General features: G+C 60.9%; 53 protein-coding genes, 2 tRNA genes, 2 pseudogenes and 1 riboswitch (1 of these 58 only partly in view). Of the genes and pseudogenes, 31 read left to right on the plus strand and 26 right to left on the minus strand.

What is annotated here, in order from left to right:
* Window positions 1-50: 50 nt before the first annotated feature.
* The 5 genes from Q0X18_RS00005 (at window position 51) to Q0X18_RS00025 (ending at window position 4,059) form a co-directional block, all read left to right on the plus strand.
* A complete protein-coding gene (locus Q0X18_RS00005) occupies window positions 51-857 on the plus strand; it encodes an IS5 family transposase (protein WP_119342530.1) in 807 nt (268 codons plus the stop codon).
* An 80-nt stretch (window positions 858-937) separates the two neighbouring features.
* On the plus strand, window positions 938-1,228 hold the full coding sequence (locus Q0X18_RS00010; protein WP_240637086.1) for a GGDEF domain-containing protein: 291 nt from the start codon (window positions 938-940) through the stop codon (window positions 1,226-1,228).
* 413 nt (window positions 1,229-1,641) lie between these two features.
* Window positions 1,642-2,889, plus strand: coding sequence for a sulfite oxidase (locus Q0X18_RS00015; RefSeq protein WP_084542384.1), 1,248 nt, complete (start codon window positions 1,642-1,644; stop codon window positions 2,887-2,889).
* 26 nt (window positions 2,890-2,915) lie between these two features.
* On the plus strand, window positions 2,916-3,593 hold the full coding sequence (locus tag Q0X18_RS00020; RefSeq protein WP_297557131.1) for a c-type cytochrome: 678 nt from the start codon (window positions 2,916-2,918) through the stop codon (window positions 3,591-3,593).
* Between the two features lies 1 nt (window position 3,594).
* The gene (locus tag Q0X18_RS00025; RefSeq protein ID WP_027893386.1) at window positions 3,595-4,059 is read left to right on the plus strand and encodes an MOSC domain-containing protein; all 465 of its coding nucleotides are present in this window, start codon (window positions 3,595-3,597) and stop codon (window positions 4,057-4,059) included.
* 12 nt (window positions 4,060-4,071) lie between these two features.
* Here the strand turns inward: Q0X18_RS00025 and Q0X18_RS00030 are convergent, their stop codons facing one another.
* The 7 genes from Q0X18_RS00030 to Q0X18_RS00060 form a co-directional block, all read right to left on the minus strand.
* Window positions 4,072-4,842 carry a sulfite exporter TauE/SafE family protein gene (locus tag Q0X18_RS00030; RefSeq protein ID WP_119339832.1) on the minus strand — a complete coding sequence of 257 codons (771 nt, stop codon included), beginning with the start codon at window positions 4,840-4,842 and terminating at the stop codon, window positions 4,072-4,074.
* Window positions 4,833-5,177 carry a rhodanese-like domain-containing protein gene (locus Q0X18_RS00035; RefSeq protein ID WP_027893384.1) on the minus strand — a complete coding sequence of 115 codons (345 nt, stop codon included), beginning with the start codon at window positions 5,175-5,177 and terminating at the stop codon, window positions 4,833-4,835. Before Q0X18_RS00035 ends, Q0X18_RS00030 begins: the two co-directional genes overlap by 10 nt.
* Complete coding sequence (locus Q0X18_RS00040; RefSeq protein WP_027893383.1) at window positions 5,174-5,512, minus strand: rhodanese-like domain-containing protein; 339 nt, start codon at window positions 5,510-5,512, stop codon at window positions 5,174-5,176. Before Q0X18_RS00040 ends, Q0X18_RS00035 begins: the two co-directional genes overlap by 4 nt.
* Complete coding sequence (locus tag Q0X18_RS00045) at window positions 5,509-6,171, minus strand: rhodanese-like domain-containing protein (protein WP_297557135.1); 663 nt, start codon at window positions 6,169-6,171, stop codon at window positions 5,509-5,511. Before Q0X18_RS00045 ends, Q0X18_RS00040 begins: the two co-directional genes overlap by 4 nt.
* Before the next feature lie 12 nt (window positions 6,172-6,183).
* Window positions 6,184-6,492, minus strand: coding sequence for a rhodanese-like domain-containing protein (locus Q0X18_RS00050; protein ID WP_297557136.1), 309 nt, complete (start codon window positions 6,490-6,492; stop codon window positions 6,184-6,186).
* 61 nt (window positions 6,493-6,553) lie between these two features.
* On the minus strand, window positions 6,554-7,996 hold the full coding sequence (locus Q0X18_RS00055) for a rhodanese-like domain-containing protein (protein ID WP_297557138.1): 1,443 nt from the start codon (window positions 7,994-7,996) through the stop codon (window positions 6,554-6,556).
* Window positions 7,997-8,095: 99 nt separating this feature from the next.
* A complete protein-coding gene (locus tag Q0X18_RS00060) occupies window positions 8,096-9,364 on the minus strand; it encodes an FAD/NAD(P)-binding oxidoreductase (RefSeq protein WP_297557139.1) in 1,269 nt (422 codons plus the stop codon).
* Between the two features lie 117 nt (window positions 9,365-9,481).
* Between Q0X18_RS00060 and Q0X18_RS00065 the strand changes: the two genes are divergently transcribed.
* The gene (locus Q0X18_RS00065; protein WP_297557140.1) at window positions 9,482-10,402 is read left to right on the plus strand and encodes a LysR family transcriptional regulator; all 921 of its coding nucleotides are present in this window, start codon (window positions 9,482-9,484) and stop codon (window positions 10,400-10,402) included.
* 540 nt (window positions 10,403-10,942) lie between these two features.
* Here the strand turns inward: Q0X18_RS00065 and Q0X18_RS00070 are convergent.
* Together Q0X18_RS00070 and Q0X18_RS00075 are read right to left on the minus strand one after the other, a co-directional pair.
* On the minus strand, window positions 10,943-11,749 hold the full coding sequence (locus Q0X18_RS00070) for an IS5 family transposase (protein ID WP_119342530.1): 807 nt from the start codon (window positions 11,747-11,749) through the stop codon (window positions 10,943-10,945).
* A gap of 50 nt (window positions 11,750-11,799) precedes the next feature.
* Window positions 11,800-12,591 carry a hypothetical protein gene (locus Q0X18_RS00075; protein ID WP_297557142.1) on the minus strand — a complete coding sequence of 264 codons (792 nt, stop codon included), beginning with the start codon at window positions 12,589-12,591 and terminating at the stop codon, window positions 11,800-11,802.
* Window positions 12,592-13,179: 588 nt separating this feature from the next.
* On the opposite strand from Q0X18_RS00075, the pseudogene Q0X18_RS16150 reads away from it, so the two are divergent.
* From Q0X18_RS16150 to Q0X18_RS00110, 8 genes and pseudogenes are all read left to right on the plus strand, one after another.
* Window positions 13,180-13,419 (plus strand): annotated as a pseudogene (locus Q0X18_RS16150) (hypothetical protein); the annotation flags it as partial.
* A 468-nt stretch (window positions 13,420-13,887) separates the two neighbouring features.
* A complete protein-coding gene (locus tag Q0X18_RS00080; protein WP_297557143.1) occupies window positions 13,888-14,925 on the plus strand; it encodes a hypothetical protein in 1,038 nt (345 codons plus the stop codon).
* Window positions 14,925-17,090, plus strand: a complete 2,166-nt coding sequence (locus Q0X18_RS00085) for a hypothetical protein (RefSeq protein WP_297557145.1) — start codon at window positions 14,925-14,927, stop codon at window positions 17,088-17,090. Before Q0X18_RS00080 ends, Q0X18_RS00085 begins: the two co-directional genes overlap by 1 nt.
* Window positions 17,087-20,281 carry a helicase-related protein gene (locus tag Q0X18_RS00090; protein ID WP_297557146.1) on the plus strand — a complete coding sequence of 1,065 codons (3,195 nt, stop codon included), beginning with the start codon at window positions 17,087-17,089 and terminating at the stop codon, window positions 20,279-20,281. The genes Q0X18_RS00085 and Q0X18_RS00090 overlap by 4 nt, the downstream gene beginning before the upstream one ends.
* A 71-nt stretch (window positions 20,282-20,352) precedes the next feature.
* Window positions 20,353-22,056: a hypothetical protein gene (locus tag Q0X18_RS00095; RefSeq protein WP_297557147.1), complete on the plus strand. Its 1,704-nt coding sequence runs from the start codon at window positions 20,353-20,355 to the stop codon at window positions 22,054-22,056.
* On the plus strand, window positions 22,053-22,757 hold the full coding sequence (locus tag Q0X18_RS00100) for a phosphatidylserine/phosphatidylglycerophosphate/cardiolipin synthase family protein (RefSeq protein ID WP_297557148.1): 705 nt from the start codon (window positions 22,053-22,055) through the stop codon (window positions 22,755-22,757). Before Q0X18_RS00095 ends, Q0X18_RS00100 begins: the two co-directional genes overlap by 4 nt.
* A 390-nt stretch (window positions 22,758-23,147) precedes the next feature.
* Window positions 23,148-23,999, plus strand: a complete 852-nt coding sequence (locus Q0X18_RS00105; RefSeq protein WP_297557149.1) for a transposase — start codon at window positions 23,148-23,150, stop codon at window positions 23,997-23,999.
* Window positions 24,000-24,304: 305 nt separating this feature from the next.
* On the plus strand, window positions 24,305-25,087 hold the full coding sequence (locus Q0X18_RS00110) for a transposase (RefSeq protein WP_297557150.1): 783 nt from the start codon (window positions 24,305-24,307) through the stop codon (window positions 25,085-25,087).
* Window positions 25,088-25,282: 195 nt separating this feature from the next.
* Here the strand turns inward: Q0X18_RS00110 and Q0X18_RS00115 are convergent.
* Both Q0X18_RS00115 and Q0X18_RS00120 read right to left on the minus strand, forming a co-directional pair.
* A pseudogene (locus Q0X18_RS00115) lies at window positions 25,283-25,381 on the minus strand (IS982 family transposase); the annotation flags it as partial.
* Window positions 25,382-25,604: 223 nt separating this feature from the next.
* Window positions 25,605-26,405 carry a hypothetical protein gene (locus Q0X18_RS00120; protein WP_297557151.1) on the minus strand — a complete coding sequence of 267 codons (801 nt, stop codon included), beginning with the start codon at window positions 26,403-26,405 and terminating at the stop codon, window positions 25,605-25,607.
* A 124-nt stretch (window positions 26,406-26,529) separates the two neighbouring features.
* Between Q0X18_RS00120 and Q0X18_RS16155 the strand changes: the two genes are divergently transcribed.
* On the plus strand, window positions 26,530-26,754 hold the full coding sequence (locus Q0X18_RS16155; protein ID WP_374707516.1) for a helix-turn-helix domain-containing protein: 225 nt from the start codon (window positions 26,530-26,532) through the stop codon (window positions 26,752-26,754).
* 49 nt (window positions 26,755-26,803) lie between these two features.
* Complete coding sequence (locus Q0X18_RS00125; protein ID WP_297557153.1) at window positions 26,804-27,688, plus strand: hypothetical protein; 885 nt, start codon at window positions 26,804-26,806, stop codon at window positions 27,686-27,688.
* Here Q0X18_RS00125 and xerC read toward each other — a convergent pair.
* A complete protein-coding gene (gene xerC, locus Q0X18_RS00130) occupies window positions 27,685-29,205 on the minus strand; it encodes a tyrosine recombinase XerC (RefSeq protein ID WP_297557155.1) in 1,521 nt (506 codons plus the stop codon). The two genes, Q0X18_RS00125 and xerC, sit on opposite strands and share 4 nt — an antisense overlap.
* A 130-nt stretch (window positions 29,206-29,335) precedes the next feature.
* Window positions 29,336-29,412 (minus strand) — tRNA-Pro (locus Q0X18_RS00135).
* Window positions 29,413-29,534: 122 nt separating this feature from the next.
* Between Q0X18_RS00135 and Q0X18_RS00140 the strand changes: the two genes are divergently transcribed.
* Window positions 29,535-29,611: transfer RNA gene (locus tag Q0X18_RS00140), tRNA-Ile, on the plus strand.
* A gap of 86 nt (window positions 29,612-29,697) precedes the next feature.
* On the opposite strand, the gene Q0X18_RS00145 is transcribed toward Q0X18_RS00140, so the two are convergent.
* Entirely contained in the window at window positions 29,698-30,984 is a 1,287-nt protein-coding gene (locus Q0X18_RS00145) for a murein hydrolase activator EnvC (protein ID WP_297557156.1), read from the minus strand.
* Window positions 30,981-31,841, minus strand: a complete 861-nt coding sequence (locus tag Q0X18_RS00150; RefSeq protein ID WP_297557157.1) for an ABC transporter permease — start codon at window positions 31,839-31,841, stop codon at window positions 30,981-30,983. The genes Q0X18_RS00145 and Q0X18_RS00150 overlap by 4 nt, the downstream gene beginning before the upstream one ends.
* A 194-nt stretch (window positions 31,842-32,035) precedes the next feature.
* Between Q0X18_RS00150 and Q0X18_RS00155 the strand changes: the two genes are divergently transcribed.
* The 3 genes from Q0X18_RS00155 (at window position 32,036) to Q0X18_RS00165 (ending at window position 34,906) form a co-directional block, all read left to right on the plus strand.
* Window positions 32,036-32,821 carry a DUF4388 domain-containing protein gene (locus Q0X18_RS00155; protein ID WP_297557158.1) on the plus strand — a complete coding sequence of 262 codons (786 nt, stop codon included), beginning with the start codon at window positions 32,036-32,038 and terminating at the stop codon, window positions 32,819-32,821.
* 14 nt (window positions 32,822-32,835) lie between these two features.
* Window positions 32,836-34,215 (plus strand): sodium:alanine symporter family protein, encoded by a 1,380-nt coding sequence (locus Q0X18_RS00160; RefSeq protein ID WP_297557160.1) that lies wholly within the window; start codon window positions 32,836-32,838, stop codon window positions 34,213-34,215.
* A gap of 100 nt (window positions 34,216-34,315) precedes the next feature.
* Window positions 34,316-34,906, plus strand: coding sequence for a UbiX family flavin prenyltransferase (locus tag Q0X18_RS00165; protein WP_297557162.1), 591 nt, complete (start codon window positions 34,316-34,318; stop codon window positions 34,904-34,906).
* On the opposite strand, the gene Q0X18_RS00170 is transcribed toward Q0X18_RS00165, so the two are convergent.
* On the minus strand, window positions 34,903-35,679 hold the full coding sequence (locus Q0X18_RS00170) for an undecaprenyl-diphosphate phosphatase (protein WP_297557163.1): 777 nt from the start codon (window positions 35,677-35,679) through the stop codon (window positions 34,903-34,905). The two genes, Q0X18_RS00165 and Q0X18_RS00170, sit on opposite strands and share 4 nt — an antisense overlap.
* Window positions 35,680-35,761: 82 nt before the next feature.
* On the opposite strand from Q0X18_RS00170, the gene ispD reads away from it, so the two are divergent.
* The 4 genes from ispD (at window position 35,762) to Q0X18_RS00190 (ending at window position 39,976) form a co-directional block, all read left to right on the plus strand.
* The gene (gene ispD / locus Q0X18_RS00175; protein ID WP_297557165.1) at window positions 35,762-36,394 is read left to right on the plus strand and encodes a 2-C-methyl-D-erythritol 4-phosphate cytidylyltransferase; all 633 of its coding nucleotides are present in this window, start codon (window positions 35,762-35,764) and stop codon (window positions 36,392-36,394) included.
* The gene (gene ispE, locus Q0X18_RS00180) at window positions 36,382-37,209 is read left to right on the plus strand and encodes a 4-(cytidine 5'-diphospho)-2-C-methyl-D-erythritol kinase (RefSeq protein ID WP_297557166.1); all 828 of its coding nucleotides are present in this window, start codon (window positions 36,382-36,384) and stop codon (window positions 37,207-37,209) included. The genes ispD and ispE overlap by 13 nt, the downstream gene beginning before the upstream one ends.
* Window positions 37,210-37,244: 35 nt before the next feature.
* Window positions 37,245-37,341: riboswitch (TPP riboswitch) on the plus strand.
* A gap of 74 nt (window positions 37,342-37,415) precedes the next feature.
* Window positions 37,416-38,444, plus strand: a complete 1,029-nt coding sequence (locus Q0X18_RS00185) for a thiamine ABC transporter substrate binding subunit (RefSeq protein ID WP_297562895.1) — start codon at window positions 37,416-37,418, stop codon at window positions 38,442-38,444.
* 14 nt (window positions 38,445-38,458) lie between these two features.
* The gene (locus Q0X18_RS00190; RefSeq protein WP_297557168.1) at window positions 38,459-39,976 is read left to right on the plus strand and encodes an iron ABC transporter permease; all 1,518 of its coding nucleotides are present in this window, start codon (window positions 38,459-38,461) and stop codon (window positions 39,974-39,976) included.
* A 6-nt stretch (window positions 39,977-39,982) separates the two neighbouring features.
* On the opposite strand, the gene Q0X18_RS00195 is transcribed toward Q0X18_RS00190, so the two are convergent.
* The 3 genes from Q0X18_RS00195 to Q0X18_RS00205 are packed head-to-tail and all read right to left on the minus strand — an operon-like array spanning window position 39,983 to window position 43,024.
* On the minus strand, window positions 39,983-40,957 hold the full coding sequence (locus Q0X18_RS00195; RefSeq protein ID WP_297557170.1) for an ABC transporter permease: 975 nt from the start codon (window positions 40,955-40,957) through the stop codon (window positions 39,983-39,985).
* Complete coding sequence (locus Q0X18_RS00200) at window positions 40,947-41,876, minus strand: ABC transporter ATP-binding protein (protein ID WP_297557172.1); 930 nt, start codon at window positions 41,874-41,876, stop codon at window positions 40,947-40,949. The genes Q0X18_RS00195 and Q0X18_RS00200 overlap by 11 nt, the downstream gene beginning before the upstream one ends.
* 8 nt (window positions 41,877-41,884) lie before the next feature.
* Window positions 41,885-43,024: an NEW3 domain-containing protein gene (locus tag Q0X18_RS00205; RefSeq protein WP_297557173.1), complete on the minus strand. Its 1,140-nt coding sequence runs from the start codon at window positions 43,022-43,024 to the stop codon at window positions 41,885-41,887.
* A gap of 159 nt (window positions 43,025-43,183) precedes the next feature.
* On the opposite strand from Q0X18_RS00205, the gene Q0X18_RS00210 reads away from it, so the two are divergent.
* Window positions 43,184-43,651 (plus strand): Hsp20/alpha crystallin family protein, encoded by a 468-nt coding sequence (locus Q0X18_RS00210; RefSeq protein WP_297557175.1) that lies wholly within the window; start codon window positions 43,184-43,186, stop codon window positions 43,649-43,651.
* A 47-nt stretch (window positions 43,652-43,698) separates the two neighbouring features.
* Here the strand turns inward: Q0X18_RS00210 and Q0X18_RS00215 are convergent, their stop codons facing one another.
* The 3 genes from Q0X18_RS00215 to Q0X18_RS00225 are packed head-to-tail and all read right to left on the minus strand — an operon-like array spanning window position 43,699 to window position 45,922.
* Window positions 43,699-44,844 carry an MFS transporter gene (locus Q0X18_RS00215; RefSeq protein WP_297557177.1) on the minus strand — a complete coding sequence of 382 codons (1,146 nt, stop codon included), beginning with the start codon at window positions 44,842-44,844 and terminating at the stop codon, window positions 43,699-43,701.
* A gap of 30 nt (window positions 44,845-44,874) precedes the next feature.
* Window positions 44,875-45,375, minus strand: coding sequence for a cupin domain-containing protein (locus Q0X18_RS00220; RefSeq protein WP_297557179.1), 501 nt, complete (start codon window positions 45,373-45,375; stop codon window positions 44,875-44,877).
* A 31-nt stretch (window positions 45,376-45,406) separates the two neighbouring features.
* Window positions 45,407-45,922 (minus strand): metal-binding protein, encoded by a 516-nt coding sequence (locus Q0X18_RS00225; RefSeq protein WP_297557181.1) that lies wholly within the window; start codon window positions 45,920-45,922, stop codon window positions 45,407-45,409.
* Between the two features lie 235 nt (window positions 45,923-46,157).
* On the opposite strand from Q0X18_RS00225, the gene Q0X18_RS00230 reads away from it, so the two are divergent.
* Window positions 46,158-46,721 (plus strand): TetR/AcrR family transcriptional regulator, encoded by a 564-nt coding sequence (locus tag Q0X18_RS00230; protein WP_297557182.1) that lies wholly within the window; start codon window positions 46,158-46,160, stop codon window positions 46,719-46,721.
* Entirely contained in the window at window positions 46,718-47,212 is a 495-nt protein-coding gene (locus Q0X18_RS00235; RefSeq protein WP_297557184.1) for a CarD family transcriptional regulator, read from the plus strand. Before Q0X18_RS00230 ends, Q0X18_RS00235 begins: the two co-directional genes overlap by 4 nt.
* A gap of 59 nt (window positions 47,213-47,271) precedes the next feature.
* On the opposite strand, the gene Q0X18_RS00240 is transcribed toward Q0X18_RS00235, so the two are convergent.
* The 3 genes from Q0X18_RS00240 to Q0X18_RS00250 all read right to left on the minus strand — a co-directional run bounded on the left by Q0X18_RS00240 (window position 47,272) and on the right by Q0X18_RS00250 (window position 51,780).
* Window positions 47,272-48,498 carry a 2,3-bisphosphoglycerate-independent phosphoglycerate mutase gene (locus Q0X18_RS00240; RefSeq protein WP_297557186.1) on the minus strand — a complete coding sequence of 409 codons (1,227 nt, stop codon included), beginning with the start codon at window positions 48,496-48,498 and terminating at the stop codon, window positions 47,272-47,274.
* A gap of 68 nt (window positions 48,499-48,566) precedes the next feature.
* A complete protein-coding gene (locus tag Q0X18_RS00245) occupies window positions 48,567-49,097 on the minus strand; it encodes a GNAT family N-acetyltransferase (protein ID WP_013012763.1) in 531 nt (176 codons plus the stop codon).
* A 58-nt stretch (window positions 49,098-49,155) separates the two neighbouring features.
* Window positions 49,156-51,780 (minus strand): S8 family serine peptidase, encoded by a 2,625-nt coding sequence (locus Q0X18_RS00250; RefSeq protein WP_297557187.1) that lies wholly within the window; start codon window positions 51,778-51,780, stop codon window positions 49,156-49,158.
* 244 nt (window positions 51,781-52,024) lie between these two features.
* Between Q0X18_RS00250 and proS the strand changes: the two genes are divergently transcribed.
* Window positions 52,025-53,458 carry a proline--tRNA ligase gene (gene proS / locus Q0X18_RS00255; RefSeq protein WP_297557188.1) on the plus strand — a complete coding sequence of 478 codons (1,434 nt, stop codon included), beginning with the start codon at window positions 52,025-52,027 and terminating at the stop codon, window positions 53,456-53,458.
* Between the two features lie 3 nt (window positions 53,459-53,461).
* Window positions 53,462-54,166 carry an endonuclease III gene (gene nth / locus Q0X18_RS00260; protein WP_297557189.1) on the plus strand — a complete coding sequence of 235 codons (705 nt, stop codon included), beginning with the start codon at window positions 53,462-53,464 and terminating at the stop codon, window positions 54,164-54,166.
* Window positions 54,167-54,172: 6 nt separating this feature from the next.
* On the opposite strand, the gene Q0X18_RS00265 is transcribed toward nth, so the two are convergent.
* Complete coding sequence (locus Q0X18_RS00265; protein ID WP_297557190.1) at window positions 54,173-54,406, minus strand: hypothetical protein; 234 nt, start codon at window positions 54,404-54,406, stop codon at window positions 54,173-54,175.
* 124 nt (window positions 54,407-54,530) lie between these two features.
* On the opposite strand from Q0X18_RS00265, the gene Q0X18_RS00270 reads away from it, so the two are divergent.
* Window positions 54,531-55,493, plus strand: coding sequence for a Stp1/IreP family PP2C-type Ser/Thr phosphatase (locus tag Q0X18_RS00270; protein ID WP_297557192.1), 963 nt, complete (start codon window positions 54,531-54,533; stop codon window positions 55,491-55,493).
* Between the two features lie 120 nt (window positions 55,494-55,613).
* On the plus strand, window positions 55,614-56,106 hold the start of the coding sequence (gene dnaB / locus Q0X18_RS00275) for a replicative DNA helicase (RefSeq protein WP_297557194.1). The gene runs 863 nt beyond the window's last position; the window shows 493 of its 1,356 coding nt (coding positions 1-493); its start codon is at window positions 55,614-55,616; the stop codon falls past the right edge of the window.

Raw genomic sequence — 56,106 nt, forward strand, 5'->3', positions numbered from 1 at the left:
AATCTACAAACCACCTTACCCAAATCAGGCACTGCAGTTATGTTTAGAGCATGAACCGCCGTGCTTACCCATCGGACGTCCGTGATGAGGAATGGGCTCTGGTGCTGCCCTATTTGACCCTCGCCCCGCTGGAAGCACCCCAGCGCAAGTACGACCTGCGCGAAGTGTTCAACGCCCTGCGCTGGATGGTTCGAACCGGTGCTCAGTGGGACTACCTGCCCCACGACTTCCCACCCCCCCATATCGTTCAGGCGCAAGCCTACCGCTGGATGAACCGGGGGGTCTTCGAAGACCTGGTACACGACCTGCGCATGACCCTGCGAATGCTCCAGGGCAAAGCCGCCCATCCCAGCGCTGCCATCTACGATGCTCGCACCCTACAGTCCACCCCGCAAAGTGGGGAGCGGGCCGGATACGATGGGTACAAACGACGCAAGGGAAGCAAAGTTCACCTGGCGGTAGATACCCTGGGGCATCTGCTGGCCCTGGTAGTAACGGCGGCCAGTGAACAGGAACGGGCCCAGGTGGGAGCCCTCAGTCAACAGGTGCAGGAAGTGACGGGGGAGCAGGTGGAAGTGGCCTTTGTGGATCAGGGTTACACTGGGGAGGAAGCGGCACAAGCGGCAGAGGCGGAAGGCATCGCCCTGTGTGTGGTCAAGGTGGAAGGGGCCAAACGAGGATTCGTGCTGCTGCCGAAGCGTTGGGTGGTGGAACGTTCGTTTGCCTGGACATCCCGGTTTCGCAGGCTGGCGCGAGACTATGAGCGGCTGGCTGAGACCTTGCGAGGTTGGCACTGGTTGGCTTTTTCGATTCTGATGACAGCGAAAACTGTGGAGCTTTTACGAACAGCTAGTTAGCAGGCTCTAAGGCTTCGCGTAAGTTCATGCCTCTATCTAGCCTCAACCCTGAATAACGGTCAAGTCTGGCCCTGCGGCGCGTGGCCCAGGTGCTCTCGGCCCAGCGCCGCGGCGGCGACCGCTACTTCCGCTGGGGCGGCGACGAGTTCGCGGCCCTCCTGCCCCACACGCCCCGCGAGGGGGCGGTGGGCGCGGCCGAGCGCCTGGCCCGCCACGTCGAGGCGATCGACCTCGAGGGCCGCCTCCTGGGGGTCAACGTGGGGGTGGCCGCCTTCCCCGAGGACGGCACCGACGAGGACGTCCTGCTCAGCACCGCCGACCACCGCATGTACCGGGCCAAGACCCACGGGGTCGCGGTCTGGGCACAATGATTGTGGACCAGAACCTCTCGAAGCGCAGGGGCTGGGGGAGATGACCCCCTCGGCCGTCCGCAGGGGAACGGCCAGAAAACTACGGTCGGAAACGGCGGGTTGCGCCTGCGCCTACAGGGGCCTTTGTTCGGGCACCCCGTTTATACCGCCGGGGGGTATGGCCGCCAACGCGGTAGGGGCGCGACCGGGGCGCCTCGAGCGGAAAAACCCTCACGCATTCGGCGTGATCATCCCGTCGCACAAGCGTCATACCTCTTGGAAATATCCCGGGCCGGGCCCCGTGAAAAATCTCACTCCGCGGTGCCCTTGCCTTTTTCCTTCTAGACCCCTACGATGTAGACTCGAGAACCCCAAACATACCCGATATCGGTATACGCGCCGGTACGGGCAGCCCCAGCGCAGGAGGTGTGGACATGCAGGACGAGAAGCATGACCTACTGGCCCGGATCAACCGCAGGGAATTCCTCAGGAAGACCGGAATCGCCGCCGCGAGCCTGAGCACGGTCCCCGGCCTGGCGGGCCTCGCCGCCGCCCAGCAGAACCCCACCGCCGACGCCCTGGTGGCGGGCAAGGACCCCGGCCTGATCGTGCGCAACACCAACCCGGTCGAGCTCGAGACCCCCGTCGCCCTGCTGCGCGAGCACCGCTACACGCCCAAGAACATCATGTACATCCGCAACAACCAGGGGGTGCCCCCGGGCATGCAGCTCACCACCGAGCCCCCCAGGGCCGAAGAGTGGACGGTGGAGGTGGTGGGCCTGGTGGACAAGCCCCTCACCCTGCGCCTCTCCGAGCTCAAGGGGCTGCCCGCCACCGAGCTCGAGATGGTGCTGCAGTGCTCGGGCAACGGCCGCAGCTTCTTCTCCCGGTACGCCCGCGCCAGCGGGGCCCAGTGGGAGCGGGGCTCGCTGGCCAACGTGCGCTGGAAAGGGGTGAAGCTCTCGGCGGTGCTGGAGGGCGCCGGGGTCAAGCCCGAGGCCCTCTTCCTCACCGCCGAGGGGGCCGACCAGCCCGCCAACCCCCAGGCCCCCGACATCGAGCGCAGCGTCCCCCTGCGCGACGTGCTCGCCAGCGCCCTGCTGGCCTACGAGATGAACGGCGAGCCGCTGCCCACCGTGCACGGGGGGCCGCTGCGGCTGATCGTGCCGGGCTACTACGGCATCAACAACATCAAGTGGGTCAACCGGCTGCGCCTCGAGGCCGCCGCCTCGACCAACAACACCATGATCCCGCGCTACCGGGTGCCCTTAGCCCCCGTCCCCGTGGGCAGCGCCTTCACCTTCACCCTCGACAACAGCCGCCCCAACTGGCGGCAGAACGTCAAGGCCGTCATCCTCAGCCCCGCCGAGGGCCAGAGCGTCAGCGGCATCATCGAGGTGCGGGGCGTGGCCTGGAACGACGGCTCGGCGCCGATCACGGGGGTCGAGGTCTCCACCAACCAGGGCCGTAGCTGGCAGTCGGCCAGCCTCGAGAAGCCCTCCTCGCCCTACGGCTGGTACCCCTGGCGCGTCCGGGTGATGGTGGCGACGGGCGACACCGAGGTCTGGGCCCGCGCCACCGACGCCCTGGGGCGCAGCCAGCCCGTCGACGGGGCGATCCTGTGGAACCCCAACGGCTACGAGTGGAATGCGGTGGACAAGGTCAAGATCAAGGTGGGCTGAGGGCTTTGGCTATGGGTTCTTCACGCGTGAAGTGGCTCGCGGCCGCGGCCGGGGCGGCCCTCGCCCTGGCCTGGGTGATGGCCCAGGGGCTGCCGCAGGGCGAGGGCAAGGCGTTGGTGGAGCAGCGCTGCAGCGTCTGCCACGGGTTGGAGGTCATCACCAGCAACCGCCTCAGCGCCGCCGAGTGGGACGCGGTGGTGGGCAGCATGATCGGCAACGGGGCCCGGCTCGACGACGCCGAGCGCAAGGTGGTCGTGGCGTACCTGGCGACCCACTTCGGCAAGGAGGCCGCGCAGGCCGCCCCGGCCCCCGCCGACGAGGGGGTTAAGGTGTACGCGGCGTGCCAGGGCTGCCACCAGGCCAACGGGGCCGGGGTCCCGGGGGCCTTCCCGCCCCTGGCCCGGCACGTCCCCGCCATCCTGGCGGCCCCCGGCGGGCGGGCGTATCTGCCGCTGGTGGTGCTGGGCGGCCTGCAGGGCCCGATCGAGGTCGAGGGCGTCGCCTACAACACCCCCATGCCCGCCTTCGCCTCGCTCAGCGACGCGCAGGTGGCGGCGGTGCTCAACCACGTGGCCTCGAGCTGGGGCAACGCCGCGCTGCTCAAGGACTTCAAGCCCTACACCGCTGAGGAGGTCCGGGCCCTGCGCCGGCCCCTCACCCCGCAGCAGGTCTACGCACAGCGGGCCAAGCTGGGGCTGAAGTAGCATGGGACGGGTCCTTTCGCTGCACGTGGGCGAGCGGCCGGGGCTGCCCAAGGCCGGGGTGGGGGAGCTGCGGCTGGTCGCCGGCTACGGCGCCGTGGGCGACCGGCACGCCGGCGGCGACCCGAGGCGGGCGGTGCTGGTGGCAGGGGTTGGGAGCTACCGCCGCGCCCTGGAGGCCGGGGTCGCGCTGCCCTACGGCGCTTTGGGGGAGAACCTGCTGCTCGACCTCGACCCCCACGCCTGGGTGGGGCGGCGGCTCGAGGCGGGCGGGGCGCTTTTGGAGCTGGTCGCCGTCTGCCCGGTCTGTGCCGCGCTCACCCGCCTGGACCCCCGCCTCCCCCGGCTGCTGTACCGGGGGCGGGGGGTGTACGCGCGGGTGCTGCGCGGGGGGGTCGTGCGCCCGGACGACCCGGTCGAGGTGCAGGCCCTCGAGGACGACCTGGCGTTGGCTGGGCGAACGAACTGACCGAATCGGGTATCAGCCGTGCAAGAACCTGGGCAGGCTCTGCCACAGGATGAAGGCCCCCATCAGCACCAGAAAGCCCGCGAAGCCGCGCCGCAGGCCGAGCTGGGGGATGCCCGCGGCGATGCGCCCGCCCAGGAAGCTCCCCGCGACCCCCAAGGCCGCGAAGAGCAGCACGACGTCCCAGTGGACGCTGTAGCCCTGCGCGGGCAGCAGGTGCAGGTACTTGTAGAAGCCCACCCCCGACTTCAGCGCGACGACGAGCAGGCTGGTGCCCACCGCCAGGTGCATGGGCAGGCCCCCCAAGAGCACCAGCGCCGGCACGATCAGGAAGCCCCCGCCCACCCCGACCAGCCCGGTGAGGACGCCCACGCCCAGGCCCTCGAGCACGATCTTGAGGGGGGAGCGCTCGCGGGGGCGGGGCTGCCCGGGGAGCTTCTGCGGGCGGAACATGAAGTAGGCGGCCAGCAGCATCACCAGCGCGAAGAGCCCGAGCTGCCACACGCCGGGCACCCACTGGGAGAAGTAGGCCCCCAGGTAGGTCCCGGCCATCCCCGGCAGGCCGAACCAGACCACGCTGGCCCAGTCGATCTGGCGCCGCAGGCCGTAGGGGAGGGCCCCCACCAGGGCGATGAGGCCCACCACGGCCAGCGACTCCGCGACGGCCAGCTTCTCGGGCTCGCCCACCAGATAGACCAGGATGGGCACGGTGAGGATGGAGCCCCCCGAGCCCAGCATCCCCAGGGCGATCCCGACCAGCACCGCGCCGGCCCAGGCTAGGAGCATGCGGCCTCCGCGGGCGCAAGGCGCCCCGCCAGGGGGTAGCCGTGCCGGGCGTAGCCCTGGATGCCCCCCAGCAGCCGGCCCACCTCCGCGAAGCCCTCGTAGCCCAGCACCTCGGCGGCGAGCGCGGCGCGGCTGCCGGAGGCGCAGACCGTCACGACGGGGCCCCGGATCTCGCCGAGGCGCCCCAGCAGCTCCCCCAGCGGGACGTTGAGCGAGCCGGGCACGTGCCCCTGGGCGTACTCCTGTGGCTCGCGCACGTCCAGAAGGGTCGCCCCGCGGCGCGTCCAGAGCGAGAGTTCGTTGGGGAAGACGTCCTGGTACATGGCCCTGGTCACTTTACGGGCAGCCCCGCCCGCCTCCAGGCCTCGAGGCCCCCCGCCAGGTTGTAGGCCTTGAAGCCCTTAGACGCCAGGAAGCGCGCCGCCGTAGCGCTGCGGCTGCCGCTGCGGCACTGGCAGATGATCTCCTTGTCCCTGGGCAGCTTCTCCCACTCGGCGGCCAGCCTGTCCAGCGGCAGGGCCTGCGAGCCGGGGATCTTGGCCTCCTTGCGCTCCGGCGGCGTGCGCACGTCGAGGAGGAGGGCGCCGGCCTCGAGCTTCTGCCGGGCCTCGGCGGGGGAGAGGCGGCCGGGGGCGGGGCCGCCGAGCGCCTTCTTGAGCCAGCCGATCAACGCTCCACCTCGAAGCCCGCGCTCATCCAGCCGTAGGTGCCGCCCTCGAGGTTGCCCACGAGCTCCTTGCCGAAGCCCTGGCCCACCAGGTAGGCCGCGGCCTGGGAGGAGCGGTTGCCCGAGGCGCAGGCCAGCAGGATCTTGCGGCCTTTGGGCAACTGCCCGGCCTGGGCCACGAAGCGCCCCAGCGGGACGTTGACCGCGCCCGGCAGGTGCCCCATGGCGTACTCGTAGGGCTCGCGCACGTCCACGACGTAGGCCCCTTCCCGGATCCACTGCTGGGCCTCGTGGGGGGTGAGTTCGGTAAAGGCGGTGTCCTGGTAGGTGACCTCGAGGGGCGCTGTGTCCAGCGGCAGCCCGGCCTGGTACCAGGCCATGATGCCCCCATCGAGGTTAAGCAGGTTCGAGTAGCCCTTGGCCGAGAGCCAGGCCGCGGCCTGGGCGCTGCGGTTGCCGCTGCGGCAGTACAGCACCACCGGCTGGTTCTTGGGAATCTCGCTAAAGCGCCCGCCGAACTCGGACAGTGGAATAAGTTCGGCCCCCTCGATGCGCACCTGGGCAAACTCCTCGGGTTCGCGTACGTCTACAAACAGAGCCTTTTCTTCTTGCAGTTTACGGGCTTCTTGCGGGCTGATGTCTTTGTATGGAACGGTGAGCATGGGTTCCTCCTGTTATACAGGGCTTGTGCAGGGGATGCCGGCCTCGCACCAGGCTTTGATGCCGCCTTCGAGGTGCCAGACCTTGGGGTGGCCCAGGTTTTTCAGGGTTTTGAGGGCTTCTTGTGAGCGGTTGCCGCTGCGGCAGTACAGGAGCACGGGCCGTTCGCGCTCGAGGTACAGAGGGGCCAGGGCCTGAAGCCTGGACAGGGGCAGGCGCAAAGCCCCCGGCAGAAGGCCATCGGCCCACTCCTCGGGCTCACGGACATCTACCACCTGAAAGCGTTCTAGCGTGTGGTAAGCGGTTTGGACAGAAAGGTTCATGGTGCTTGTAGGGGAGCCCCCGGCCACTGCCAGGGGGCTCGGTATGCAGGGTCAGACTCGACTAGGCATTTACCAACTCACGGGAAGGGCCTTTCTCAACGGGGAAGCCCTCCTGCTGCCAGGCCCGGATGCCACCGGTGAGGTTGACCAGGTTGCTAAAGCCTGCGCCCATCAGTGCGCTAATGGCCGTGGACGAACGGTCGCCACCCAGGCAGTGCACCACCACCGGCTTGTCCTTGGGGATGCGGTTCAGGTTGTTCATCACCCGCCCGGCGTGGATGTTCTGGGCCCCAGGGATGTGGCCGGCCAGGTACTCGTCGGCCCCGCGCACGTCCAGAATGGTGGCCTCGCCCTTTTCCCACAGGGCTTTGGCCTGGGCTGCGGTGACCTGAGGAACGGTCTCGAGCTCACCCTGTGCGTAGCCCTCGAGGCTAGGAATATACCCCACCACCCGATCCAGCCCGATGCGAATGAGCTGCTTGACCAGCTCGCCCACCCGTTCAGGGCTGGCCAGCAGCACCAGGTCGCGGTCGTAAGGCAGCAGCCAGCCGGCCCAGGTGCTGAAGCTCTTGCCTGCCGGAATGTTGATGGCCCCCTTCAGGTGCCCTCCGGCGAAGGCCAGCTTGTCGCGGGTATCCACCAGCAAGGCCCCCTGGCCCAGCTTCTGCTGAAACTGCTCGGGGGTGAGCTGGTGGGGTATGGGCAGGTCGCCCAGGATGGGCATCCCGTCGCGGTTAAGCCGCTTCATCTGGGCAAAGTAGTAAGGGGCTTCGGGCTGGCCCGAGAGCAGGGCCTTCACAAAGCCTTCCTCGTCGCCCGTGCGCAGGTAGTCGGCCCACCAGGCAAAGCGGCGCTCATAGCCCACCGTGGTGCTAGCAACAGCCCCCAGACCCTTCCCGCAGGCGCTACCCGCGCCGTGGCCCGGCCAGACCTGCACATAATCGGGCAGGGTGAGGAATTTTTCCTTCAAGCTTTTGAACATGCGCCGGGCGCCGGGTTCGGCGGTGCCCAGGATGCCGGCAGCCTCTTCCAGCAGGTCGGGACGGCCAATATCCCCCACAAACACAAAGTCGCCGGTCAGGAAGAAGCCGGGCTCGGTGGCAGCGGCTCCGTCCTGCACCAGAAAGCTGATGTGCTCGGGGGTGTGGCCGGGGGTATGCACCACCGTGAGGGTGATGTTGCCAAGCCTGATCTGGTCGCCATCGCGCACGAGCTGGTAGTCGAAGCCCTCGAGGCCCCTGTACTTCCAGTTTTCGTCGCCCTCATCGCTCAGGTAGAGCTTGGCTCCGGTGGCTTTGGCCAGCTCGCGGGCGCCCGAGAGGTAGTCGGCGTGGATGTGGGTCTCGGTGACAGCCACAATCTTCATGCCGTTCTTCTGGGCCTCGTCCAGGTAGATCTGTATGTCGCGCCGGGGGTCTACCACGATAGCAGTGCCCTGCGATTGACAGCCGATAAAGTAACTGCCCTGCGCCAGTCCTTCCTCGTAGATTTGCTTAAAAAGCATTCGCTAACCTCCTGACCGTAAGGATATATCCCCAGGGGGTATTTTGTCAAATACCCATGGGGGATATTAAGGCGCTGCCCCCCTGAAGACACAAAAGTCTCATGCCAGGCCTTTCAGCATGAACTGCCAGTACATGACTGGTAGCACGTGCTTCTTGAGCAACCACATGTCGTAGCGTTCCTTTTGGGTGTTGATGGGTAGGGTGGGGTGCCAGCGGTTGTCGTAGAGGAACTCGGCTAAAAACATCTTGCCGTAGGCCGTTACGAGTGGGCAGGAAGTATAACCGTCGTACTTAGCCTTGGGGTTTTGACCCCTGATTGCCTGTAGTAGGTTTTCCACCAGCACCGGCGCTTGCTTACGCACCGCGGCGCCGGTCTTGGAGGTGGGCAGATTACTGGAATCGCCCAGGCTAAACACGTTGGGAAAACGCACGTGCTGAAGCGTATGCTTGTCTACCTCAACCCATCCCAAGGGTGTGCTGGGATCCGCCAAGGGGCTTTGCTTGATGAAGTCGGGCGCACTTTGTGGAGGAACCACATGTAAAAAATCAAATGGGATGGTGACCCTGGGTCTGGGAGTGCCCGGATTGGCCTTGACCTGGGGATGGTTGAGGGTGTACTCGAAGGTGGCTTCTTTTTTGGAGCCATCTACTGCTACGAGTTCGTGGTTGAACTGTGTTTGAATGCTGTAACGTTCGACTACTTTGTCCAGAACTGATTTGACCTCTGGCACAGCAAAAATGGTGGTGCCAGCAGAACCAAAAATCACCTGGGTACCCCCGGCCAGTCCTTTGCGCCGCACATAGTCGGCGGTTAAGTACATAACTTTTTGTGGCGCTCCGCCACACTTGACTGGGGTGCTGGGAGCGGTAAACAGCGCAGTACCACCCCTAAATTGTTGTAAAAATGACCAGGTTTTGGGTGCCAGGTCGAAGCGGTAGTTGCTGCTAACGCTGTTTTGGCCTAGGGTTTCTTCCAGTCCAGCTATCTTATGCCAGTCGAGCTGAATGCCCGATGCTACAACCAGGAAGTCGTAGCCGATTTGCTGGTTGCTTCTCGTGGTGACAGTTCGCTGGTAGGGGTCTATTTCCTCGGCATAATCCTGAATCCATTTCACGCCCTTGGGTATCAGGGTTTCCTCGTCTCGAACCGTGGCGTCGGGGTTGTAGGTACCGGCTCCAACCAGCGTCCAGGCGGCCTGGTAGTAATGCCGGCTCGAGGGTTCGATAACCGCGATGTCCGACTCCCCTTTGCGGCGAAGCTGTGCTGCCACGGTTAATCCGGCCGTGCCCCCTCCGATGATCAGGATTTTATGGTGTAACCTATTCCTGGAATGAACAAAAAAAGGCTGTTCCCGGGTTTCAACCATTGTGCAACCTCCCTGTTAGGCGTTTACCTTTTCCATTAACGGTTAACGGTAGTGATAACTTGCAGTTATGACAAATGAAATTTAGTTATACTATCTATGAACCTTGGGGTATAGCACATGCGTTTGAATCCTCGGTACTTGGTGGTATTTTGCGTGGTGGCTGAGTTGCGCAGCCTGAGCCGCGCCGCCGAAGTTTTGCATCTGAGCCAGCCTGCGGTGAGCAAAACCCTCAAGGCCCTCGAGGACGCTGTACGGCAGCCCCTTTACGAACGTACCCCCCAGGGTATCACCCTGACCGAAGCTGGTAAAGCCTTGCTGCCCTATGCCTGTGCGGTAAGCCGCAGCCTGGCCCAGGCCACCCGTTTTATTGAGGAGAAGCGGCACCGGCGTATCCCGAGCCTCGAGGTGGGCCTGGCCTGGAGTCTGATACCACGCTACCAGGCCCCCCTGCTGAGCTGGGCCCTGGCCCACCAGGCCCGGGCCGAGCTAAACCTAAAAAACGGTACCACACTGGAGCTCATCGAGCAGGTATTCCAGCGCGATCTGGACGCGGCGCTGGTGTTGGGGGGAACCGATGCCCTGCCCGAGCCACTGCTGGCCCAACGCCTGACCAGCGAAGAGATGGTGCTAGTGGTGGCCCCTTCCCATCCCTGGGCTAGTTTAGGGGGTGTGGCTTTAGGGCAGCTCGAGGGGATGACACTGCTGGTGCCCCAGCGCAACTCGCGGCTGCGCCTGCGGCTCGAGCAGTTCTTAGAGCGCCACGGAATTGTGCCAGCGCGTTTGCTGGAGTGCGGCAGCCTATACGGGGTCAAAGCCGCTGCTGCCGCCGGGCTGGGAGTGGGCCTAGCCAGCCGCTCGTTTGTGGGGCCCGAGCTCGAGGCCGGCCTGCTGCGGCTCCTGTTCATCGAAGACGCAGGTTTTTCGCTGGGGATACACTGGGTTTCCTATCCCGAGTCCTCTGTGGACTTTGCCACCCGCGAACTGATGGGATCGTTGTGGCGTGCCCTTAGCACCGCCCAGGGGCTGGTGAAGATGTAATTTTTAGGCTAATCCCGCTTTGCTTTTGTAAACGATAGCCTCGTGGAACCCTTAAGTTCCGGTAACGCCCAAAATACGAAAAAGCCGCTCAGGATTAATTTGGCATGTATCAATAATCTTGTCCTGAACGGCTTTTCTTTTGGTCGAGGCGAGAGGATTTGAACCTCCGACCACACCCACCCCAAGGGTATGTCGCACTCTTTTGGCGTTTTACGAGAAAAGTAACGAGGTCGCATTCTTGCTTTTCTAAAGCTATAAAGCTGAAATTTGTTCATCCGGTTTCATACTAGCACATACGACCTAAATCGAGTTCATACGGATTCGGTAACTCCCCGGTAACTCCCCTTGGTGTGAGTGGAAGTTATACCGACCATGTCTGCATTTGCTAGATTGGCAACCCCAAAGATTGAGAACTCGAGACCATGTTCTTGTAGGGTTTTGTGGACAAATTCAAGGCCGAAGCTGGGAGGGGCGAGACTGAAGCTGGGCTCGTGAGGGCAACACAAGCTGTTGTTGACTATTAATCTTGTTTAGAGCCTGCTAACTAGCTGTTCGTAAAAGCTCCACAGTTTTCGCTGTCATCAGAATCGAAAAAGCCAACCAGTGCCAACCTCGCAAGGTCTCAGCCAGCCGCTCATAGTCTCGCGCCAGCCTGCGAAACCGGGATGTCCAGGCAAACGAACGTTCCACCACCCAACGCTTCGGCAGCAGCACGAATCCTCGTTTGGCCCCTTCCACCTTGACCACACACAGGGCGATGCCTTCCGCCTCTGCCGCTTGTGCCGCTTCCTCCCCAGTGTAACCCTGATCCACAAAGGCCACTTCCACCTGCTCCCCCGTCACTTCCTGCACCTGTTGACTGAGGGCTCCCACCTGGGCCCGTTCCTGTTCACTGGCCGCCGTTACTACCAGGGCCAGCAGATGCCCCAGGGTATCTACCGCCAGGTGAACTTTGCTTCCCTTGCGTCGTTTGTACCCATCGTATCCGGCCCGCTCCCCACTTTGCGGGGTGGACTGTAGGGTGCGAGCATCGTAGATGGCAGCGCTGGGATGGGCGGCTTTGCCCTGGAGCATTCGCAGGGTCATGCGCAGGTCGTGTACCAGGTCTTCGAAGACCCCCCGGTTCATCCAGCGGTAGGCTTGCGCCTGAACGATATGGGGGGGTGGGAAGTCGTGGGGCAGGTAGTCCCACTGAGCACCGGTTCGAACCATCCAGCGCAGGGCGTTGAACACTTCGCGCAGGTCGTACTTGCGCTGGGGTGCTTCCAGCGGGGCGAGGGTCAAATAGGGCAGCACCAGAGCCCATTCCTCATCACGGACGTCCGATGGGTAAGCACGGCGGTTCATGCTCTAAACATAACTGCAGTGCCTGATTTGGGTAAGGTGGTTTGTAGATTCTAGTGAACCCGTGCTCTGGTAGTGGTGGCTCCAAGAGGCAATAACTCTAAACGAAGTGGGTTCAGAATCTCTCTCCTTAGGCTTTCCTCTAATAAGTCCAGTTGTTTTTGGCTGGCTATCTTTGCGAAAGTATCTCGTGCTGCGCTGATGTACAGAATAAGCTGTTGAAGTTCTAGCATTTTGGCCAACTTAAAGCGAATAGTGGCCCGGGTCTTCTCGAGCATGATAATTTTGCTCGCAAGACGTTCAATCTGATTAGACGATTGTTCCGAGAAGTAGAGCAAATCGTTGAGTTCCTGGATTTCCTTACGTATCGCGGTAGCTTTTATTGGTTTTCCGACCTGTGCGAAATGGCTTAACTTGCGTTTCAGAGCTTTATATGCGTGATCTATTTCCTCGAGTAAGTTGGGTCGGGATGCATAGCGGTTTATAGCAGTCTCCAGAGCACTTTTAACCACTGCCAGTTCGCGGTTGGTGGCGTGATGCTCGTCTATTGTTGCAAGGATGCGATCAAGCAAAGTGGAGAAGTCATCGTAAACCAGACCGGAGTAGAGCCTGTGCTTCACAGAAGCTGTCATAGGGTCTTTACGCTTTCCCTCCTTAACCCGCTTGGGATAACCCGCGCCGTGATTGGGGCAGACCCGTAGCCCTCGTACCGCAGCCTTTTTGCACTGCTTGCCCGTGCTTTTCACAATCGCCTGGCAACGGGGCGGGTGACCCCGCAGGTGGTCACAACAGGGCTCCAATGCTTTGGCCGAACCTAGTGAACGGGTGATTCTTTGCTTGCCCATAAAACTACCCTAGCACTAACATCCATAGGGCTCACAAAACCCAAGAGACTATTTGGCACCCTTCTGTGGATGGGTGGGGCAGGTTTAGTAAGATTTCAGGGCCGGTGCGTAAACTCAAGCTACCCCCAACCGTGCCAGTAGCTCAAAGGGCCTGGCGGCGATACGCTTAAGGGCGGTGGTCATGCTGGACACGCCCCACGCGTGTAAACAGTTGATGATAAACGCCTGGAGGCGGGCCAGATCCATTAGCTGCCTGGTCCCGCACTCGACAATGATCCTTGCCCAAAAGTCACATCACGCACCAGAAAGTCATGGTTCTTGATGCCCCCACCGTTCGCGTACAAGCTGACCCAGGTGCAGCGCTTCCCAGTCCAGCAAGGCCCCACTGGCCCGCACCTGGTACGTCCAGACCTTGCCACGACGCACCTCTAACCAGCTTGCCTGTCTCTCCATTGCAGCGGCGGGACGCCGGGATCATAAATAATACAACAACTTTCAGTAGTACGTCCTCTAGGGTATCTTGGAAAGAGAAAGGACTGACTGTCAAAATAAGATACTTCTTAACCAGTCGCCTTATGAAAACGTCGTATGAGCATCATAGCCGCGATTGATTGGCCAACACTGAATGCCACGGTAGATAAGGAAATCCGCCGGAGGGAGCACCATAACCCTGCTATCTCGGTGTTCCGGTGGTGGGCCCGGCGCCCCCATAGCGTGATTCGAGCCTTGCTAGAGGCTGCTCAAAGCCAAGGGGTTCGCTATGTGGCGGATCCCTTCAGCGGCGGTGGAACGGTGGCTCTCGAGGCGGCGGCTTTAGGCCTGCGTGCATATGCGCAGGACCTGTACCCATGGCCGGTGTTCGGCCTACAGACGGCCCTGAGCCAGGTCGATCCTAAACGGCTGCGTGTGGAAGGGAGACGCCTGTTACATCACCTCGACCCACTCCGCCGATACTACCAGCGAGAGGATGGCCGGGAGCTTATGGGCATTCTGCGGGTGAGGGTTGTGCGCTGCCTGGAATGCGAGTTTACCTTTCCACTCTATCCAGAAGGAGTACTGAGTAAGGTGCGACGCAGCGGGAGCGAGGCATATTACGGCTGTCGCCGATGTGGTAATGTCTCTCTTGAGGCTGGATGTGCTTGTGGCTATGAACTTCCTGCCTCCCCGGCAGGAAAAGTGGCTTGCCCCCACTGCGGTGTGGCTGGCTCCGTTGCCACAGTCGGCTGGACTGCTCCGTTAGTACTGGAAGATAACAACGGCCGAGTGCTGGTGCGCCCCACCGTGGAGGGCGATCCGGTGGCCTTTATCCCAGCTAGCAACACATTCCTCCAGTTGAGGCAACCGATCAAGGTCGGGCTGGAAACCCGGCGATTGCACAGAAGCGGGTTACAGTATTGGGGAGACTTATACAGCGAGGCCCAGGCTGCGGTGATCCTCGAAGGCCTCAACTACCTTAAGGAGCGCCGGATGCCTGGTAGTGTGCGTAACCGCTTGGCTATGGTGTTGCTGGGACTGGCAGAAATGGCCGCTCTGCTAGCCCGTTGGGATCGGCTATACTGTAAGGGCATCGAGGGTGTTGCCAATCATCGCTATGCCATCCCGCCTGTTGCCTTTGAGGCCAACCCGCTGGCAAACGTTGGTCGAGGTGTGCTCAGACGGCGCCTAGAGGCTGCCTACCGAGCCACCGACTGGTACCACGGGTTGGAGAATAAGGGCCGTGTCCAGCTGGTTGCAGGTAGCAGCGAACGACAGGCCCTAAAAAGAAGGGTCGTGGACTTGGTACTCACGGATCCCCCCTACTTTGATGACGTGCAATACGGGGAAATGGCCCAGCTGTTCCATTTCTGGCTGGGCCAGTACCGACCGATGGTTGCTGACGAGAAGCAGGAGGCGGTGCCAAATTCGATGCGCGGCGTCGGCGCTGAAGGATATGCTGAGCGGCTCGAGGCAATCTTCAAGGAGTCGTTGCGCAGCTTGCGGAGGGGAGGTCGGATCATTTTGAGTTACCACAACCGTGAGCTCAGGGCCTGGGAAGCCCTGGCTAGCGCCTTACGCGTCAACGGGCTGCGCTTGCGTGGTGCTGCGGTGGTGCTCGCAGAGAGTGCCAATGATCACTCCAAGCGCGGTACGAATGCCCAGCTATACGACGCGATCTTAGAGCTTGAACTGGGATACAGAGGGGACGCTGAGGCGGTCTGGTGTCCGGAGAATCCCGTTGCCAAAAACCTGCTCGCGGTGGCTTTGGCGCTGGGTGAGGCCCTCGAGGGGCAATCCTTGGCTGAAAGCTATGCCGCTCAGTGCGCGGCCCTTGGAGTAGAGCCTTCGATTTGCTGATGTGGGGGATTGATCGAAATAGTCTGATCGACGATGCCCTGCTGCGCCGCATCTACCCGCAGGGACTCGACGTCTATGCTCGGTTATCCGGCGTGCTGGGGCGGCGCGCCTGGGAGCAGAGACGGCGTCTGATCCTGATGGACTCCACCCGCCCGAGCCCCCTACCCCAAACCCTGGCGGTGGGCCTGTTGGTCGCCGATTTCTTCCATCGGGAGATGTACCACTCCCCATACTTGAAAGGCAATCTGCTCATCGTCACCCGCCAAGTAGGCCAGTTGCGAGAAAGCTTGCGCGAGTTCCGCCTGGGAGAAGCAGGCGACAGCTTGGAGCGCTTTTGGGAAATCCGCACCCTCTCCCGCTACCAACCGCCAGGCAGCCGACCGGCGATCTACCTAGCTAACCCCGGCTGGCCGCTCGAGCACCCCTTCGCTGCGGTGATCATCGATGCCACCGATCCCCGGGTCTTGGCTTGCCTAGAGAACCTGCCCTTCAACCATTACCTAGCCGTTACTCCGCCACTGGATGAGGCCACGTTAGCTCGGCTAGGCAGGTCGGCCGTGCTATGGGATGAGGCTGCCAAAGGATGGGTAGCCCGGGAGTTCAATAGGCACGAACATCCCGGGCATCCAGCTTCATCGCCATCCTACCGCTGGGTGGAGGTGATCGAAGATGCAGAACTGGACAAGGTTCTTTGGGCGGCTTACCAGCAGCTAGCCGAGGCCCAGGCGATGTTCGGGGGGTTTTTTCCCCTCCGGCAAGCCTGGGGTTTGTTCCATCAGCTACGCATGCTCAGCGTGCCGCTGTACCGGCTTGAAAACCTGCGTAAGCATAAGGGACGCCCCACCCTGCGCGACCGGCTGGACTCCCTCGAGCCGGAAGCCCCCTCCCATCCGGTGCAGCGCCTGCTTTGGCAACGGGTGCTCGATCGGCTGAGCGAAGCCTACGAAGCCTTGCAGCACCGCGACCTGCCGCCCAAGTTTTTCGCCCTCGTGGAGTGGCTGGAGCAGCACAACGCGGAGCTGCGATCCTGTTGGGTAGTAGCCACCACCCAGACTGAAGCAATCCTGCTGCAGAGCCTATGCATGGATGTCAGTCCACGGCAGCTGTTCATCGGCTTCGGAGGCTCAGCCGAGGTGCTGTGGTCTAACGAGGAGGAACGCCGGGCGGCACAGGGGTTGGGATCAGAGCGGCTGCTGCTTGGCTACCGCAGCGCCAGTCAGCGCTACTTGGACTTAGGTCCGGCCAATGTAGCGGTCCTAGCCTACCCTTTCGAGGCACGCATCGAGAGCTACCTCTGCGAGCAGCGTCAGCGCTGGCTGGAGTATCTGGTAACAGAGCGCGACCGAGTCCTGCATTCCCTGGGTCTGAAGCCCCCTTCTCCGCCAGACCTTCCCGTCACCAGGTTGGAATTTTCTAAACAAAAAGCAGTGGTTCAGCCCTTAAGTGTCTTGACGGAGGAGGCGCCGCGACTTGACCTGCACGCCTTAGCAGAGTACCAAGTAAACCCCCGGACCGGAGGGAACCGCGGACCGACAGTCGAAGAGATGAAGGTGGAGCTGGAGGGTGGGTTGATCCTCTATCTGCCCAAGACCCGGTTGGTCACCCTGTTCGTGCCCGGGCAAGGCAACGTGGAAAAGCTTGCACAACAGCTACAACCCGGCGACCGGATGATCATCTTTGTCGACGGCGTGTACGATGACCTGTTCGAGCGCATCAGCGAAGCCTTGCAGCCGCTAGTACAGATGGAGGAACGGTTATACTTGGAATTGTGGGAAGCAGCCAAGCTAAAACTACAAGTGCAGTATCCCAACATGGCAGAGTTGCACCGCGCGCTGGCACGTCGTGGCTTGGAACGTGACCCGACAACGGTGCGCAGCTGGTTCGCCAAGGGGCAGACCCTTGCCCCCCAACAGTTCCACGACTTCCTGCTTCTGACTAGTATCATGGGGCTCCCCGAGTCTCTGAACCGCCCCCAGCTGTGGCGGGCCATAGAGAACCACCGCACGAGACATCGCCAATTGGGCCGGCTGCTGCACCGAGTGCTGGAGAGCATCGTCAGCGGCAGCGGCTACGAGGGGTCATTGCGAGAGGCGAGGCAGCAGGGGATATCCCTGGAAGAGTTGCTCAGCGCAGTGGACGTGAGGAGGGTAGTTCGACGCTCATGAGTCAAGTCAGCTATAACGACGAGATCAAGCTGGTGGATCACCTAACTCGAGTACTGGAACACCGACTGGCGGGACGTGACCAGAGACGTCATGTAGCACGGCAGCCGGTGGACGTATGCCAGCTTGGTGTACTGGCCCCCTATGACCCGGACGCCGATGCGTACAAGCAGCCAAGTAGCTTAGGTTTGGAGTTCATGGTGCGTGATCAGGAAGCTGGGAGGATAGAAGTCGAGGGCCAACTTGCCTTTTACGTACGGCGGCTACCCACGCTGGCAGAGCAGCAGTCCGTTGCTGGCGAAGCTGGTGGACAGGGCCTAATCGAGGTCATTGAGCGCTGCGACCTATCCTTTGGCCCACTGGAGCTCCCGCTCATCGACGGGGATGACTGTGGGCAGCTACAGCAGTTGTTGGATAAAGAAATCCAAGTTCTGGCAGCACGAGCCGATGCGTGGCGCGTGATGGAACGCAGACCCTCGGTACCTGCGAACGCCACAACCTCAGCAGAAGCTTTCGCTGAGTGGTTGCAGGAAGCCTTGGGAAACAGGCCGCTCGACATCCCCCCGCTTAAGGTGCGCTTACAAGTGATGACCCGGCACTATGAGGACTGTAAGCGCGTCACCGTGTACTTGCGCAATGAGACCCCTCAAGGCAACAACCCTACCGAGAACAACTACCGGGTCATCGCGGACGTTCGGTTGCGGGTGCGTGTGCAGGGCACACTGGTACCGGTAGAGATCCTCCCTGTGGCCGAGGATTATCAGTTTGACCGCAACGTATGGGTAGTCGGAAGAAACTGCGGAGCACTGCGAGAGGGCAACTGCCTAACCACCCGCTGTCTGGCTATATCCCGCCAAAAGCGCATGACCACGCGCTCTGAACCCCCAGCTCCCTTTCAGGATCTGGCCCAACGTCCCCTCGAGGTGCTCCAGGGCATCTACGAAGCCATGCAGGCCCACGCCCAGTCCTGGGAGCGGGAACTGGATCGCAGAGGGTATACTGGCGAGTTTGCCGAGGCGGCTCAGGCGGACCTGCAGCAGTTCCGCGAGGAGATCCACCGTTTTGCCGCCGGATTGGCCGCCCTCCAGGCCGATGCCCGGCTCGAGCAGGCCTTCACCGCCATGAACCGGGTCTTTGCCCGCATATCCCCTTACCCCAGTTGGCGGCTGTTTCAGATCGTCTTCATCGTCAGCCAGCTGCCTGCCCTCGTGTTGCGAGAAGGGATCACGGCAGGCGAGTGGGCTGGGGAGCGCTACGAGTGGGCCGACGACCCGGACCAGGCGGTGGTGCTGTGGTTCCCTACCGGCGGCGGCAAGACCGAGGCGTATCTGGGTTTAGTGTGTACGGCCATGCTCTACGACCGCCTGCGTGGGAAGAAGCTGGGGGTCACCGCTTGGCTGCGCTTTCCCCTGCGGATGCTCTCGTTGCAGCAGTTGCAGCGGGCCATGCGCGTGCTGTACGGGGCGGAGCAGGAGCGGTTAGCGCTGGGCCTCGAGGGGGACCCATTCCGGCTGGGTTACCTCGCGGGCAAAGGAAACTCGCCCAACCAACTCGACGCCACCGAGCTGCAGCGCTGGAGCCAGGCGGGTGAGCTGGAGAAACTGCGGCTGGTGCCCAACTGCCCAGCCTGCGGGGGGCTAGAGACGGTGGAAGTGTATCCCCAGGCCAACCGGTTGTGCTTCGAGCATCGCTGCCGAGAGTGCGGGTACCAGCTTCCACTGGACGTAAGCGACGCCGAGGTGCTGCGGCACCAGAGTACGGTGGTGGTGGGCACGGTGGACAAGATGGCAGCGCTGGCCTATCAGCCCGCGTTGAGCATGCTCTGGCAGGTGCGCAGGTGCTGCCCGCAGCATGGGTACTTCCTGGACAAGTGCCTGGTGAGGAACTGCTCCGTAAACAGTCGGCAACTGCAGACCGTAAATGCCTACGACCTTGGGCCAAGCCTGCACATCCAGGACGAGCTCCACCTGTTACAAGAGGAGCTGGGGGCCTTCGCCGGGCACTACGAGACAACAATCCGCTCACTCGAGCCCAAGCCCGCCAAAGTGTTGGCTGCCACAGCGACCATCGCTGGCTACGAACACCAGCTCAGACACCTCTACGGGGTTCGGCACGCGGTGCGCTTCCCCGGTCGCGGGATGGACCGCTACCGCACGTTCTACAGCGAGGTGGCGCGGGAAGAGGGGCAGGAAAAGATCGCGCGGGTCTTCCTCGCGTTCTGGAGCCGTCCCCACCCCGCTGAGAGTTCAGCCTTGGTGCACCGCATCCTTCTGAACGAGATCAAGCGCCTCGCCAGCAATCCTTATGAGTTGAGTGCCGTGGTAGGCCGTACCTTGAGCCCAAATGAGGCGGGCGCTTTGATTCGGCTTTACTCCACCTCGTTGGCCTACGTGGGCAGTCGGGCCAACGGCAGTCGGATCAAGGATACCTTGGAATCAGGGCAGGTCTTCCGTGTGGAATACACCCATAACAAGTCTACCCCGGCCCATATCGCCCAGGTGGTGAGCTCGATCGAAAACCCGCCTCCGTTTGGGTCGGACAGCTTCCTTGATGCGCTAGTGGCCACCAACATGATCAGCCATGGGGTGGACCTCGAGCGGATCAACCTCATGACCCTAGATCGTCTGCCGGGCACCGTGGAGGAGTACATCCAGGCCTCAAGCCGGGCTGGGCGGCAACACGTGGGCCTAGTTGTGGTCATCCTGGCCAGTTACAACCTGCGTGCTTCTAGCGTGTACAGCCGCTTCGTGGAGTACCATGACAACCTCGAACGCATGGTGCATCCAGTGGCCATCAACCGCTTCGCTCGTTTCGCCCTTCGCCGCACCTTACCCGGGGTGCTGGCATCGGTGTTCCTCGGACGAAGCCACTCCGGCGCGAACAGGCTGTGGGAGCGGGAGAGTGCTCGCCAATACCTGTCGCAGCAGCGCCAGCAGGTACTGGGGGAGCTTAAGGAAGCCTACCGCCTGGGGGCTGGGGTCTATCCGTCGGATCTCGAGCAGGCCATGGCGGTCGTGTTGGAGGAGGAGCTAGACCAGGTGCAAGTCACGCTATCGAGCAGCCAGGAGCGGTATCTAACGAAAGCCATCCACCCGATGACCAGCCTCCGCGACGTCGAGGAGGGGGTTCAGGTCAACTTGACAACAAGCTACTCGATTGAGGATGCAAGGTGGTTCACACGGGGGGGGCGCTGATGGAGCGGGGTAGGACACAAATCCTATACAACTTTCTGCCCGGGGCACTGGCCGAACATGAGGACTTCGGCATGAGCTGGGTAACGAGTGTGGAACTGGATCCTCAGGTAGACGTCAATCAGCGGGCTCTGTTGAACCTTGTTGACGACTACGTGAGGCGCTGGGAGTTTGACGGCAGGGCCTTCCACCAGGGTTATCCTGCCAGCCGGCTCAATCCTGCTGGTTTTGCGATAGGGCAGCCAAGCCGCGTGCTGATGGAGCCCTTCCCCAGCAGCTTCAGCTGCACGCGCTGCGGCTATACCGCGAAGCTGGTCAGTCTCAAGCAGAGGAGGGCTCGTCCTGGGGTGTGCCCACGCTGCCAAGGTCCGCTGGGCCGGATGACGGTGGTCCAGATACACAACTGCGGCGCGCTGCAGGAGCTTTCTTTCCCCGATGAGTATGACTCGAAGTACCGTGGCCACAATCTCAGGTTATTCAACCCAGGACGCACCCGCGATGCCCGTTGGTACTCTCTGGACTCAAATAAGGAGCTTGGCGGATTGCGGATGTGGCCCTGCAATTGCGAGTACAGCAAGGCAAATCCTAATGAGAAGTTCCAGCGCCAGGTGGAGGCTAAGGAGCCGACCAACCACCTCGCACACGTGCTGCCGTTCCTCAATTTCGACAAGGAGCAGGAGAGCCTGCTCATCAGCCTGGAGAAATCGAGTACGGGGTTGTTGCTGGCCAAGCTGTGGGGTCTCCTTCCGGGCAAGGTGCGGGAGGCCGTGGCCAAGAGGGAACTCAGCCCCGACGCCCAGCAAGTCCTCGAGGTTCTACGACAGGTTGCGCCAGAGCGGGCACGGGCCATGGAGGACCAGATGAGAAATGACCCTTCCTCACAGGCGCTTGCTGAGGTAGGTCGCCTCACTGCAGGTGCCACCATCGGGCCGCCGAGCCGTCAACTGGTGGAGCACGCCATCCTGGAAGACACCTCTGAGCTCACCACTCCCGCGATGGCAGCGGCCCGATGGTGCACCCTGGATGGGTCGGGTGCCGCATCCTACCTGCAGGAGTCTGAGCGGATGAGGGGACTGTTGGGATTCAGCAATATTCGGCTAATCAGCAACTTCCGTATCGCACTAGCTGCGATAGGATACACACGGGTTTCCCGCGATCCCCAGCGCAGTATACTGCGGGCCTTTCCTGCGGTTGACGGAAAGACCCCCATCTACTGCGTGCCCACCGAAACCGAAGCAATCTGGTTTCAGCTAGACCCCACGCCCGTGCTACGCTGGCTGGTGCGCAACAATTTGGCACCAAAGGAAGCCCAAGGCGCTGAAGCTTGGGCTAAGCTCTGGCACCTTGGCCTGCGGGGCGAGGCTTTCCGCACCCCGCAGGACGCGGTGCCCACCCTGGTATATACGCTGCTTCATACCATTTCCCACCTCATGATGCAGCGCATCGTCTGGAGCGGCTTCGCCCCGGAGAGCATTGGGGAGTATCTGCTCCCCGAGACGCTGGGCCTGATCCTCTATGCCAACCGCTACACGGCCAGCAAGATTGGCGGGTTGACCACTCTCTTCGAACAGCAATTGCCCTACTGGCTTGAGGAAGTTTACCAAGATGGTCGTAGCTGCATCTACGACCCGCTGTGCGCTGAGGAAGGGGGTAGTTGTGTGGGTTGCACCTACCTCGAGCACAACTGCATCGACTTCAACCACCACCTGAGCCGCCTGGTGCTGTACGGTGGGAGCCACCCGAAGTACGGCGTGCTTCGAGGATTCTGGGAGCCATGACTTTGTCAACCGAGACCCTGCGCCTGCTAGGGGCGGCGCTCTGGAGTCGGCTGGATCAGCTGGTTACAGCCAACGACCTGCTGTGGGCGGATAGCCTGTTAGGAGAGGGAGGGCACCTCTGGCTATATGAGGCCTTACAACGGCACGGGGCGCTGGAAGGGGGGCAGCTGCGGGCCCAGGGTCTGGCTGCTTTCCTGGGGAGGTATGCGGACCAAGGGACCCTCTTGTGGACGTTACCCGATCGTGAGAACAGCTATGTCGCGGCCATCCTGGAAGCCATCGCCAGTGCCGAGCAACACCTGTGGCTGGTAAGCCCTTACCTGGAGCAGCAGGGCATGGCTCACCTCAGCGACGAGCTCCTGAGTGCCCTCTGGCGCGGGGTTGCCATCTCGGTGATCACCCACGCGGCCCACGAGCCAGGTAGCCCCCAGGCCAGAGCGCTGGCCCGCCTGCAGCAAGAGGCGCTGCGCGCACAGGGAACGCTGACCATCTACAGTGCTCAGATGGAGAAGGGCTTGTTACACGCCAAGATCGTGGTGGCGGATCGGAAGTGGGGAGTGCTCGGGAGCGCGAACCTGACCGACCCCGGGCTCCGCTGGAACGTGGAGATCGGGATGCGTTTTGGTGAACAGCATGCGCGAACCATAGTTGCCCAGCTTGAGGAACTATGCCGGGAACCGAGGTTGGTGCGCTTAGAGTAGCTTTGACAAATACTTTGATCCGGATTTACGAGGTGTTTACTAAATGCGGAAGAGTGCAGCTCCAGTCAAGAAAGAAGCCAAGCGGACAGCATACCCCCTGTATCCGCTGCACTTTAAATAACGCCAGTTCGAAGTTATAAGAAATCTTCAATACTCTTTCCACTAAAGTGGAGCCATGCAACTGGCCCAACATCAGCGCCGCCCCCGGTTGGAACTTCAACTGCAACACCATTTGACCCAGCCAGCGCCTACCCAGGGTTACACCCTATTTCACTGGTGGCCGGGGAATATTAAGGGAATAACTTAAAAGGACTTCTTATTATCTCTGAAGTTACGCACAGAGGTATAAAGCGATAAAATAGGGCTTCCTGCCGATACAGGAGGCCCCTGATGAGTCTAGCACCGGTCGCAAAGTATCTTCAAGCCTTGTTGGTTGCGGTCTCTAACCACACACGCGTAGGTCTTGCCGATGCAGTTGAAGGCGTCTGCCACGACACCTTCCATCGCCTGCTGACGGGACGGATACAGTTGCTGGCGATTCTCCAACGCTTGGTCAACAAGCTGGTTCAGAAAGGTGGATACCTGATTCTGGACGATACCACCCTACAGAAGTTCACCACGGGTCTGGACTGTACGCACAAGGTTAGGGATAGCAAAACCGGGGGCTTCATTCTGGGGATACAGGTGCTGCTGGTGTGGACGAATGGCACCATCACCGTGCCGGTGGGTTTTCACCTCTACCGCGGAAAGGAAAAGCACAGCAAGCATGAGCTGGCCCTGCAACTGCTGCGACAGGCCCAGTGGCTGGGCATCGAGCCGGCGTATGTGTTGTTGGATGCCTGGTATGCCAGCGCCCGCTTGTTGCACTACCTCCAGGAGCAAGGCTGGCCCTTTGTGACCCGACTGAGGAAAAACCGCAGTTTGAATGGTCGGCAGCTCCGCTATTTCCGCAGAGGGCCTTACTGGTCAGCGCTGCGGTATCTCAGGGGCCATATTCCGGTGGTGGTGTACCGGCGGGGAAGCAAGTTCTATGCCAGCAGCGACCTGGAGCTACAAGATTCTGAAGCAGGCGTGCGGCTGGGAGGGGGTAAAGCAGAGGACGGTATCGTCGTACCGCCGTCACCTCACGCTGGGGCTGATGGCCTTCCTCTTCCTGGATCAGCAGAAATCCCAGCGTCGTACCACCCCCTACAAGTTGCGACGTCAGCTCATCTCCGGCAAGCTCAGGGTCTCCCAGCTTGAGCTACAACGATTCCTTGAGGCCGCGTAACTTCAGAAGGCGATGATAAAGAGGAACCGTGCTGTGGGCTATAGTGGGAAGCCCGGTCAGCACAGTAACTCTGCACGATGTCTGAAGTCGTACAAGGCAGTTTATCGCATCTGGCAGGTCTGGCAGGGTGGGAAAGGCAATACGTGTTGGGCCTGCTGGAGTCCGAGTATGAGAGCCCCAGCGCGTTGGCCAGGGGACGATCCCCTGTCGGGACGGGGCTTGCACCCCGTGCACCCGGTTGCTGAAGCGGGAAGCCAAACCCTACGAGCGCAGCCGCTTGGAACGGCTGAGGCTGGCCCCCAGAGGGATGTATTTGGGGGTGGACTTGGTGCCTGTGGAGCACCAGGGGTGTTGGATCGAGGGGGTGGATCGGGTCTATTCGAGCAGTGATAAAGCCCCGGTCTGGGGTCATAACCTGCTGTCCAGCGGGCTGGTACGTTTGGGAGAGCCGCCCTATCCGTTGAGCCTGGAGGGTTTCCCCAGCGCAGCGTTGGCCTCTGAACCCTACGCCTACCGCACCCCCGGACAGGCTTTGTTGCAGACCGTAAAGGTGGTCACGGAAGCGGGGTATGACCTCAAGGGGGTGGTGTTCGACAACCAGTTTGCGGGCCAGGTACATCTAGCAGGCTTGTGCGCTCAAAACGTTCCTTTCGTGGCCAGAGCACGCCTGAATCAAAAGGTGGGGGTGGAGCTTGAAGGTGAAGCTCGTCATCTATCTATCCGCGAACTGGGTGAACAATATCCACCCAGTAAAGCCCGCTACTACAAGCTCATCGTCCTGTTTTCCACCTTGCCAACGGGTGTTCAAGAGGTCATCGCGGCTTGGAAAGCCCGCTGGGATCTGGAGCGCGTACACCGCCTGCTCAAGCAGAACCTGGGCCTGTGCAAATGCCTCTGTCGTTCTTATGCTGCCCAGCTCAAGCACGCCGACCTCACCCTTACTGCCCTGCTCTGTATCCGAGAGCAAAAACAGCTATCCCCTGCGCTTTCCTGGCGTAAGGCTCAGCTATTATCCGCTCAATCCCTCAGACGGCAGCTTCTGACCGGCCTTTCTGCCTGACCTTACTGGCTGGGTGCTCTTTATCTCAGTATTTCTACTTGGGGTTCAATCTCTTGTTTAAGGGGTCGCCTCGGTCATTGCAGAGGAGGTGTAACTTGAACCCAAAGAACTAGCCTATGGTATTCTTTCCTCGCCGAGCGATGCCTTACTCCCGCTCAGCCTGGATTTCGGACCAGGATTGCCTTTGGCTTCCAGCTTGACTCCCGATTCCAGCAGTCGCTGAGCTAGCTTGGCCTCGAACTCCTGGCAGAAATCGTCCACATCACAAAACAGCTCCAGTAGAGAAAGACTCATATAGACCTTCGTTTGGCTTGGGCAGTCGCTATGCTGCGCCCTTAGCCTAATGGAGGTCTTCTCTTGCAGCACGCCTTTTTTCCCAGTGCTTTGTCTCCGAACTGACGTTTGGATAACAATCTCTGGGTGCGTCCGTTCACAAAATAAGAAACCAATTATAGCCCACAAAGTAGTAACATGATTTTACTGGCCATCAGCCACATTCTCTAAGTCTGTACCTGCCTTATTTATTCTTGGAAGCATATTTACCCCAAGCTTGTAGGGCAAGGGCTACAACCTTCTCTGCTTCGTGGGCTGTTATGCTTTTCAAGCTTTCCCAATGATAGTGGTTGTGCAGTTCATTCAGGCGGGCTTCATGAGGTGCAAGTTCCCTGAAGCCCTCCCTAAAGTAGTTTTTGTACCTATCGTTGGTTAGCACCCACATACTTTGTGAGTGCGTAAAGGTAATGGAAGTTTGTTCGAATCCATTAGGTATCTCTCCTAACGGATGATATAAACGAACGGAAAGGTTGTTGGCGAACTTGGATAGCCGGGCATAACCATTTGGAATTCCACAAGGAGAACGCATAAAAGCAGCACGTGGGCGCTCCTTGGACGTAGGCCAGAGGTAACCCGTAGCCTTACCATCGCCAGCGACTACCCTTACCCCGATGGGCCATATTTGATATGTCTTGAATGAGAAAAATATAAGTATGTAAAAGCCACGAGCATTTTCACTTTCTGACCACGCGATGTACGGAGTTTTGAGAGAGCGAGGACGCTTGATAAACCATGACTCTATCAATGCAGGATGTAAGTGGTCAACATTTGGATTTCCAAGAAGGTGAAGAGGAGATTGGTTCTTGAGGCAGCGGTAAATGCGGCGATGGGCAGCCTGGGCTGTCCAACCATTTGTATCAACCAGATATTTGACCCAGTCCTGTTTCTCAAGTGAACCTGTATTCCATACGGCTTTCAGAAGCCAATCAGGGGGCTGGCGATTAGGGGTGGGGAAATCTCCGGTCTTCCTCTGAATAATTTTCATGATCCGGCCTCTACAACTTGTGACATTTATTCAGATTCTACTCCGTACGAGTTGATCGGTCAAAAAACTGTTCTGAACGCCTTAATTCGGTTTTATGCTGAGTCATTTTTTCCCTACTGCTGCGATGCTCACTGTAAGTTATGTGAAAACTAGATTGTCTTCTGAACTGGAGCAGTATCCATTAACTCTGAGCCCTCGAGAGTTTGCTACAGCCTTGGGTGTTGGTCGTGACTCGATTTATGCGGCAATCCGGGCAGGAAAGCTTGTGACTATAAAGACTGGTCGTGCCTTCCGAATCCCTCGAACGGAAATCGACCGCATCATGCGTGAGGGCCTTTGGCTGGATTGAGCTTTCATCTGAACTCTGCTCCGAGGTTTGGGGCTGGTGAGAGGTTTCGATGACGTACAAAAAAAACCGCGTAAATAAAAAAACGGGCTTGTCAATTCTCGGAGATTCTGTCATCAACCCCAGTCTGGTAGTCACAGAGACACCTGGCCGACTTGAGATTCACTATGAGCGCTCTCCTTCTCAAAACAGCCTCAATAATCTCAGGCGTGGTGGATTTGATGGTCTGGTTCAAAGTGGTCGGCAGGCAATTCGTCGCATTCAAAAGCATGTTGAAGATCTCCAGGCTTTGGGATTTCATCCCTGCTACCTTGTGACGCTAACCCTACCAACTAACCTAAGATCAGTTGAGTGGTGTAGATCAAAAGAAGCATTTCGAGCCGATTTTTCGAGGCTGCTGTCCAAACAAGCAAAAGGTGCGGTATGGTGGCAGGGCTTTCAGAGTAATAGACAGCCCCACCTGCATATTTTGACAGACCTAGACCTCGAGCATGGCGATTTTCTTGGATGGCTAAAAAGGGTTTGGTCAAAAGCCGTAGGTACTGAGGTGCCGTCAAATTGCGTTGATCTCAAATACAGGAGCGATTTCAGGTACCTTTACAGCTCCCACACTTTTGATCAGGCCATGGCTCCTTATAAAGACCACTGGGGCAAGTGGGCAGGCTTCATGGGGGTGTGGCTAAATGTCCGCAAACAAGTTCAACGGACGCAGATCACGACCACCCTGGAGCCTTCCGACAGTGCAGACCTTTTGGAGCACATTCGCCAGTTAAGACAGCGTAACTCCTTTTGTGAATGGTTTGATAACATCCTAAAGCGCTTTTTGGAGGGTTGGTATCGTGCAATTTGGATTGCTAAAAGGTTTTTTAAAAAGGCTTGCCAAAGCTTCTGGATCACATGCAGTCGTTTTGTGGGTCGGGAAGTAGACACCAGCTAGTTGGCCCTAGAAACCTTATTGCGAATAGCCAACTTTTTGTTGCTTACCGATGCATCTGATTCGAGCCGTCCATAACGTTCACCATTCGCGATGTACCGGGCCATACGGGACGAAATTCCATAATCTGCAGCCACATCTTCGGGCCGTTCACCCGCTTTAATACGGGTTTTTATGCGCTGAGCTTGATACGTAGTAAGTTTGCGGCGCATCAAGCCCGGGGTTGGCTCGGGCTCGTCCTTGGTATTTTCTGAAGCTGAGTTTAGTGTAAGAGTACGTATTCCTACATCGGGACTGACCGAGTCCATCGCTTTGGCTGCTGTCAAACCCTCAGCGGCAAAAATGTGCCGGTAGGCCTCGGCAGTAAAGGTAGCCGAGTGATGACCTACTAGCTTTGAGATGACCTCGAGGGGTACCCTTTTGGCAGCCATAATGCTCACAAAGCCGTGACGAAGATCGTGGAAGGCTACAGGGCGTAAGCCAAGACGGTTGGTAAGGCTTCTAAAACGTTTCCAAATCGAGTCTGGGCGCAGTGGAGTTCCTTCCTCTGGTTTTGCAATCACGAAACCGTCGTTTGACCAAGGCCAGCCATACTCTCGGGCCCAATCTTGTTGTTGTTCTCGGTGCACGCGTAGGGTGGCAACTGCTTTTGCAGATAGTGGTAAGGGGCGGTTGCTACGCTCAGATTTGGGTGAACCTTCGATAATTTTTCCACCCACTCGAGTGCGTTGCACACGAACCCACAACTGGCCTTCGCCTTCGGGGTTGAGTTGCTCAGCATCAATGGCCACATCCTTCCAGCGTAAGCCTGCAATCTCTGCCTCCCGAAGACCCATCGCACCAGCTAGAAAGAAGGCAATGAATAAATGGTGTTCAAAAGTGGCCTCAAGGAATTGGCGTAACTCAGATTCCGAGTATGGTTCGTACTTTGCCCTTCCTCCACCTACTTCGCCGCGTTTGGCCTTGTATTTTGGTATTTTCACCTTGTCGGCGGGATTTTTCTTAATAATGCCCCGCCCAACACCCCATTCTTTCAGGGCTTGCTTGAGAACTCGGTGCACCAATACGATTTGCTCGCGGGATGGTACATACGTTTTACCATTGCCCCGATGATCCGCCCGAGGCTCACGCATAGTCTCATATGCACGTTCAATATCCGATGTGGTTAGGGCCTGCACTCGCTTCGAACCCAAAGCCGGAACCAGGTATAGTCGTATTACCGAGCTATAAGATGCCTTTGTTGTCTCGCGCAAATCACGCATTGCTTTCCAAGTAAGCCAATCCTCAAGTAGTTCTCGAACGGTCAAATTACTTGGTGGAACTACCTCACCGATTTCATGCTGGGTACGAAGGCGGGCCAACGCGTTGTCGGCCTCGGTCTTGGTTTTATATGAGCGCTTGAAAAAATCTTGTTTGCCTTCTTGATTAAAGCCAAGTGTAATCTGGGCGATCCAGCGTTTCTTTGACTTATCGAAATAGACCGACCCTGTCCGGTTTGCCCGCTTGAGTTTCTTAGGCATAATCTGCCCCCAATGATTCCATAGAACTATTGAGCCTTAGTAACTCCCCGGTAACTCCCCAAATACAAAGAAAACCGTTCAGGGCTGATTTGACGTGGGTCAATAATCTTGTCCTGAACGGCTTTTCTTTTGGTCGAGGCGAGAGGATTTGAACCTCCGACCACACCCACCCCAAGGGTGTGCGCTACCAGGCTGCGCTACGCCTCGATTTGGTTGTACCTGGGCCAAGGCCTCAGGCGCACCCACAAGTCTAGCGACCTGAAGCCCAAACGTCAACACATCAGCTTGACCAATGGCAAAGCCACCGCTATACTCATAACTCGCTGTGGGGGCGATTAGCTCAGCTGGTTAGAGCACACGCCTGATAAGCGTGAGGTCCCGGGTTCGAGTCCCGGATCGCCCACCAAGTCCAAAAGGTAAAAACCGGAGTTGCCAAGGCTCCGGTTTTCGCTTTTATCTCCTACGGGGCCTATGCTTTGTACCTGGAGCAGCCTAATAATACCTGGATGGGTCGACGTAGCGAAAGTTTCCGCTGCTATCAATGACAATTACCCGGAACCACATTTGGTTACTGGGAATGAGCACACCCCCGCCGGTAAAGCCAATTACCTGGCCTTGTGTAACCCGCTGGCCCACCGAGACGCGGGGTTCGAGTACGTTCACATACTGTGTAGCCATCTGGTCGGAGTGGCGGATGGTAAGGGTGTAGCCTAGGTTGGCTATAAACAGACTATCGATCACTACTCCATCGGCGGCAGCCACAATGGGACTGGAAGCCTCATCTCCCTGGAGGGTTTGCCAGTCGTTGCCCTGGAATCCGTAGGGCTCGGCAACGCGTCCACCGCGCACAGGAAACTGCAAAGCCCCCACCAGTTCGCGCGGAACTTCAGCTATCTCGCGTTCACGGCGGGCGGTTGCTTCGCGCTGGCGCTGGGCCTGCAGCTCTCTCTGGCGGCGCTCTTCAGCTTCGCGGCGGCGCCGCTCTTCCTCGGCCCGGCGACGTTCCTCGGCGATACGCCGTAGCTCGGCAGCAATGCGGCCTTGCAATAGCCGTAGTTCGGCCTGTAGTTGAGCCTGGGCTTGTAGGGTTTCGCGCAGAATAATCTGCCGTCCAGCCTGCTGCTGCCGCAGATTGGCTAGGGTGAGCTGCACGGTCTGGCGGTTTTGGGCTAGGGCAGCAATACGCTGTTGCCGCTCGGCCCGACGCTCGCTCAGGGTATTCACCAGCAATTCTAGCCGTACCCGCTCTTCCTCAAGCTGGCGCACGGTATTTTTGATGCGCTCCATAAGATCGGTTTGGTGTTGCCCCAGCACACCTATCCACCGGCTCCGTACCGATAAATCGGTGAAGGACTCGGCTCGTAAAAGGGGCAGGTAGCGCCCAGCTCGTTCGCGGTGCAGGCTTTGCAGCAGCGCCGAGAGCCGCTCGCGCAGGCCCTCGAGCTCCTTTTGCAGGCTGGCTATGCGGGCTTCGGCTTGCTTTTTCTGGTTTTCCAGCAGCTCTATTTGTCGAGTTAGCTCGGCTCGCTCGCGCTCGAGGCGGGTGATTTCGGCCTCCAGGCGGCGCAATTCCTGAATCTGCTGTTTGGTTGCTGCATCGAGGCTAGCTAAGTCAAGATTGAGCTGCTTGATGCGCTGCTGTTGTAGCTGCTGAAGCCGCCGATTTTGCTCGGCTTGCTGCTGCAATTGGTTGAGGCTGGGCTGCCCAAGCGCCCAAGGATGAAGGGCGAGCACCCACAACAGGCCCATGAGACCCCAAGCCCCTAACCGCTGCCTCATAAATCGGTCTCCCGCAGGTTGGCCCGGCTGGCCAGGTAGGCGCCGGTAGCGCCCAGCAGTATAGCCAGCACCAGCATGGCTACAGCCGCTCGAGCCAGGTCGTTGCCGGCCAGTACCGGCACAAAGGGCAGCAGGTTTTGCAGGGCTTCGGCCAGGAAGCGATAAGAGACCACCCCCAGCCCCAGGGCTACCAGGCCAGCGGCTAGGGTAAGCAGCGTTCCCTCGGCCACAAAAGGCCCCTGGATGAAGCGCCGAGTGGCCCCCACAAGTTGCATTACTCGAAGCTCTTCGCGGCGGTTTTCGATGGAAAGCCGGATAGTGCCCATTACGCTAAAAAGCGTATCCAGGAGAAGTAGAACAACCAGAATGTTTACCGCCACCCGCAGGCCCGCCAGCACCCGCACCAACTGCTCGGTGAGAGCACCACCATATTCCACGCTGTCTACACCTTCCAATCGGGCCACCCTTCGTCCCACCTCGCGCACGGCCTGGGCGTCGTTCAGCTTGATTCGAATGGTGTCGGGAAGGGGGTTCTGGATGAATTCGCGGGCCTGGGCCAGGTAAGGATAATCAAGTTGTAGCGTGGCCAGGGCTTCTTCCTTGGTTTGTAGGCGAGCCTCGCCGACTTCGGGCCAGGCTTTGACCTGGTTGAGAATCTCGGTAACCTGAGCCCCAGGTTTTAGGAAAGCCGCCACCTCCAGCTCGCGCTCGAGCGAGGTCACAATCCGATCCAGATTCCATAGCAACAGGCCCAGCAAAAACAAGAGCGAAAACGACACCAGGGCGGTAAAAAAGGTGGCCAGGGTACTGGTTAGATGCTGACGCAATGAACGCAAGGCCTGGGAAATGGCGTACACGGCCATAGTGTATCGGCTGCTGACCCTTGATGGGTTAATTCCTGCTAAGTGTCGCGCGAGGGCTCTTTGTACGATACCGAGCCGATCGGGGCCTAGGATGGGTGAGATGGCTTCCTTGAACTGAACCACGACAATTTACTGTGTAGAATAAGACTGCTGTACGACGAGCAATTGAAGTTACAGGAGGCCGGAATGTGCTAAGCGGAAACCTGGCGGAGTTCCCCCTTTTGCGGCTCTTGGAGACCCTGATGGGGGTGGCCAGGGGTGGGGCTTTACTTATCGAGCACCCCAGCTTTGCGGGTAGCGTTTATTTTGAAGGTGGGCATCCAGTACATGCTGAAGCTGGCCCGTTGCGGGGTTTGAAAGCCCTCGAGCTCCTGGCTGGTCTCAAATCGGCGCCGTTTCGTTTCGATGCGGAGCAGGCCACCCCCGAGCGCAGCATCGAGCGCAGCCTCGAGACCCACCAACTCATCCTGCACCAGTTTGAAGCCTGGAGTGAGGTACACCTGCCCCATAACTGGGAACTGACGCTTCATGGCTGCTTGATTCAAGAGCCTGCCCAGCTCAGTCCCCTCGAGGCCGATGTTTTGGCCCAGGTGCAAGGAAAGAGCCTGGCCCAAGCCTTGATGAGCGGACGACTTTCGCCCCTCGAGACGGCCCAGGTGCTCAGCAAGCTGTTGCGGCTGGGCTTGCTCGAGGCCCGGAACCATCTCACAGTTGAGCCAGAGCCTTTGGTGGTGCTCACTTTGTATGGTGGGGGACAGGGGGTGGCAGCCATAGATGAGGGTTTGTTTACACACTGGCAGGGCTTAGTGGGGGGAGCGTTTATGGTGCGCTTGCGCACCAAAACCCTGGAGGCTACCCTGCGCCCCGAGCCCCGCCTTAACATGCAAGGCCGGGTGGGGCTTTTTGAGCGTGACATGCGTCAACTGCGCCTCAGCCGGGGCGTACCTGTGGAAGTCTGGCCGGAAGCTAGATAAAGCAAAGGCAGCCTATGGATATACTCACACTTAACGACTACGTCAATCGAGCGGTCTACGGTGAATGGATGATGTTGGTGTTCATCCTGGTGGGCCTGTACCTATCCCTTCGTGCAGGCTTTCCGCAGTTCAGTCGGCTAGGTGTTGCGCTTCGCGAAACACTGGGGGCCATCCGGGAGCGTTTCCTGAGCTTTGGAGGTCAGATTACGCCCTTCCAGGCCGCCATGGTTGCCATGTCGGCTACCATCGGAACCGGACATATCATCGGCATGGTGGGAGCAGTGCTGTTGGGGGGGCCTGGTGCGGTGTTGTGGATGTGGGTGGCCTACCTGGTGGGTATGGCTACCAAGTTCTCCGAGGCGGTTCTGGCGGTGCACTTTCGCCGCCAGTACACCGATGGCTCGGTGCTGGGTGGCCCTATGGTGTATATCCGCTATGGCCTGGGCCGGCGGATGGCCTGGCTGGCGGCGCTGTTTGCGCTGTTTACCGCCATTGCGGCATTTGGAATTGGCAACCTTTCGCAGGCGGGGGCAGTGGGGGCGGCCCTGGCTCAGGAGTTCAACGTGCCACCTGCGATTACCGGCTTGCTGGTCGCGCTTCTGGTGGGAATTTTGCTGGCCGGCGGCATTCGTTCGGTAGCACGGTTTGCCCAGGTGGTGGTGCCCCTCAAGCTGGTGTTGTTTTTCCTAGCGATTCTACCCCTTATTTTCATTCACCTCGAGAACCTCCCTGCAGCTTTTGTGCTGGTTGTTTCTTCTGCCTTTAGTTTTCAAGCAGCGGCTGGGGGTGCAGCAGGGGCGGCTGTATCGCTGGGTTTGGCCGAAATCCTAAAGGCGGGGGTGGGACGGGGGATTTTTGCCAATGAAGCCGGGTTGGGTTCAGCCGCCATTGCCCATGCCCAGGCCCAGGTCGATCACCCGGTGCGACAGGGTTTCTGGGGTCTCACGGAGATGCTCTTGAGCCTAACCGTGACCACCTTAATGGCCCTGACCTTTATTGCCAGCGGGCTCTGGCAGCGCTTTTTGGGCGGCGACCGGGTAGAAGCGGCCCGTGCTTTGTTCGCCGAGCATCCGCTGGGGGTGGCGGCGCTGGGACTCATGCTAGCTGTTTTTGCGCTGGGAACAATGGTTTCCTGGGGTTTTTATGGCGAGGAAGGGGCGGCCTACTTATTTGGTGAGGGTATCCGCTGGCCTTACCGCCTCACCTTCGCAACCTTCGCTTTCGTGGGGCCCTTGGGTGGGCTGGCAGCTCTGACCAGCGTGGCCGATACCCTCAACGGCCTGATGGCCATCCCCAACCTGATTGCTCTGCTGGCCCTCGGGGGGTTGGTGGGCCAGCTGTTGCGGGAGTTTTTTAGCGGTCTGCCCTGGCAGCCGCCCGAAGAAGAAGATTAGGGTGATTTTCAAAAAAACTTCGCGACAGAACGCCGGGCACGCACCCTGGTTTTCATTAGGGGCTGCATTTGCAGCAGGGGCTTGCCTGTACACTTGGCGCATGAGTGTACCCAAGCGACTGGTGGTGGGGCTTTCGGGCGCCTCGGGGATGCCCTACGCTCTGGATCTGCTGCAAACCCTGCGACGGATGGGTGGGCTGGAAGTCCACCTGGTGATGAGTCAGGGGGCCAAGAGGGTGCTGGTGGAGGAGGCGGAGCTGAGCCTCGAGGCCGTGGAGGCCCTGGCCCACGGGGTGCACCGCAGCAGCGACCTGGGGGCCCCCATCGCCTCGGGAAGCTTTCGTACCCTGGGTATGGTGATTGTGCCGTGCAGCGCGACCACTCTTGCTAAAGTGGCCTATGGTCTGGCCGATAACCTTTTGACCCGGGCGGCCTATGTAACCCTTAAGGAACGTCGCCCCCTGGTGCTGGTACCGCGCGAGGCCCCGCTGCCTTTGCCGAGCCTCGAGGCCATGGTTAGAGCGGCCCAGGCTGGGGCTACCATTCTCCCGGCAGCCCCTGGGTTTTATCACAAGCCCAAAACCATCGACGATCTGCTGGCTTTTATGACCCAGCGTATTCTGGATTTGTTTGGCCTTGAGTATTCCAGGGCGCCGCGCTGGGGCGAGCTACAGGAGCTCGAGCTCGACTAACGCAGGAAAAACACCCCGTACACCACCCCAATCAGTATGCGGTAGATGGCGAAGGGTACAAAACTGTTGCGGCTCACGAAGCCCAGAAGCCAGCGCACCGTTAGCAAAGCCGATACGAAAGCGGCCAGAAAGCCCACTGCCAGCAGTCCCCAATTGTCGGCGCGGAAATCGTCCATGTGGCGCAGCAGGGAGAACCCGGTGGCTGAGAGCATGGTGGGCACGGCCAGAATGAAGGAAAACTCAGCGGCGGCCCGACGGGATAGCCCCAGGGCCATACCCCCCACGATGGTAGCCCCGCTACGCGAGACCCCTGGCATCATGGCAACGGCCTGAAACAGGCCAATCAGTATGGCGTAAGGTGCTGGTAGCTGGTTGACATCGTCGTAGCGCTTATGGTGTTGCAGCCAGCGATCCACGAACAGCAAAAGAATGCCCACGCCAACCAGATTAATCACCACAATTAGGTCGTTGCCCAGGAACACGTTCTCAATCACATCGGCCAGTAAAAAACCCAGAATGCCAGTGGGAATAAAGGCCACAATAATGCGCTTCCAAACCTCTATATCCCGCAAAAAACGCTGAAAGTACAGGGCTAAAACAGCCAGAATGGCCCCTAGCTGGATAACCACGATGAAGCTTTTGATAAAAGGATCGTTTTCGATATCGAGCTGGAGCAGGTGAGCGGCCAGGGTGAGGTGGCCGGTGGAGGAGATGGGTAGGAACTCGGTCAAGCCCTCGAGAATGCCCAGGATGAGCGCCTCAAAAATATTCACGCCCACGAGAATATCATGCTGAGATGAAATCCAGTGGACGGTGACGCGGCTCGAGTCGTTTTTTTACGATACGATTCCAAGCATGAAGATTTCGGTGCTGTTGCCTGCGGCCGGTTCGGGTGAACGGATTGGCCGGGGACCTAAAGCGTTTTTGCGGGTGGGTGGAAAGACCCTGCTGGACTGGGCCCTCGAGGGCTTTGCCTGGGCCGACGAGGTGGTGGTGGCCCTCCCGCCGGGTTTTCGGGTGGATGGCCTGAAAACCGTTCCGGGCGGCCAGACCCGCCAGCAGAGCGTGTTTAATCTGGTGCAGGCGGCCAGTGGTGAGGTGGTGCTGGTGCACGATGTGGCCCGGCCTTTTGTGGTGCGCCCGGCGGTAGAACGGCTGCTGGAGGCTGTTCGGGCCACAGGTGCGGCCACCCTGGCGGTACCGGTGCCCGATACCTTGGTGCGGGAGGAAGATCGGCAATACGGCGAGGTGATCGCGCGCGAACACCACCGGTTGGTGCAGACCCCCCAGGGCTTTCGCCGCGAGCTGCTGTGGCAGGCCCATCAGCAGGCCCAGGCCGCGGGGACTGAATTCACCGACGATGCCCAGCTAGTTCGCTGGCTGGGTCACCCGGTGGCGCTGGTGGAGGGCGACCGTCGGATGTTCAAGGTGACCTATCCCGAAGACCTGATTCTGGCAGAAGGGCTGGCGCAGGTATGGAACTGTTAGCCCCTGCCAAGGTGAACCTGGGTCTTTCGGTGCTGGGCCGCCGACCCGACGGCTACCACGAACTGCACACCCTGTTTGCGGCCCTGCGGGTGGGCGACCGGCTCTGGGTAGAGGCCATTCCCGAGGGAATTGAACTGGAGGTACGGGGCCAGGGCCTGCCTGCCGACACCAATAACCTGGTATACAAGGCTGCGCAGGCTTACCTGACGGCTGCTGGCTGGCCCGGCGGGGTGCGGGTGGTGCTGGAAAAGAACCTGCCCCTAGCTGCCGGGCTGGGTGGGGGCTCTTCCGATGCGGCGGCGGTGCTGCGGGCTTTATCCCGGCTCTATCCAGCAGCCCTCGAGCTGCCGAGACTGGCCCTTGGGCTGGGGGCCGACGTGCCCTTTTTCCTGGGGCCGGGCCTGGCCGAAGGGCGGGGGGTGGGCGAACGCCTAACCCCCCTTCCCCCCCTCCGGGCTGCGCTGGTGCTGGTGAATCCGGGCATTGCGGTTTCGGCGGCTGAGGCCTACAAAGGCCTCACACCCGAGATGTGGCAGCCCGAACTGGATATCGCCGGGGTTGTAGAAGCCATTCAGGTAGGGGAGGAACCCCCCTACTGGAATACGCTCGAGCGCTCCGTATTTCGCCTGCACCCCTACCTCGAGGCCCTCAAACAAGAGCTGTACCGCCTGGGGCTCAGGGGCGTGCTGATGTCGGGCTCAGGTTCTACGCTGTTTGGTCTGGCCCGTGAGGCCGACGAGGCCGCACACCTGGCTGGGGTTTTGCGAAGCAAGTACCCGAATTTCTGGGTGGTGGCCACCGAGACCGTAAGCTAGGTGCTGTACATTGGCCCGAATAGGCCGTATCATCCAAGCGTCATCGGGGGTGCCTGGGCAGTCCAGGCTGAGAAACACCCTTTGAACCTGATGCGGTTTGTACCGCCGTAGGGAGCATGACGCGCAACCCTCCCGATGACATGGAGGGATTTTTTATGCAAAAAACCCCAAAAGTTGGATGGTCGGCTTGGCTAGGTGTGCTGTGGATGCTGCTGGTGTTATGGCCCGCGTGGGCGCAGCAAACCACCCTGACTGTCCTTACCCACGATAGCTGGAGCCTTGACAAGAACCTGGTCGCTCGCTTCGAGCAGGAGAACGGCATCCGGGTTCGCTTTCTGAAAGGCGGCGATGCCGGTGAGATGCTCAACAAGGCCATTCTGAGCAAGGGTGCACCCATTGCCGATGTGATCTATGGCTTCGACAATACCCTGCTCTCGCGCGCATTGCAGGCCGATATTTTACAACCCTACCGCTCGCCGGAGCTGCCCAACCTGCGCCCCGAACTGATAATTGACCAGACCTTCCGGGCCACGCCGGTGGACTTTGGCTATGTGGCCCTTAACTACGACCGGGATTTCTTCAAGGGCAAGCCCCTACCTCAGCGCTTCGCCGACCTGACGCAGCCGGAGTTTGCTGGGTTGCTGGTGGTGCAGAACCCGGCTACCAGCTCGCCGGGGCTGGCCTTCCTGCTGGCCACCGTGGCGGCTTTTGGGGAGGATGGGTACCTGGATTTTTGGGAGAACCTGCGCAAGAACGGGGTGCGGGTGGTGAGCGGCTGGAGCGAGGCCTACTACACCCACTTCACCCGGGCCGGCGGCGACCGCCCGCTGGTGGTCTCGTACAGCACCAGCCCGGCCGCCGAACTGTACTACAGCGAGGCCAAGCCCAAGCCCACCGAGCCCCCCACGGCCAACCTTTTTTTGCCCCGTAGCTCATTTTTCCAGGTGGAGTATGTGGGCATTTTGAAGGGTACGCGCAATCTGCGGGCGGCCCAGCGTTTTGTGGACTGGCTGGTTTCTAAGCCTGCACAAGAGAGCATCCCCACCCAGATGTGGGTTTATCCGGCCCGGCGGGATGCCAGGCTGCCAGAAGTTTTCCGCTTTGCCCAGGTGCCCCCTGAGCCAGCCCGCTTGACGCCTCAGCAGATCGCAAACAATCGCGAGCGCTGGATTCGTGAGTGGACGCAGGTGGTGGTGCAAGGGCAGACGGCACAGGCGGTAAAGGCGCGGCGTTAGGTTAGGCTGCGGGTATGGCGAAGGCCTACTGGCTGGCCCTGCCGGTGCTGGTGTTCCTGGCCCTGGCTTTGCTGTACCCTTTGGGGCGCATTGTGGCCCTGGGTCTGGGTGAGGGTTTTGCGCCCACGCTGGCTGACCCCTACTACCGCTCGAGGCTGGTCTGGAGTCTGGCCTATGGCCTGGGTTCCTCGCTGCTGTGTGCCCTGGTGGCCCTGCCCCTGGCCTATGCCTTTCGCTACCGCTTCCCGGGCCGGGACTTCTGGCTGGCTTTTTCGGTGGTGCCCTTTGTGCTGCCTACCCTGGTGGTGGCGATGGGTTTTTTGAGTCTGGTGGGCCCTCGAGGGCTGCTGGGGGTTAACCTCTACGGCACGCCCTGGATTTTGTTCTGGGCCAGCCTGCTCTATAACCTGGGTCTGGTGCTGCGCCCCCTGGTGGCCCTGCTGCCCAAGCTGAGCACCCCCATGCAGGCGGCCCGCACCCTGGGGGCCAGCCCCCTAAGGGCCTACCTGCGGGTGGGGATTCCCCTGCTGGCCCCGGCTTTGCTCTCCAGCGGAAGCCTGGTTTTTTTGTTTAGCTTTACCAGTTTTGGCGTGCCCTTGCTGCTGGGAGGGGCGGGGTGGGCTACGCTCGAGGTGGCTACCTACCAGGCCCTGGCCCAGCGCCTGGCTTTTCCCGAGGCCAGTGCGCTGGTGCTCATGCAGCTCGGGGTCACCGGCGCGGTGCTATGGTTGTACCTGCGGTTGCAGGCGGGGTGGGTGGTGGGGCTCGAGGGAGCCGAAGCCCCCCGACCCCTTACACGGGGGCGTGCATTATTGCTGAGCACTGGCGTGTCGGGGTTTTTTTTGCTGCTGTATAGCCCCTTGCTGGCGCTGGTATGGCGCGCGCTGGAGCGCCCTGGGGCCTGGCTTTCGGTGTGGCACAACCCCGACTTCACCCCAGGCCTGCTGGCCCTGCAAAACACCCTGGTCTTTGCCGCAATGGCCTTGCTGGGGGTGTTGCCTGTGGGCCTGCTGTACGCCTATGCGGTCTGGCGGGGGGCCCGCTGGCTGGACGGGCTGGGTCTGCTGCCCCTGATGGTCTCGCCGGTAGCCCTGGGCCTGGGCTACCTGCTGGTCTACCCCGGGCTTAGGGGCTCCATCTGGCTTTTGATAGGGGCCTACATCCTGCTCAGCTACCCCTTGCTTACCCGCACCCTGTTACCGGCCCTGCAGGGGCTGCCCAGGGGGGTGCTCGAGGCCGCCCGGGTGCTGGGGGCCCCGCCCTGGCGGCGGTTTATACGGGTGGAGTGGCCCCTGGTTCGACCCTCGACGATAGCCGGGCTGGCCCTGGCCCTGGCGGCCCTCCTGGGGGAGTTTGGAGCCACCCTCACCCTACAACGCCCGGAGTGGGCCACCCTGTCCCTGGCCATCTACGAGCGCCTGGGCCGGCCTGGGGCCACCCCCTTTTACGAGGCGGTGGTGCTGGCGGTGGTGCTGATGGTGCTGTGCACCGTTTTGCTGCTGGGGTTGCAGAAGAGCACCTGGGATCGCTGATTTTTTCTAAGCCCGCACCTCCCGCCGCTGGAAGAGCACATAAGCTACGGCGAAGAGCCCTATGGTGAGGGCGATCAGGCCTGTAAGCTGCGGCCAGGCCAGCAGGAAGCTCTGCCCCAGGGGAAGGGGTGAGCCCAGCAAGGCCCCCTCGAGCTGGCTGATAAGCACCGGCCCCAGGCTGCGCACCCCAGGGTTGAGCAGGGCCTGGATGGCCTCGGCGTACAGGGTGTTGGGCGAAAGGCGTGAGAAAGCCAGCAGGGCCTCGGTCTGGCGCAGCTCACTCTCGGGGTCGAAGGGGTCGAAGGGGGCCACGGCCTGGGCCAGCAACTGGGCAATGATGCCCCAGAACAGCGCGAAGAAGAGCCAGACCGCAATGGCCGCCAGCGCCGAGGTGGCCGCGCTGCGGAAGAGCACCGAGGTGACCAGGGCAATGCCCAGCCAGACCCCGGTATAGGCCAGGGTAGCCAGCAAGAAGAGCAACGCCCGTGCGACCTCCTCGCTGCTGGGGGGTACGCCCAGGAAGATCAGGCCCAGCCCCACCACCAGCAAAAACAGGGCCAGCAGAATGAGAGCGATGGTCGCCAGTCCGGCTAAAAACTTGCCCCACAGCAGGGCGTCGCGGTAGATGGGCTGGGCCAGGATGCGCGAAAGGGTGTTGCGGCTGTACTCCCCGTTGATGGCATCAAACCCCAGGGCAATGGCGGCCAGGGGCAAAAAGAAGCTCAGGAACGCCACAAACGAGGGCAGCGGATCCTGCGCGGCGGTAAAAACCCGCAGCAGGAGGAAGGGATCTTCGCTGATGGTCTGGCGCAGGGTCTGGGCCCCGGCATACACCGCCCCTACCGCCGAGAGCAGGATGAGCACCTCCAGGATGCGCATCCGGGTGCTGCTCAGGTGGTCGGCCATCTCCTTGAAGAAGACCGCCCACAGCCCCGTCCAGGGCGAGCCTTCACGACGACGCGGGGTAGAACTACGCTGCATGGCGCACCTCCTGGAAATAGCGGGCATACACCTCGTCCAGGCTGGGCTGCTCCAGCACCAGGCTCTGGAGGGCAGCCCCGGCCTCGAGCACGGCTTTAGCCACCTGTGGGCGGATGTCCTGGGTGGCTTCCAGCCGCAGCCCCTGCGCGTCGGACTGCACCCGGCTCACCTCGGGCAAGGCCTGAAGCCGCTCGGCGAGGCCGTTCTGGGGGGTGGCCTCGAGGCGGATGCGGTAGGCACCCCCCAGCACCCGCTGGGCCAGCTCCTCCACCCGCCCCTCCAGCACCAGCTTCCCCTTGTGGAACAGCCCCACCCGGTCGCAGATGGCCTGCACCTGGTGCAGCAGGTGCGAGGAGAGCAGCACGGTGATGCCCTCGGATTTCAGGCTTTGGATGATCTTCAAAAACTCCTGCGCGGCCTCGGGGTCCAGGCCCAGGGTGGGCTCGTCCAGAATCACCACCTTGGGCTCTTTGAGCAGCACCTCGGCCAGCCCCAGGCGCTGGCGCATACCCCGCGAAAAAGCACCCACCGGGCGGTGGGCCACCTCGGCCAGCCCCATGCGCTCCAGCACCCGTTCCATGCGGGTCTTGGCCAGGGCGGGGGGCAGACCGTTGAGCCGGGCGATGTAGGAGAGGTTCTCCCAGGCGGTCATCTCGCCATAAAAACCCACTGAGTCGGGCAGGTAGCCCACCTGCCGCTTGAGCGAGAGCGGTTCGCGCACCGGGTCGAGGCCCAGCACCCGCACCTGGCCCGCGCTGGGCTCGGTGAGGCCCAGGAGCATCAGGATGGTGGTGGTTTTGCCGGAGCCGTTGGGGCCCAGCAGGCCATACACCTCACCCGCCTCGATGCGGAGCTCGAGGCCCTCCACCGCCACCACCCTGCCGTAGCGTTTGGTTAGGCCTTGGGTCTCGATGACCATAGGCCCTCCTAGCGCCGCCCGAAGCGCGAGACGGCGAAGCCCACCGCACCGACCGCTACTGCAATCAAAGCCACCCCTACCAGCCCCCACAGCGTAGAGGTCTGCACGGTGACCCGGTAATCGGCCGAGGCCTGGGCACTGCCTGCAGAGGCCCGCAGGGTCAGCATGTAGTCGCCCGCTACGGCTTTGGTTGAGGGCTTAATTTTGGCTGTGACCTCCGATTCAGCCCCTGGCGCCAGCTTTTCCAGCTTGTCGGGCTCGAACTTGACCTCCCAGCCCGAAGGTTCGCTGGCCGAGAACTCGAGGTTCTCCGCCGGGGCGCTGCCGGTGTTCTTGACCACCAGCTTGATAGGGTTCTCGCGGCCTGCATAGGCCCGTCCCGAAAGCCGCCCCTCGGGGGTGGTGAGGCTAAGCTCGGCCTGACCAGTAATGTCCAGGTTGACCGCCAGCTCGGCCTTGGCCTCTCCGGCCAAAGCCCGCAGGGTGACGGCATAAACTTTGGCCTCCACCTGCCTGGGGGGTGTAACCTGAACGTCCAGATCCTTGGTCTCACCGGCTTTCAGGGGCAGACTGTTGACCTCCTGCCCGCCAAAGGCGGTGCTGAAGCTCACCCGGAAGTTTTCGGGGGCGTCGGCCTCGAGGTTGACCAGCAAGTCCTGATCACTTTCGTTCTTGAGGGTCACGCGGTAACGGAAGCTGGCGGTCGGGGTGCCTTTGAGCACCGGAAGCTCGGTCTCGAGGGATAGCCGCTTGGGCAGCACCTGGCCCAGCGTGAGGGCAATGGGTAGCTCGGCCCGTACCCCGCTGCCCTCGGCCAGCAGGCGGAAGCGGTAGGTGCCAGGCCGCACATTTTGCGGCGGCTCGAGCCGCAGGGAAAGGCTCTGCTCCCCATCGGGCAGCACATACACCGCGCCCACCACCCGGCCCCCACCCAGCAGGCTGGCCTTCCAGCCCGGGGCCAGCTCGGCGACCCGCACCTGCACAGTCTGTGGCGGCAGGTTGTAGCCCTTGAGGGTGATGGGCAGGCTAATGGTTTCGCCCAGCCGCACGCTTTGCGAGGGATAGGGCGTGTACAGGGCCAGACCACGGAACCCCTGGGCCAGGCCCAGGCTCGTCAGCAGCAACAAGAGCGCAAGTAGGCGTGGCATGCTTCACCTCCAGACGACGTTTTTCATCTGAGAATCTAGGAGAGAAAAATTAAATATGCATTAGAGTCATAATGATACTTGACAAAGGAACGCTCAAGTTTTATAATCCCCTGCTGTAGGGAGCAGACCAGGACAACCCCTACGGAAGGAGGTTTCAGTATGCTGGACATTGTTCGGAACGTGCCTGTTCAGACTATGCCTCTGCGGAGCTGGAATCTCTCGACCGTGAACGACTTCTTCCATGAGTTCGACCGGCTCTGGAACGAGGTAACGACATCTTTAGGCAGCCCAGTACCTGTTAGTGCCTACCCCTACGACCTCTACGAGACCGGGGACAGCCTGGTGCTGGAGATGGCGGTGCCGGGCCTGCGCAAGGATGACCTCGAGGTACGCCTGGAGGGCAACCGCCTCACCATTCGGGGCACTTATCCGGAGGCCCAGGGTACCGAAGAGCGCCGCTACTGGTCGCGGGGTCTGCCGCGTGGGAGCTTCGTGCAAAGCCTTACTTTGCCTGCTTCGGTTGAGGTAGACAAGATCCAGGCCACCATCACCGACGGTCTCCTGCGCCTGACCCTGCCCAAGGTAGAGCAGGCCCGGGTGCGCAAGATTGCCATTAGCTCAGCATAGGCAACCGGACTTTCCCCGAGCGCAGTTCCATAGCTCATGGAGCTGCGTCATTTTTTAACTTGCAGCAGCCCGGCGAGCAGTGTAATCACCACCGCCATCCCTGCCACCGCTGCAAAAGATACCCGCAACGATGTGACCTGTGCGATCAGGCCGATAACGGGGGGCCCACTCAAAAAACCCAGGTAGCCCAGCGTCGCCACCGAGGCCAGCGCTATTCCTGGTTGCACCCCCGGCACCCTGCCAGCGGCGCTGAACACCAGCGGAAACAGGGTACAGTAACCCAGCCCCACCATCACAAAGCCTAGCAGGGCGACCTCGGGGTGGCTGGTGGCAAGGGTGGTTACAAAACCGGTGGCAGCCAGCAAGCCACCGGCTCGAGCCATCACCACTGGCCCAAACCGATAAATAAGGGCGTCGCCGCTCAGGCGGCCCACCACCATGGCCGCCGAAAACGCCGAGAAGGCCAGCGCGGCCACGGCCTCGCTGGTTCCGATTTCCTGCTTCATGAAGACCGCGCTCCAGTCGGCCACGGCGCCCTCGCCCAGGCCGGTGCAGAACACAATGAGGCCCAGGCCCAGCAACACCCCTCGAGGCCAGACAAAGCGCGGCCCGCTCGCCACGGGCTGAACCTCGAGCAGGTGTCGGATGGCCCATAACATCAGGAGGCTCGAGCCCAGGGCCATCCAAACAAAAAAGGGCAGTGGAGCCAGGCTGATGGCCGCAGCCCCGCCCCCCAACGCAGCACCCACCAGACCCCCCAGGCTAAACAGCGCGTGGAAACTGGACATAATGGGCCGGGCGTAGCGTTTTTCAACCTCCACCGCTTGCGCGTTCATCGAGATGTCCATGGCAGCGTTGGCGAAGCCAAATACAAACAGAGCCAGGGCCAGCATCCAGCCGTTGGGTGCCAGGGCCAGCAGGGGCAGAGCTGCACAGTTACCCAAAGCAGCCCAGGCCAGCACCGGGTGGCTACCCCTGCGCGTGATGAGCCAGCCGGTTAGGGGCATGGCCAGCACCAGCCCGATGGGGGCGCTTGCAAGCACCAAACCCAGCTCTCCGGCGCTCAAGCCCAGATGCTGCTTGATGGCCGGGATGCGCGAAACCCAGGCGGCCAGCACCAGGCCGCATATAAAGAAAGTTACATAGATGGCGATTCTGGCCTGAAGCAGGCGATTGGGTGCGGTGGTATTCAAGGGGCAGTCCTTTCTCGGCGCGCAGCTTTTTTAGCGGGTCAGTTGTTCGATGAGGCTGCGGTGTTGCGGAAACTGCCGGGCCAGCTCCTCGCGCTGGGCCAGTTCGAAGTCGGCAAACTCGAAACCGGGGGCCATGGTGCAGCCTACCAGGGCGTAGGTTCCGGGGGTGTCCAGGCTGGCCGCGAACCAGTAACCGGCAGGAACTGTTGCCTGGAAATGGTGTCCCTGACTGGGATCAGGGCCTAGGAACAAGAATGAAAGTGCACCTTGGGGTGAGATGAGCCACAGGGTCAGGGAAGCACCGGCGTAGAAATGCCAGATCTCGTCGCTTTTAAGCCGATGAAACGCCGAAAAGTCGGGGTGCTCGAGCAAAAAGTAGATGGCTGTGGAAAACGCCCGCTGGCCGTTGTAGCGCGGGGGGAGGTGAGGTTGTGCAATCAATTCATTGGATACGTAGGTTTGGCGGTAAAAGCCACCCTCGAGGTGGGGCTGCAGGCCCAGGTGTTCTACCCAGAATCGAGCGTTATACACGAGCAGTCTCCGGTTTTGCTTGCGCCCGAAATTAGCGACGGCGCCTACCCCTTAGTATCCGGCCAGCATCGGGCCAGATGCCGTCGGCAATGAGGTGGAGCCATTGCGAAGCATAATACCCTAATGCCAAGGCCCAAAGCACTTCTTGCGGTGGGGTGCTGAATCGGGGCTGCAGGTGGATACTTAGCCCCAGATAGCTCGATAGGGCGGAAAAGAGCCAGTACACCACCATCCCCATTGCGCCCAAGTACAGAATCCGGGTTAGGGGGCCCACAATCCAGGTATGGGAAAGGCCCCGATGGGCAAACATCCAGCCATAGGGCACCCAGAACCAGCCCATCCAGCCCCAGCGCCCTTTAGCCCGCACCTGTTGCTCGGCCAGATCCAGGTCGGGGGTGATGAGAAACGTTCCCAGCAAATAACTGCCCATAAAGGCCGCCGCAACGGGCTGGGGAACCTCGAGATCTTGCCGATAAGCCCAGTAAGCGGCTGTCGCCAGCCCTAACACACTAAGATTGATGGCTTCGTGAACGCGACCTGAGGGCACGGTTGTAGTTTACGGGTTAGGGTTTATGAACAGGGCTGCTTGTAACCCATTGCTGCCCGACCAGGCTCGACGGAAGATATTTGTCTCTAATCAGAATTTTTATGGAAATATAGTTTCCAGCTAATCCTGTATCGCTTGGAACTATGCTGTTTTGGACGAGCTTTCTGTACGAATGGGCAGCTTGGAAGTGCCGGTCTCATCTAAGCCCCCTGGGGTTCTGGTACACTTTATAGCCGTGACCGTGGAGGCTCGGACTGCCCCCAAACGCGAAGCTATCCTCGAGGCAACCATCCGAGTTCTAAGAGACCGGGGGTTGTCGGGGCTAAAAGTCGAGGAAGTAGCCCGAGAAGCCGAAGTTGGCAAAGGCACGGTTTATCTTTATTTCCAGGATAAACAAGACCTGCTTAAGGCGCTGGTGGAGCACCACACCTTTTCCTACTATCAAAAAGTAGAGGATGTGGTGAACCGCGACAGCTCCTTTCGCGAACGCCTGGCCGAGGTGCTGCGGCTTCGTGTTGCTTGGGTGGAGGAGTGGCGCGGCCTGTGGGCTGCGGTGGCCCGTGAAGCCGAGCCCGAGGACACTACCGGATGGCTTCGGCGCATGCACGAGCACTACCAGCACTTGCTGGAAAAGCTTGTGCAGGAAGGCAAGGCCAGGGGTGAGGTGCGGCCAGAACTCGACACTTGTCTGACCGCCGCCAGCATTGCGGCCCTGGCCTGCAATCCGCAGCTCGAGTTTCCACGGGAAGCCTACCTCGAGCACCTGCTCGAGGTGTTGTTGAAAGGAGTGGCGTTGTGAGCGAATACCGTCCAGGAGACAAGGTTGTTTTGCCGCCGTATGGTGTAGGTGTGGTGGCGGGGATCGCCCAGCGTTCGGTTGCTGGCTCAGACAAATCCTATTATCAGGTCGACTTTCCCGGTACCCGCTCGAAAGCCTACGTACCGGTAGAGGCGCCGCAGACCACCCGTTTACGCAGGGCCTTGTCGCCGGATCAGGTCAACGAGATCCTGGCTTTGCTGCACGAGGGCCGCTTGCCCTTACCCCGCCAGTGGGCCGCCCGTCACCGCAAGACCACCGAGATTCTGGCCGATGGCGACCCTTTCCGTATCGCCACCCTGGCTGGCCAGCTTCGGGCCTGGGAGCTTGAAAAGGGCCTTCCCGACCTCGACCGCCAAGCCCTTCGCCGGGCCATGCACCTTCTGGCGGAGGAAATTTCACAGGTGCTCGAGATCACCCTCGATGAAGCCCGCAAACTATTCGAAGAGTCTGTGGGCGAGAGCCTAAACTAAAAACCGAAACAATAAATATCGATAGGGCTTTTGGGCCCTATCGATTGAGCTTAACGGTACTAGGCCCCGTACTTTTGCAGCTTGCCGGCGTGGGCCAGCAGCAAGGGCATTAGCTCCACCCCGCGCAGGTGGCCCAGGCTGCCTCTGGCGGCTTCGTCCTCGGTGAAGCGCCGGGCGGTGTCGTTGCGGAGGTAGGGGCCATGAAGCAGCAGCGGCACCGGGTGCCAGGAGTGGGCTTTCAAAACTGAAGGGGTGGAGTGGTCGCCGGTGATGGCCAGCACATCCGGCTTCAGGGCCAGCAGATCGGGCAACAGGTGGTCAAAAAGCTCGACCTTATGCACTTTTTCTTCAAAATTGCCGTCCTCGCCGGTGCTGTCGGTTTTCTTGAAGTGCAGATAGAAGAAATCGTACTTGTCCCAGTTTTCCTGTAGGGCCTTTACCTTGCCCTCTGGAGCGTCTTCCACCCCTTCCACCGGCAGCACCTCCATGCCCACCAGGCTGGCCAGCCCTTTGTACATGGGGTAGCTGGCAATGCAGGCCGGCGTGAGGTGGTACACCTTGGAGAATAGAGGGAAACGGGGGCGTTCGGAGATACCCCGGAACAACGCACCGTTGATCTGGGGTTCATCGGCCAGCACCTCGCGGATGCGCTCGGACAGTTGGTTGAGCACTCGAGCGGTTCGCTGGCTCCCAGCGCCGGCGGTTTTGGGCTCGGCCTGCAAGGGAGGCACGCCGGTTTTCTGGGGGTCGGTGTCGGAAACCTGCTCACTCAGCCCCTCGCCGCGCAAAATCACCACAAAACGGTGCTCGCTTTCGGTGTAGAAGCTTACCTGCACCCCCTCGAGCTCCTGGATGGCGGCCTTTAGCCTGTCCACCACCCGCCGGTTCTCCGCGTCGCTGGGCCGGCCTGCCCGGCGGTCTTTGACCAGTCCGGCGGCGTCCAGGGTGGCAAAGTTGCCGCGCACCGCTACGTCACCGTCTTTGAAGTCGGCCCCAATCCCGATGGCCGAGAGCGCCCCGCGCCCCACCAGGTACTTGAAGGGGTCGTAGCCAAAGAGCGAGAGGTGGCCGGGGCCGGAGCCGGGGGCCAGACCGGGGTAGACCGGGGTCAGGAGCCCCAGGGCGCTTTTTTGCGCCAGGACATCCAGGTTGGGGGTATGCGCTGCGGCCAGCTCGGTGGGGCCGCCGGGGGTCTGGGGCAGGCCGCCTACGCCGTCCAGCACAACCAGGAGAATCTTGGTGGGGGTTTTTTGCGATAGCTCTGTGAGGATGGGGAGCATGTCCATGCGCCCATTCTACCGAGGGAGTAGCAGTGCGATAGACACACGGGCCAGGCGCATGGCGGGTAGGGCCCTCAGTAAAAGATGGGGGGTCGGCTCGACATCCACTCCTCGGGCAGCAGGCTGTACATGTAAAAATCCCAGGGCTCCCCCCGGATCCAGCGCCAGCGGCGCAGAAGCCCCTCGCGCTGGAAGCCCAGTTTTTCCAGCGCCCGCTGCGAGCGGGGATTATGCACGTGGGCAATGGCCTGGATGCGGCGCAAGTCCCAGGGCCCAAAGGCAAAATCGAAGAGCACCACCTTGGCCTCGGTGTTGATGCCACAGCCCCAGTAGGGCCGCCCCAGCCAGGTCTCGGTCTCGCCCAGTTTGTTGGGCCAGTCCAGGTGCAGCCCGATCACCCCCGCGGGCCTTCCTTCGGCCTCGATGATGAAAAAACCCTCCTTGGTCTGCAGATGCCCCAGGTACTGGTAGGTTTCGTCGGGGCTCTGGTGGGGGTTCCAGTAGACAAAGGGAGCCATCTCGGGGTCGGACATCAGCGCGAACAGCGCCTCGGTGTCCTCGAGCCGAGGGGGGCGGAGCAGAAGCCGGGGGCCGCGCAGTTCCATGTGCTCCTAGCATACGAAAAAAAGACCCGCCGAAGCGGGTCTTTTAGAGGATTGCAGCCTAAGGACGGGCCAGCGTAATCACCGGCGAAGTCCAGCTTTCCCAGTGGGCCGGGTTGTTCTCGTTGCCCAGGGCCTTGAGAACACGGATACGCACCACATAATCGCCATTTGGTACGGTCTTGAACAGCGAGTTGTCGCCGTTACCGTTGTCCATATTGCTGTGGATGCGGGTGCCGTCCCAGGCAATCGCGAAGAAGCCGGTAGACGTAGAGTTGCGTCCGACGTACTCGAGATCCACAAACTTGTTGAAGACCGGGTGCACCGGGCGGTTGTTGGAGGCGTTCAGCACCTCAAACTGCAGCTTGGCCACAGGGTGAGCCAGATGGATCAGGAAGTAAGGAATGTCGCCGCCCTGCAAGGTGAAGGTGCTGGGGCCAGTCTGGCGGACATAGTTGGTGTCGTTCAGCCGGGCCAGCCAGGGGAAGCCGAACTGTGAGGGGGCCAGCGCCACAATGCTCTGGTAATCGCCCTTGAAGCCTGCGTAGGGCACCCGGGCTACGGTTGCACCTTCGCTGTTGCGTACCACCACATAGCCGCCAAACTGGGCTAGGTTGGCGAGGCCGGGGTTGGGGGTGATGGTCACGTTCACACTGGCCGAACCGCCCGGCCCCACCGTGACGCTGGGGCTGCTGAACGAGACCGCCGAGGGCGCGTTGAAATAACTCAGGGTGAAGGTACCGGTGGTAGCAGAGGCTGCGAGGTGGCTCAGGCTGTAAGTTTCGGTGGCGTTACCCAAATTGCGGATGGTCAGGGTACGGGTGACCGAGCCGCTCTCCACCTCGCCCAGCGAGAGCTTGCCGGGGGTTACGCGGGTGGTGCTGTTGATGGCATCTACAATCTGCACCATCCCTGCGCCCTGGCGGTGTGTGATGTCCAGTAAACCAGTGGCTGGGGCTACAGAAAGAAGCTTGGGATCAGCGGTGTTTTGCAGGATGGTGCGCATCTCCGAGGCGGGGGTGCCGGGCTTGGCCTGGAGATAGAGCGCCACCACCCCGGCCACGTGCGGGCTGGACATCGAAGTACCGCTTAGGGTGGCAAACGCGCCCTTCTCAAGCGGGTAGGTGGAGTAGATCAGGCCGCCGGGTGCCCCCAGGTCGGGCTTGAGGGTCAGGTCGGGCGAGAGGCCGATGGAGCTGAAGCTGCTAATCAGGTTGCCGGTGGGGTTGGGGAAGGAGCCAGACTGGTTGGTCCAGGTGAGTGTGACCGGGCCCGAAGCCAGGCGGTTGTTGATCAGTACACCTTCGGTATCGGAGATGCTGACCACCGGAATGGTGATGGCAGGCGTACCAGCTACTGTTGCTGAGAAGCGCCCCGGTGCGTTGTTGTACAGGATAACGGCGGCGGCTCCGGCCTGCTGTGCGTTGAAGGCTTTTGTGTAGAAGGTGCAGGTGCCGCGCCGGATCAGCACAGCCTGGCCTGCGAGGCTGCCCGCAGGCAGCGGATTGCAGGCATCGTTGGCAGTGGTGGGGGTACCGGTACGGGCCATGGGGAGACTACCGGAGGTAGGAGGGGTGGGCGCACCGGTGGCTGGCCCGTAGCCGATGGGCCGATCATCGGGAGAGATGGTAAAGGTGTTCAGGAAGACCGCCACATTGTCGTAGGAGGCTACGCCGATGACGTCCTCACCCACGCCCGGCGCACCCAGCGAGAAAGCACCGTTGGCTCCGCTGTTGCCAGCCGAGGCCACCACCACCACACCTTTCTTCACCAGGCGGTTGGAAACCACTGCGGTGGGGTACTGGGGCCACTGGAAGGAGGCGCCCAGGCTCATGTTCACCACGTCCATGCCGTCTTTGTAGGCCATTTCCAGGGCCGCAATGATCACGTCGGCGCTGGAAGAACCTTCACAGCCGAACACCCGATAAGCGCCCAGGATAACCTCGGGCGCTACACCCTTAACAGTGCCGTTGGCGCCGGTAATCCCGGCCACGTGGGTGCCGTGTCCGTTGCAGTCGTCACCACCGGGGCGGGTGCCGGGGCCGGGCTGGGGGATGGGGGTGCTGTTGTTGGGGTCGCCTGCATTGTAGGCATCGCCCACAAAGTCGAAGCCGTAGCGGATGCGCCCGGCAAAATCGGGGTGCTGGAGGTCAATGCCGGTGTCAATAATCCCAACCTTGACGCCACGCCCACTAAGGCCCAGCGTGTTTTGGGCGATGTTTACCTGGGTCTGGGTGATAGCGGTGAACATATCGGTCTCGCTACCCCCGTCTACGGGCTGGGGTGCGCTGACCGTAAGCACCGGCCAGACTGCTTTCACGCCAGGGATTCCACGCAGCTTGGCGGCTTCGCTGGCCGTGGCCTCTACCGAGAGGCCGTTCCAAAGCTCGCCATATTCAAAGCGTTCACGGAACTTCACACCATTGGCCTGAGCCAGGGCGCGGAAGTTGTCTTTGTCGGCCTTGACCGAGGCATCGCTGCCCCCTTCGACCTTGGCCTTGCCCGAGAGCTCCACCAACCAGGCGGTAGGGGTCTCGTCCACCATCTCGGCGGCACCCGTGCTCAGGGCACCTACGCCGGTGACAAGCTCCTGTACGGGCTCAAACTGGGGCTGTACACGCTGGGGGCTGGAACAAGCCGCTAGCAAAGCAGCAAGCCCAATCCCTAAAAACATCCATCTACGCACGGTAGACCTCCTTGGGTGTCGTTTATCTAAGACCTGATGCGGTCAGCGGCTATCAAACTGCACCGCGTCTTTGGGTGTCAAGCTTTCTGACTACTTTATTGGGCCTCGAGGCGTTATTCGGCGTGTTATTTGGACGTTATCGGCAAGCCGATTTATTGCCAATTGGCCTTATGCTAGCCTCGTACTGCACGGAGTCTGGTACAAATTCGGTGCCCTTTGGCTCGAGCAGGTATCATGTCACGGTATGGCGAAGGATAAAGGCCTCATTCCGCAATCGCAAGACTTCAACGAGTGGTACAACGAGGTGGTGCTCAAAGCCGATCTGGTGGACTACGGCCCGGTGCGCGGCACCATGGTGGTCAAGCCCTATGGCTATGCCATCTGGGAGAACATCCAGCGCGAACTCGACCGCATGTTTAAGGAGACCGGCCACCAGAACGCCTATTTCCCCCTCTTCATTCCCATCAGCTTCTTGCAGAAGGAAGCCGAGCACGTGGAGGGCTTCGCCCCAGAGCTAGCCATCGTCACCCAGGCCGGCGGTGAAACCCTGGAAGAACCCCTGGCGGTGCGCCCGACCTCCGAGACCATCATCGGGCACATGTGGGCCAAGTGGATCCGCACCTACCGCGACCTGCCCCAGCTTTTGAACCAGTGGAACAGCGTGGTGCGCTGGGAGCTGCGCACCAAACTATTCCTGCGCACCACCGAGTTCTTGTGGCAGGAGGGCCACACCGCCCACGCCACCCAGGAGGAAGCCGAGGAGGAAGCCCGCCGCATGGCCGGGGTGTACGCCACGGTGCTGCGCGACTGGTGCGCCATTCCGGGCTGGGAAGGCCCCAAGACCGAGTCGGAGAAGTTTGCTGGGGCGGTCTACTCGATTAGCTATGAGGCCATGATGCGCGATGGCAAAGCCCTGCAGTCGTGTACCTCGCACTACCTGGGCCAGAACTTCGCCAGGGCCTTCGATATTCAGTTTCAGGATAAAGACCAGCAGAACAAGTACGTGCACACCACCTCCTGGGGCTTTACCACCCGGGTGGTGGGGGCCATCGTGATGACCCACGGCGACGACAAGGGCCTGATTCTACCGCCCCGCCTGGCTCCCATCCAGGTGGTGATTGTGCCCATCTACAAGGCCGAGACCCGCGAGGCGGTGCTGCCGGCCACCGAGCGGCTTTACCAGCAGCTCAAGGCCGCCGGGATCCGGGTGCACCTCGACGACCGCGACCAGTACAGCCCGGGCTACAAGTTCAACGAGTGGGAGCTGAAGGGCGTGCCGTTGCGCCTCGAGCTGGGCCCGCGTGATGTGGAGGCCGGAACCGCGGTGCTGGCCAGCCGCCTGGGGGGCAAAGAAACCCTGCAGATCTCCGAGCTGCTGGGCCTGCTGCCGGCCAGGCTCGAGCAGTTCCAGCGCGACCTGTACCAGCGGGCGCTGGAGTTCCGCGACGCCCACACCTGGGCGGTGGACAGCTACGACGAGTTCAAAGAAAAGGTCGAACAGGGCTTCGTGAAGGCCTTCCACTGTGGCGACAAAGCGTGCGAAAAGCAGATCAAGGCCGAGACCACCGCTACCACCCGCTGCATCCCCTACGACGAGCCCGAGGCCCACGGAAGCTGCATCCGCTGCGGCCAGCCCAGCGCCTACGGCAAGCGGATTCTGTTCGCCAAGGCTTACTGAGCGATGCCGAAAGCACCAAAGCCGAAGACCAGAGCGCAGGACTCGAGCAAGCCACGCCTGCCCAGGGAATCGCTTAAGGCCAAAAAGCAACGGGCCGCGCGAATTCTGGCGGTCATGGAGCAGCTCTACCCGCAGGCCGCCACCGAGCTGCAACACCGCAACCCCTTCGAGCTGCTAATTGCCACGGTGCTCTCGGCCCAGGCCACCGATGCCTCGGTGAACAAGGCCACCCCGGCCCTCTTCCGGCGCTACCCCGATGCTTTTGCCCTGGCCCAGGCCACACCCGAAGAAGTTGAGCCCTACATCAAAACCATCGGCCTGTACCGCTCCAAGGCCAGGAATATCGTGCTGCTGGCCCGCCGCCTGGTGGAGCAGTACGGGGGGGAGGTGCCGGTGGACAAGGCCAAGCTGCGCGCGCTGCCGGGGGTGGGCTGGAAGACCGCCACGGTGGTGCTGGGGGCGGCCTTTGGGGTGCCGGGGATTGCGGTGGACACCCACCTGACCCGCCTGGCCGCCCGGCTGGGCTTGTCGGCCCAGAAAGACCCCGAGAAAATCGGGGGCGACCTCGAGCGCCTCTTCCCCAAAGAAAAGTGGGTGTTTGTGCACCATGCCCTGATTCTTTTTGGCCGCTACCGCTGCACAGCCCGCAACCCTAAGTGCCAGGACTGCCCTCTGTACAACGACTGTCTGAGCAAAGGGGCCTGGTAGCTGGAATCAGTCATCCCAGCGGCGGATTTTTTGTGGCAACCTACGCCAGCGCATGGGGCGAAAGCGGGCCTCCAGGCGCCGCCAGCCATAAGCCAGCGCCCCTACCAGGCCGGCGCCCACCGCCAGCACCCACAAAGTGGTAATGAGCCACAACATCAAAAACAGGCCCACAGTTCCAGCTAGCAACAGCACAAGCACCCCCAGGGGGCCCCGCGGAAGATTGAACTGCAACGGTCTCATGTGTTCAGGGTAGAGCAAAAGGCATGAGGTGAATGTGGCTCGAGGGTTGTTGCAGACCAGCACATTGGCGGCGCGGTGATTTTTGGCCCGCACTTGCCTCGAGGTGGCCTATAATGCGCCTTGTATGCCGGGCTCCGACAGCCTACCCATGGTGTTTGCAGCGGCCTTGACCGACCCAGGCCGCAAGCGGGCCCTCAACGAGGATGCAGTTGTCCAGCTCCTAACCCCCTACGGTGGCATTTTTATTGTGGCCGATGGCATGGGTGGGCACCGCACCGGCGAGGTGGCCTCACAGATGGCGGTGAGCCAGATTGTCGAAATACTCAAGCGCAGCGAGCCCTCGCCCCAGGGTTTGCTGGAAGCCTACGAGGCCGCCAACGAGGCCATCTATCTGGCTGGCCAGAAGCCCGAATCGCGGGGGATGGGCACGACCTGTACGGCCCTCTGGCTCGATCTGCCCTATGCCCTGATTGCCCATGTGGGCGACTCGAGGGCCTACCTGCTGCGCGATGGCGAACTTATGCAACTCACCCAGGATCATTCCTGGGTGGCCGACCGGGTACGTCAGGGCCTGTTGAGCGAGGATGAAGCCCGCAACCACCGTTGGCGTAACGTGATTACCAACGCCCTGGGTTCTTTCCCCAGCGCTCGAGTGGATCTGGTGGGTTTGAAGGTGCGGCCTGGCGATGTGTTTTTGCTCTGCTCAGACGGTCTAAGTGGCGTTCTAGAAGACAGGGTGTTGGCCGAGATGGTTCTGACCAATCCGCCCGAACCTGCCGTAGCCAAACTGGTCAAACTGGCCAACGAGTGGGGTGGGCCTGACAACATCAGCGCGGTGGTGGTGACCATTGGCAGCCAGGTAGCCGAAAACCCCAGGCCCTATGCGCTGCCGCTGGAGGCCAGCAATGGCCAGCCGGTGCGCCTGCAAAGCGGCGACCACCCCGAGGTGCTCACTACCCAGATTGTTGAACCGCAAAAGAAACCCACGTTCTGGCAGCGCTGGAGTAATGTGATTTTGCTCTTGCTGTGGCTTGGCCTGCTGGCCTTCGTCTTGTTCAATCAGCTTGGTAGCGGATCTACTCCGTAACAGATACCTTGCCATTTTTTTGCTCCCGACAGCGCGGGGCAGGAGATGCCTTTGCCAAACTTTCCCGGATTGAATAGAGTAGAAACTTGCTGAATAGGGTGTTGGATTAGGAGAACAGCCATGGCAATTACACCGCTCGAGGGCCGCGTACCCCCCCATAACCTGGATGCCGAAGCCAGCGTGCTGGGCTCGGTGCTGCTGGATAGCGAGGTGCTAGACCGGCTCGAGGGCCTGCTGGCCGCCGACGCCTTCTATAAGGAAGCACACCGCAAAATTTGGGAGGCCATGGTGGCGCTGCGGGCCCGGCGCGACCCGGTTGACCTGGTAACGCTTTCGGAGGAGTTGCGCCAAAACGGGGAGCTTGAGAACGTGGGGGGCCTCTCGTATCTGGTCGGGCTTTCGGAGCACACTCCCACGGCGGCCTATGCCGACTACTACGGGCGCATTGTGGCCGAAAAGTGGACGCTACGCAAGCTGATTGCCGCGGCGGGCGAGGCCATGAAAATGGCCTACGATGAGGAGGGGAGCCTCGAGGATATCCTCGATACCGCCGGGCGCAAGGTGCTCGAGGTCTCTACTCAGGGGGCTAAGTCCGAGTTCCAGAGCATGAAAG

It is taken from the genome of Meiothermus sp., from assembly GCF_026004075.1.
Lineage (GTDB): Bacteria > Deinococcota > Deinococci > Deinococcales > Thermaceae > Meiothermus.

Coding starts and splice junctions, on each gene's coding strand:
- Q0X18_RS00085 (WP_297557145.1), top strand. CDS start 14,925: ATGTGGGGGATTGATCGAAATAGTCTGATCGACGATGCCCTGCTGCGC.
- proS (WP_297557188.1), top strand. CDS start 52,025: ATGGCGAAGGATAAAGGCCTCATTCCGCAATCGCAAGACTTCAACGAG.
- Q0X18_RS00065 (WP_297557140.1), top strand. CDS start 9,482: ATGCGTTTGAATCCTCGGTACTTGGTGGTATTTTGCGTGGTGGCTGAG.
- ispD (WP_297557165.1), top strand. CDS start 35,762: ATGAAGATTTCGGTGCTGTTGCCTGCGGCCGGTTCGGGTGAACGGATT.
- Q0X18_RS00015 (WP_084542384.1), top strand. CDS start 1,642: ATGCAGGACGAGAAGCATGACCTACTGGCCCGGATCAACCGCAGGGAA.
- Q0X18_RS00100 (WP_297557148.1), top strand. CDS start 22,053: ATGACTTTGTCAACCGAGACCCTGCGCCTGCTAGGGGCGGCGCTCTGG.
- Q0X18_RS00205 (WP_297557173.1), bottom strand. CDS start 43,024: ATGCCACGCCTACTTGCGCTCTTGTTGCTGCTGACGAGCCTGGGCCTG.
- Q0X18_RS00200 (WP_297557172.1), bottom strand. CDS start 41,876: ATGGTCATCGAGACCCAAGGCCTAACCAAACGCTACGGCAGGGTGGTG.
- Q0X18_RS00190 (WP_297557168.1), top strand. CDS start 38,459: ATGGCGAAGGCCTACTGGCTGGCCCTGCCGGTGCTGGTGTTCCTGGCC.
- Q0X18_RS00125 (WP_297557153.1), top strand. CDS start 26,804: ATGACGTACAAAAAAAACCGCGTAAATAAAAAAACGGGCTTGTCAATT.
- Q0X18_RS00120 (WP_297557151.1), bottom strand. CDS start 26,405: ATGAAAATTATTCAGAGGAAGACCGGAGATTTCCCCACCCCTAATCGC.
- Q0X18_RS16155 (WP_374707516.1), top strand. CDS start 26,530: ATGCTCACTGTAAGTTATGTGAAAACTAGATTGTCTTCTGAACTGGAG.
- Q0X18_RS00105 (WP_297557149.1), top strand. CDS start 23,148: ATGAGTCTAGCACCGGTCGCAAAGTATCTTCAAGCCTTGTTGGTTGCG.
- Q0X18_RS00160 (WP_297557160.1), top strand. CDS start 32,836: ATGGATATACTCACACTTAACGACTACGTCAATCGAGCGGTCTACGGT.
- Q0X18_RS00265 (WP_297557190.1), bottom strand. CDS start 54,406: ATGAGACCGTTGCAGTTCAATCTTCCGCGGGGCCCCCTGGGGGTGCTT.
- Q0X18_RS00245 (WP_013012763.1), bottom strand. CDS start 49,097: ATGGAACTGCGCGGCCCCCGGCTTCTGCTCCGCCCCCCTCGGCTCGAG.
- Q0X18_RS00145 (WP_297557156.1), bottom strand. CDS start 30,984: ATGAGGCAGCGGTTAGGGGCTTGGGGTCTCATGGGCCTGTTGTGGGTG.
- Q0X18_RS00270 (WP_297557192.1), top strand. CDS start 54,531: ATGCCGGGCTCCGACAGCCTACCCATGGTGTTTGCAGCGGCCTTGACC.
- Q0X18_RS00075 (WP_297557142.1), bottom strand. CDS start 12,591: ATGGGCAAGCAAAGAATCACCCGTTCACTAGGTTCGGCCAAAGCATTG.
- Q0X18_RS00165 (WP_297557162.1), top strand. CDS start 34,316: ATGAGTGTACCCAAGCGACTGGTGGTGGGGCTTTCGGGCGCCTCGGGG.
- Q0X18_RS00195 (WP_297557170.1), bottom strand. CDS start 40,957: ATGCAGCGTAGTTCTACCCCGCGTCGTCGTGAAGGCTCGCCCTGGACG.
- Q0X18_RS00025 (WP_027893386.1), top strand. CDS start 3,595: ATGGGACGGGTCCTTTCGCTGCACGTGGGCGAGCGGCCGGGGCTGCCC.
- ispE (WP_297557166.1), top strand. CDS start 36,382: ATGGAACTGTTAGCCCCTGCCAAGGTGAACCTGGGTCTTTCGGTGCTG.
- Q0X18_RS00050 (WP_297557136.1), bottom strand. CDS start 6,492: ATGAACCTTTCTGTCCAAACCGCTTACCACACGCTAGAACGCTTTCAG.
- Q0X18_RS00210 (WP_297557175.1), top strand. CDS start 43,184: ATGCTGGACATTGTTCGGAACGTGCCTGTTCAGACTATGCCTCTGCGG.
- Q0X18_RS00005 (WP_119342530.1), top strand. CDS start 51: ATGAACCGCCGTGCTTACCCATCGGACGTCCGTGATGAGGAATGGGCT.
- Q0X18_RS00045 (WP_297557135.1), bottom strand. CDS start 6,171: ATGCTCACCGTTCCATACAAAGACATCAGCCCGCAAGAAGCCCGTAAA.
- xerC (WP_297557155.1), bottom strand. CDS start 29,205: ATGCCTAAGAAACTCAAGCGGGCAAACCGGACAGGGTCGGTCTATTTC.
- Q0X18_RS00240 (WP_297557186.1), bottom strand. CDS start 48,498: ATGGACATGCTCCCCATCCTCACAGAGCTATCGCAAAAAACCCCCACC.
- Q0X18_RS00060 (WP_297557139.1), bottom strand. CDS start 9,364: ATGGTTGAAACCCGGGAACAGCCTTTTTTTGTTCATTCCAGGAATAGG.
- Q0X18_RS00070 (WP_119342530.1), bottom strand. CDS start 11,749: ATGAACCGCCGTGCTTACCCATCGGACGTCCGTGATGAGGAATGGGCT.
- Q0X18_RS00055 (WP_297557138.1), bottom strand. CDS start 7,996: ATGCTTTTTAAGCAAATCTACGAGGAAGGACTGGCGCAGGGCAGTTAC.
- nth (WP_297557189.1), top strand. CDS start 53,462: ATGCCGAAAGCACCAAAGCCGAAGACCAGAGCGCAGGACTCGAGCAAG.
- Q0X18_RS00090 (WP_297557146.1), top strand. CDS start 17,087: ATGAGTCAAGTCAGCTATAACGACGAGATCAAGCTGGTGGATCACCTA.
- Q0X18_RS00030 (WP_119339832.1), bottom strand. CDS start 4,842: ATGCTCCTAGCCTGGGCCGGCGCGGTGCTGGTCGGGATCGCCCTGGGG.
- Q0X18_RS00185 (WP_297562895.1), top strand. CDS start 37,416: ATGCTGCTGGTGTTATGGCCCGCGTGGGCGCAGCAAACCACCCTGACT.
- Q0X18_RS00095 (WP_297557147.1), top strand. CDS start 20,353: ATGAGCTGGGTAACGAGTGTGGAACTGGATCCTCAGGTAGACGTCAAT.